Origin of the sequence: Vibrio sp. 10N.247.310.17, from assembly GCF_041466605.1 — a bacterium.
Taxonomy (GTDB): Bacteria; Pseudomonadota; Gammaproteobacteria; order Enterobacterales; family Vibrionaceae; genus Vibrio; species Vibrio tasmaniensis_A.
This window is the reverse complement of record NZ_JBFSTC010000024.1, coordinates 1-57,671: the sequence shown is the minus strand read 5'-3', so window position 1 is coordinate 57,671 and position 57,671 is coordinate 1. Positions and strand designations below refer to the sequence as shown.

Below are 57,671 nucleotides of genomic sequence, written 5' to 3'. Positions count from 1 at the left end.
AGAGAGAGTTGGGCTTGAGTGTCGTTGTGCCATGAGGAGTTTCCTTTCTGTTTGAGTATCACTTTATGGAGCCGCTTGGCTGCCCCTACCTCAAACAGGGTTCTTCTCTGCAGGGGCGCGAAGCGTTCATTCACCCTTGCAGAGAAGGTTCTGATTTAGGAGGGTCAACAGTCTGCGAGCCCCATCAAATGATGCGAGTCGAAAGGAAAACCGGCACATAAGGCAACAAGCCCTTACTCGAACTTAATGGATGTCAGTGAAAGGAGTGAGAAGGTACGACGAACGGCAACGAGGAAGAATGACGAGGCGCTGGCGTTCAGGATTGCAGCGATATCCTTTTAGATAGGGACTGTAGAGAGGCACATTCTGAGGCGGCACGCAGTGACTCATCAGGGTGATGCCACTCTTAGGCCATAGGTGAAAGATACAAGCAAAAAGCCTTGCCCAAAGGGTAACGCCCAAGTCCACCATAGTTTTTAAGGTAGTGAATTGCTAAATAAAAAAAAAGGGGGGGGGTTCCCCGCAATTATCACAAAAATAAGACGTTCAAAATGCCAACAATACTCAGCCTTACATTTAAGGTGAAGAATTACTGATAGACCAACAAACATATAAAACTCAAATAAATCCTCAGTTTATATATTAACTGTGAAACGCCTCAGATGTGAGGCGTTTTTGCTCTTAAAAACGACAAAGTCGCTTGGTGATAACAGCGATTAGAGCATTTTCTTCAAATGATAATTGTCCAAAACCTTCACAGGCTGAATTTTTACCCGTGGTACATTCTACCTCAGAAATGCCCCAAAACGTTCTAGAACCCATCTAGATCGTAATAGAACTAGCTAATGTGTAAAGCAAACACATTACTTTGAAAAAACTCCCGTCCGCACCCAAGTATACACATCTCCAAAAGTCATTACTTAGGGAGAGTTGTGATATTCTTATATATGAGCTAAGTTGTTGGTTACAAGTAACTTAAAAAAATCTGGGCTTAGTTTTTTCATGGATATCAAGGATGGTAATATGACTCCAAAGTCAATAATTTTATTTGGACTACTTTTTAGCTCTTTGAGCGTACAATCTGCCACTTATACGGTAACAACAAGTAGTGATCAAGGCATAGGCTCACTTCGAGATTTCATCGAAAAGGCCAATGCTAATCCTGGTTTAGATACTATCGAAATACCGGCTTCATATAATGCACAAGCACCTATCTCGCCTAATTTGGGTGAAGTCCCTTCAGGTCAAACCGACAACCGAATGACAATTACTGATGATATTATCATTCGAGGATTAGGCGATGATTATGTCCACATTAATGACCATCAACGCTGGGTTTCTGATACTGGCTCATTTAATACTGGTTATCCGAATGATCCTAACAATCTGATTCTAAGATCATCTGGTCTTTTATTTGACATTAATCCTCGAAATACCGCAGGGCGCACCATCGATGCCACCATTGAAAATGTGTGGGCAGAACACATGTCAGGTTTTATCTTTTCCGATAACGCTAATGTAACACTCAATAACGTTATCCTATATAGGATAGTGCCTAGGCAAGGAGAGGCATCCATCATGTCTACTCAAGATGGCTTGGTTACAATAAAAGATTCATTTATATTCGAAAATCTTGGTCCAAGATCAGCACCTACCCTTATTTTTAATAGTGATGTTTTTATTGAAAATACGGCTTTTGAATCTAATGGACCATTGGTTGAAAGCACAGCCAGTCATGTTATTCAAGTTAGTCAAGATAGTTCAGGCAGCAGCACAACGGCAGTCATCAAAGATAGTATATTTAAAGGCTTATTTAATTCTACTTTTAGATTTAATGAAGCTGATGCACAAATTATAAATACTTTATTTGATGGAAGGGATGCTAATAGAGGTTGGCCAATCTATGTCAATAAAGGAAAATTGACGCTAACCAATAGTACGCTGTATTACCCGACTATTACTAAAAATGTAGACCCTGCTACTTACAAAGCGACCCATATAGAGTTAATCAATAGTGCTCAGCTTATAGCCAATAACAATCTACTCGTTATAATCGATGGTGCAAATAATGTTGGCTCTGCAATTTATCCAACTGATTGGGACGATACAACTATTTACCCATTATCAGAGAACAACAATAACTTTATTTCGACACCTGGTGTCGATGACACCCCTAATACTGGCCTGTCACTTGCAGGGTGCGTTACAACTAATTGTTTCGTTCCAAACACGCTTTCAATAGCGCTTGTTGATAAAGGCGACGACGCTAAAGCGCTATATGCCGATGGAAGCTCAATCATATCAGATTACCTCAAGCAAACCCGCCCACAGGGGTTGAGTATCGACATTGGCGCATTCGAAAAACATGAATCTCTTTATGCTCACCCAGATAGCTATGAGGTTGATCAAGATACTAAGTTGATTGTATCTAGCCAAGATGGAGTGCTTAAAAATGATACCAATGAAAATTCAGCAGCCGCTACATTAGACCAAGATGCTTTGTATGGAAGTGTCACATTGAATGCAGACGGCAGTTTTGAGTATCAACCTGATGCTGATTATTATGGCAATGATGAATTTTATTATTCAATCAATACGAGCCAAGCAAAAGTATCAATAACAATTCTCTCCACAGGTTGGACTCTTATCCCTAACAATGCTGCGCCAGTTGCTAATAATGATAGCTACTCACTTTACGCAGACAGTATTGATACCATTGTTGCACCAGGTGTGTTGCTTAACGATACAGATGATGCAAATACACAAGCTCCTTTTTATGCAGATTTAACTGCGCGAATCTATAAACAACCAATGCATGGGTCGGTAACACTTAAGGAGACTGGTGAATTCATTTACACGCCTGACGCTGGTTTTATAGGCGATGATAGCTTTGAATATGATGTTACAGATATTGGAACAAGACATAGTTACCCTGCTACCGTTAATCTTCATATTCAAGCCGGTGTTCCTTATGGGGGGAAGGTTATCGCGGGAACCAGCAGTGGTGGTTCTATAGGGTTCTTAAGCACGCTGCTATTGACGATACTCGCACTGTTTAGACATCAAAAGTCACTTGCCGTTAAAGTGGTCGTCCCACTATTGTTAAGTGTTTCTCCTTTCGCTCATTCTGCAGAAGAGAATAACGGAATATATGTAACAGCTAATCCTGGGATTTCATGGTTAGAGCCAGATACTGACCACAACGCGTGGAGTCAGGAAAGTAACAGTCAGTTTTCTTTCGGAAGTAGCTTAGGGTACCAATTTGATAATAACGCGAGTATCCAGTTTACTTATCGTTGGCTAAATAGTGTCGATTTGAAAGCAGAACATACGCAATATAATGATATGACGGTCGATTACCAACATTACAGCTTTAACTTTGTTTATCGAGTTACGCAGCTTTGGGGCGATAAATTCGCCCCGTACTTCAGTTTGGGCTTAGGTTATCTTGATGCAAGTTCGAACCACGCGGAAGATTTCGAGGTGGAGGATAATGTTCACCCCAACATAGGCGTCGGCGTGAATGTATTGGACTTTGGTCAAATTAAGTCAGATCTACAATGGCATCATTTAGCAGGTGATGTTGATACCCTCGAACTCGTGTTTTCTTATTACTTCAAGTAATTCAACTAAGAACAGTGCTTTTAGCTGTTCTTAGCCAGAGCTATCAGTTAGCACCTCTTCATACATAATTTAAGGGTATTACGGTTGCTCCCTGCGATGATTTGGAATTGTTCATCAATTGGGAGCACCCAGTATCTGACCTTTCCAATCAATACAATGCAATGAGTTAAGGGACTTTTACACTTGCATTTATTCATGACTCGCTAACTTAGCAAAGGCATTAACAAGCTTCTGTCCAAAAATGAGTTTCAGAAGCATCGTTTAATCAAGCCAGGTGAGTGCCTTATCAAACCCCTCTGGCGTTATATTGATGTACCAATCTAGCTCCACTTTTTTGCGCATGACCAGTCCACACTCTTCAAGAGCTTTACATGAAACTCGGAAGTTGTTCGGGTGAATATCTCTCCCAAGCACTTGATTGACGGCCAGGTTGATGACGGTTGACTTACCTTATTTTACTCCTTTGATGAACGCCTTGGCCAAACATCTTAAGACCTCTTTCTGAACTTGGCTCATTATTGCTTTTTTCATTCTCTCTGCCTCTTAATCATTGCAACAATAATTAAATTAAAATTCTGAAAATTTATTTATTTTATCAAGGGTAGGTTCGTGCTGGCTGCTATATGCTTGCATGTAGAGTCAGTATGAAGCCGACAGAACGAAGCAACGTCAGTCAGCTCTTTACTCATTTAAAGAACAGCTTTATTCGCGATTCTAAAGAGAGATATTTTTTCCTAAAACCTTATAGACCGTAGTCCTACTGCACTCTAACTCTTTACTGATCGCATGCTTGTTCATTCCTCGGTCTGCAAGCTCTTGAGTACGCGTATGAAGCGTCTTATTAGGAAATCGGCCAAGATGCCGTCCTTCAGAGGGATTTAGAAGAAGAAAGTGAGTGATTTTTGCGATCTCGTAGCTATTAGAGAAAGGAAGTGTGCAAAAACCACTCAAAAGTTGGCTATAACATATTGTGCATTAAACACAAAAACGACTCCTTATTGAGAGCCGTTTTTATTGGGATTCTACTTTTACTATTTGGTGTTCTTTATATTTTTCTCATTAACAATTAAGCTTGTGTTTTAAATGGGATAATTGGTGTTTCTATTTCCATGCTTTCAGCTTCCCAAGTATCTAATTTAGCTTGCATCATAATCCAAATGCCAACGCCAGTTCCGGTCGTTTCTGCTAGGCGTCTAGCCATTGCATGTGAGCATTTGGCTTTACCGTTAACAAATTCACTTAGTGCTTTTCTTGTTACACCTAAGTTCACTGCTGCTTCGGTAATTGATATTCCTCTTTCATCCAAAATAGTGTGTTTAAAAAACTTACCTGGATGTGATGGTTTTCTCGTCATTCTCATTTCTACTCTCCTAAAGCCTACCTTGTATGTAACGAGATAGACTAAGGTCACATATATCGTGACCCGTAACCTAATCTTTTATTAGGCAGCTATCGGGCTTTTATTTTTTTCCCGTGATAATCGATATAATCAAGAAATTCAGCGCCTTCATCTTGTATTTGAAAAGTTATTCGCCAATTTCCATTAACTTTTATACTGTAAACCCCTTTACCAGAACCTTTCTTTTCAGAAAATTTATCTCTATAAATTGCTTTCAGATCTTTAGGGTGGTGTGAAGCATCGACAGCATCCAGTATAAACGCAATGCTATCGATGTGATTTGGGTTTAAGCCACTTTCGTTTCCGTCATAGTAAAATTGCTTAAGCCCTTTATGCGAAAAATTTTTGATAGCCAAAATGAGATCCTCCATAGGCAGTTGTTAAATATTTTCATTAAGCTAATGATATCCATTTGATATTCCTTTTTAATTTTTTTTGTTATCAAAGAACTCGTACCTAGCTATTGAATATATTTTGCCTACGCAGTTCACATAGAGGTCGGTATTTGCAACCTTTACAATGTAACCCGTAACGTAACAGGTGTCAATCATTTATCTTTACACCTTCTAGAACTTTATAAACAGTAGTTCGACTGCATTCTAACTTTTTACTGATCGCATGTTTATTCATACCTTGCTCTGTAAGGTCTTGAATGCGTTGATGAAGACTCTTATCAGGAAATCGCCCGAGGTGCCTACCTTCAGAGCGTGCACGCTCCCTTCCCTCATTACAGCGCTGTAAGATTCGTTTTCTTTCCATTTCAGCAAACGCCGATATGGTCGTGTAAATAACTCGACCTACATCGCTATTGATATCTAAATCCCCCAAGTCATGAAACACCAAACCCGCTTTCTTTTGCGCTAGTTGATCGGCAATTTGCAAAGCATCGATGGTATTTCGAGCAATGCGGTCGACTTTGGTAACATGAATAACATCTCCCTCCCTTGCAAAATCCAGCAACAGGTTAAGCTGTTCTCTATCAGAGGATTTACCGCTCGCTTGCTCTTGGTAAATTTTTTCACAACCAAGACGTTTAAGTTGTTCAAGTTGAACATCGAGCGTTTGGTCTTGGGTGCTAACACGAGCATAACCAATTTTCATGGAATGAACCTTAAAGTGAACTTAAAGATATTGATACACAAGTGTACATGTTCACTTTAAATTATAAAGATTAACTGAACAGTTATTAAATGATTGTGAGCAATGTCCATAAAGTTACTAGCCCAGCGATGAACAATGGCTAAAAGCAGCCAACGAAAAGCTCTACAACGCTCTGACATGCGGTAGTTGCAGCTCTTGCTTAGTTAAGACTTACTGAAATTGCTTCATCAAACGTTGTAATGCTTTTATTCGATCAACCAATACGCCCGTGCGTTCGATTGATGTTTGAGAGGTCGCTGAAGTTTCGTTTGCTAGTGCTTTGATGTTTGAAACGTTACGATTTACTTCCTGAGTTACTATCGCTTGTTGGTCAACCGCTGTGGCGATTTGCATGCTACTGTCTGAAACCATGTTTAGCTTATCAGAAATAGCTTGTAAGACATTACCACTCTCATTTGCTTGCTCTTTGCATCGAACTGACAACTCACCACCTTTCTCCATTGAATTAACGGCACGGTTTGCTGTTTGCTGAAGCTGTGCAATCATAGAGTGAATTTCATTCGCAGACTCGCCTGTTTTCGAAGCTAGGTTCCGTACCTCATCGGCAACAACTGCGAAACCACGACCAGCTTCACCAGCACGGGCTGCCTCAATTGCAGCATTTAGAGCAAGAAGATTGGTTTGCTCTGAAATAGTTGTAATTAGCTTAAGAATCGTTTCAATTTGTTGGCTGTCTTGTGCAAGTTGGGTGATGATAGAACGAGTCTGTGCCAGTTCATGGGTTAATGAGTTGATCTCATTAATTGTGCTCTTAATACTTCGAAGTCCTTCTTTTGATTCATTATCTGCTTCCTCAGCTAGTTTGGAGGCATTGCCCGCTGATTTGGCCACATCATCAATCGAATGGCTAAGTTCTTCAATAGCAGTAGCTACTTGTTCAGTTTCATGGCATTGGCGGTCGAGGCTTTGTCCTACGGATTGAATGGTGCCGAGCTCGTCTTCAGCAGAAAGTAAGATATCACCTGAAGTTTCTGTTGCTCTGGCACAGACCGCGCGAAGTTCAGCACTTTTCATCATTAGTGCTAATTCAAGGCGCGAGTAATCATCAAAGTGATCTGCGTATAGCATTTCCATCAGGGGGTTGTCATAGATCGACTTTGCCAACTCTTTAGCGATGTTGAAGCGGTGTCTCTGTATAAACACCAGTGACATTAAAATCGTACTGATAAGCGCTATCGATAAGGCAGGAATGGTCGGTTGTATCGTCGCTGATGCTATAGAAATAAGAGCGAGAATGGTACTAAAGGCAGCTGCAATATTGTGAAACGCGACTCTTGGCTTAACTTTATAAGCGCCAGTATTTATTTTTTGATAGAGCTTGGTTGCTCGATCGGTCTGCGCTTCGGTAGGCTTAGTTCGAACAGATTGATACTCAATTGTAGAGCCATCTACACCTTTGATAGGGGTGACGAAAGCAGATACCCAATAGTGCTTTTCTCCCTTACATTGATTTTTTACTAGTCCCATCCAGCTTTTGCCAGATTGAAGATAGTCCCACATCTGTCTAAATGCCGCTTTTGGCATATCTTTGTGGCGTACCAAATTGTGAGGGTTGGCAATCAGTTCTTCTTCACCATATCCAGCTATATCGCAAAACTCCTGGTTAGCATAAGTTATGTAGCTTTTAGGATCGGTGGTTGATATTAAATTTGCTGATTCTGGATAGTCATTGTTGAGCTGTTTGTCGTTCACTATTAACGGGTCTCTCTATTTCTTATATCTAGAACATCTGCGTCATCGAAATATATGTCTTTACCATTCGATGCTTGCTATATTCATAACTTATAAGCATTTATGCTACGCTATACATAAGTGTTTGAAATATGATGTAGATCAAATAGTAGACTTATTTATAAAAAGCTTAATGAATCACCTCAAAACTGTCGGCAAGCGGACAGATGGTAGCGACTAAAAGATAGTCGTACCGAGCACTAAGGAAGTTTGGCAAAGAGAGAATAAACTAAGAACAAAATCTGAAATTGAAGCATGGATTAGATTCCTCATTCTCGCGAAGGGAAAGCCTCCGAAGCTACTAGATTCAATGAAATAGTATTTACTCTAGCTTGCTTTGTGGCATTTTCGAGCTAGAAAATGCCATGTGTTAAAATTCAGATTGTGACGTTTTTGGATATTTCTGTGTCAGTGATTTTGCTAAATTAGCAACTCATGAATAACTACAGGTATGGAAAGTCATTGACTTGGTGCCCAGCGTGAATAGACCAGTTCAAGGCGCAATGCCCCTCTTTACTTAATAAAGTGGCTTCGGGCTTGTTCAACACTAGGGATTTAGGGTTGGCTGCGCAACACTTTAATCCTTATTTGTTAGCGGTTTTGTCGCAAATCTAGTTAGAGGCGTGACAGACCAACTCTACAGATACAATTATATTACGAGTGCGTAGAATCTCTCAAAGGCCATCTGACCTTCAACATCTATCTGCTCTTGTTTATACATCGTCCACACTTCTCGTCCATGCAAACTTGCCAAGGCTCCTTCCATTGACTTCCAACCTAGTGCTTGACGTGTTTTCTGCTTCACCCATACGCCACGAGTCAGACACCGGCTTCTTTCTACGCCTCCCTCTATGCTCCAATACTGGTGTAAATTTGATAACCCAACGATTAATAGTAGCGTGATCCACAACGACTCCGCGCTCTAATTGTATCTCTTCAATTTCACGATAACTGAGTTTATAGGCGAGATAATAACGTACGGTTTCGAGAAGAACTTCAGAGGGAAAGTGGCAGCCTTTAAACATTAAGAATCAGTATCATGAATAGAAATTAAGCAAATCTTAACTTAAAGGCTCAAAGTTTGCGACAGAACCGAGATTTGATATAACGTCTAAGCGTGTGTGAAGCCAAAGTCTAATTGGCAACCACACGCCTTAGCGTATTTCATTAATGTTTTAATAGTGGGGTTTCCTGTTCCCTTTTCGAGCCTAGAAACATTAGATTCTTTAGTACCCATGCGCTCTGCTACTTCTTGCTGGGTTAGCCCCGAAGACTCACGCATAGAAAGGAGAGTATTGATAAACTTAAACTCTGGCTCAAGCGCGTCATACTCTGCTTTCACTTTGGGGTTCGATAACGCTTTTTTCTTTAGAGATTGTAAGCTACTCATTTTTTAACCTCTTTCATTCTTACTTTGGCTAAAGTTATGTCTTTCTTAGGTGTTTTCTGGCTCTTTTTAACAAAAGCATGAAGCACGTTGATATTTTTACCTTCTAAATAACAGAACAGGCCACGACCAATACAATACCCTCTTGAGCTTTCGCTCGAATCTCAAACAGTCCATCACCCATTGATTTTGTGTGGGGTTCTCCAAGGTTTGCCCCATGTCCCTCCATAAGTTCAAGCAGCTTTAACATTCTTGCTTGCACCTTAGGCGGCCTATCTAAAATAGCTTCTTCGACACCATCATAAAGTTGAAGGTTCCAACTCATCGTTGTGTACCTACGTTTATTATTATAGTTAGGTGAGCTTATCATATATGATAAGCTCACCTATATCAAAAAGCCACATCAGCAATGGCTAATATACATACTGTATTCGTCTCTATCAGCCTCAATGTAGTTTCGAGAGACTTGTTACCTAACATGAAATGAGAACCTCAAACAAACGCTATCGAAAAGGACTCACGATAGAGCAACACATTGAACGACTAACCCAATTCAAATTCCTATCTAAACGCGGGGTCAAAATCATGCTTTCAGGGTATCCGGCCGAATTATACGACTCGCTATTAACGGACTGGCGGACGTATGAGTTTAACGTGATGACACGGGGTGGTGTGAGACGAGAAAAATTGTGGATGAATTACGAAGCCGATAGTTTGCACTGGTCAGCTTATGCAGGGGTTAACTTTACCGACCGACTACGCATTAAACGAAAAGCCCAACGATGGGCTAAAAACTACCAAGCGTTAGAGCCAAAAGAAAGACTAGCAGTGTTGGCCGCTATGATGGAAGTAGAATAGACAGATTTAACTGTGTTGGCCACAGTGCAAAAGTTAGGAAAAAACGCTCCTTTCACTTAAGAGCAGGTAAATGACACACTCTTTGAATGACTCACTTTAGTTTCTCTCAAGATATTCAACCAACTTGACGTACTCTTCTATGGTGAATGGTTCTGACGAATTTAAAACGGTTCGCCTAATGAGCTCCTTGGTCATGTTAAGAGAGCAATTGAGATATTGTTGGGTGACAAAGATCAGTTTCGAAAAAGACGGATTATTGATCACCAACGAATTTTCCCTCTCTACAATCGCTTTGCTGCAATCTTATAAACTTGATTACGCTCACGCTTACCAACTGCCACTACAGAAACAATCACTTCTTGATCTCTCACCTGATAAACAAGTCGATATCCCGCACTTCTCAGTTTTATCTTGTAACAGTCTTGCATGCTGCTTAACTTTGCCGATGACACATATGGATTTTCTAGACGTTCAATCAGCTTCTTTTTAAACTGAGATCTAATGGTGCTATCCAACTTGTACCACTCTTTCTCAGCCTCAACCTTGAAAACTAACTTATAAGTCATCGATGCTGATCTCTATTTCTTCTGAATGTTCACGCTCTTTAACTATCTGAGTAAGCTCAATATCTTCCAGTTTATCCATGAGCATTTCATAAGCATCAGCAGGAACGCAGTAAAATGCAGGTTGATTGCGATTCAATACTGCAACGGGAAACCCATCGGCTTGTTCAATGACTGCCATAGGGTTTTTTTTCAGCTCGCTAATACTAGTTGAGTTGTCAGCGAGAATGGGACGAACAGTTATCATAACTTAATCCTTAATGACCATTTAACAATACCAACAATAAGTCTTTAAGGTTATAAAGTCAAAAAAGACCTGTTAACAGGTCTCAAAAACACACTCGTTATTGTCGATGAGTATAGGCAGGGCATGTGTGCAAATTCCTATTTACACGAAGATACACACACGCTAACGGTGGAAAGCGTAGAAATCAATGTTCTAGATACTGGTGCTACTAGGTTTGGGGGAAAACGGATAAAGCACAAGCTCTTGAAAAACACGGTCAGTATGTGCTGGCGACAAGTTATCGTAGCCAAGAAATATCTGTCTATTTTTATGAACTTCGACCATACAATAAGCTTGTCGCTAACAATCTCAAGTATTGATATTAACCCACGACCCGTTAACTTTTTTGGCAACAAGAATGCCCGCTACATCAAATACCTGAATAAGAATTGATTCATTATTTTGAGCGGCATTAGACGCCGACGTTTTTACACCTTTCATTCCTTTCATATAGCCACTGTACTCGTTGAGTATAACATCACCAATAGAAAGCTTAACGTTATAAAAAGCCATATCTACATCTCCTTACGGGACGAATTGAGGTGTAAATCCCTTCTCGATTGCAGAAGCCGCTCATATTTAGCACTCAATGTTCCCCTGTTCATTCCCAAGAACCTTGCGGCTTTGGTTATATTTCCTCTCGTATGTATAACCGTCTCGTCAATAAGAAGCTCCTCAACGACTTTCATCACGTAGCTTAAGTCATGTGTAGCCATTGTAGAGCCTACCTCTACTAACTGAGCTTGGATTAACTCTCTAATTTTTGGTTGATCTATCAAGTGACTATTCCTTCCTATGCAGCAACAAATGAATCACTTCATGCTCATCAACAAAATCGACTTCGACGCGATAAGTGCCTTTGCTTTGTACTGAATCAATCAAAGCTTTTAATCGGTGAGTTTTCACGGTCATTGCCAGTGGTTTGATTTGAATATTTTCAGCATCAAATCCTTTTTCGATTTCTTCCTGCGTCATATATAGGGTATCCACTTCCATTGCTTCATTCGTGTTTTCTAGCATAGAGGGAAATTGGTGTTGTTCAAAAATATCGGTCAGCATGATGTAAAGCTCATCAGCCTGCGAAAAACGGGCTTGATAGCTCAAATTAACGTCATTCATCTCCCACAACCTTTGTTCAAGGTTGCCGCCGGCATGTCGACCAATACTCAGCATCGTTTTAATTTCTTTTCTACAGTTCGCAAATTGGGTCTGTTTAACTTTAGGTTTGATGAACTTCACCAAATATTCATTTCTTTTTTTTACTGTCCAGTACCCACCATCGTTTTTAATCGAACAATACAAAGCAAGAAGCGCGTTGGTCACGAGTTCATTGAAGGCTTGGAAATATTTCAGCTTACGACTCATATTTATACTTAGAGGTTGAGAATAGAGTAATGTTATCAGAAACCTGTTAGCCCTTACAGAATCTGGCTAGAGAGCAAACTATGGCCTGACTGCTGAAATGGTGAATGGTTCTGACAAATTTAAAACGGTTCGCTTAATGAGATCATTGGTGATGTTAAGAGAGCAATTGAGATATTGTTGGGTGACAAAGATCAGTTTCGAAAAAAACGGATTATTGTTCACTAATGGCTTTCTCCCTTTCACTCGAACTTCAGAACGCTCGACCACGTGATCACCCTCTCCGTCCTCGGTACACACCCATTCATTTATATTCAAGTTCAAATCCAATAAGATAGATTTGTGCTGGTTGCTATATGCTTGCATGTAGAGACAGTGCAAAGCCGACAAGCAATCGCGCGTCAGTTTTTACATTCAACGGCAAATTCAAAGTTTAAACGCATAGGTCCAATTAAGCTCCATTATTTTTTCCAGTCACGCCATAAACTTAATGTTTAACTGACTATAACTGTCTGATTAATTGTTTAACTATTTTCATCTAATCATTCCTTGGTTTCCCTATCGAGAGCACCAAAAAGATTTCAGCTTACTTGATATTACTCTCGTCATGAGAGCGTCTAGCTCGCTAGCAAGATCTCGGAAATAAGCCGCCCATAATTTAGTCTGCTTTTTAGACAACTTCACCTCAGCAAGTAACTCATCAATTGAAAACTTTCGCTCTGGGATATCAGGAGAAAGATAAAGAGTCAGCTTTCCCACCTTAGTCATTTCTAGATGGGGAGCCAATTGTAGTGGTCTAATGATCCCGGACACCAAATTAGGTGGTAAAGTCTCCACCATAAAAGAAGACTCCATTTTTATTCTTGATTTTTTAATGCTAACAAAAGATCCCGCATCAGGATCAATTTTTAAATAAAGTCTGATAGCGGTCAGCTAGATTGAAATCAAAAAGCTCTAGTTTTGAGACTTAGAGGGCGAAATCGAGTCGAAATGAAAACGCATCACAAGTGTTTAACATTTAACAGAAAACTGTAATTAACTTTCAGAAGGGAAATCTAGAGTATGGAAAGAGAAGAGGCTGACTTTCGAGCGGTTGTAGCTAGAGTCGTCCCCTACCGCGCAAAAGCCAGCCTAATTTTGTCAATTTAACATATGCTCGATAATACAATCCAAGAAAGAAGCACCGTACGGTGACTAATTTAGGTTCTGTCGCAAACTTTGAGGATTTAAGTTAAGGTTTGCTTGATTTCTACTCATGAAACTGATTCTTAATGTGTAAGGCTGTCACTTTCCTTCTGAAGTTGTTCTTGAAACCGTACGTTATTATCTCGCCTATAAACTCAGTTATCGTGAAATTGAAGAGATACAGCTTGAGCGTAGAGTTGTTGTAGATCACGCCACTATCGATCCGTCGATAAATTTGGAAACGTGATCGATTACTACCTTAGCCCGAACCGTGATGAGGCAGCTGCCAAAGCCTTTCTGAATAAGGCCATTGCACAAAATGGTTTACCAAGCAGGTTACAGCCAAGCAATAAACTTGCGCGGGACAAGAGTGAAGAACTTGGCCCCCCTAGTGGCTGCCATACATCCTCAAACAAACAGTCCATTTCCTGGTGTCGTGGGAGAAGCGAACGGCCATGTCATTGATTTTCTACTCTGCGATCGCCATGATGAGAAAGCGGCTCGCGCCTTCTTTACCAAGGCAATCGGCTATAATGGTTTATCAGAAAAAGTGGTTATCGATAAGAGTGGTACCAACGCGTTAGCGCTGCATAACATCAATTTTCAACTCTGGCTGACGGAGAAGAGACTCAACTTGATTGAAGTATTTCAAGTTAAATATCTGAACAATATAGTTGAGCAAAGTCACCGGAAAGTGAAAGGTAAAATACATCAGTGTTTAGGGGGGAATTTGTATGAGAGAGCCAGTTCCACCCTGGCAGGCGTGGAACTGTGGTCGATAATTAAAAACGGACAGCTCGATAATCCTGAAGGCTTATCTGCTTGGGAGCAATTTTACGCACTAGCAGCCTAATTACATCTAAAAACCAGTACACTTATACTTCATCATAATTTTGCGATACAACCCCACATTATACGGCTTTGGCTCTAGAGCTGGTTTTGTTCATTTTACTTTAAATGACTAAAGCGTTGCTCCAAATTGTTCTAACAACTCACGTTGTGCATCGGTTAGATTTTTGGGTATTTCAACTTGAACCTCCACCAATAGATCGCCCGCTTCACCTTTACGACTTGTCACGCCTTTCCCCGTCATCTTGAATTTACGCCCTGTTTGAGTACCCGCTGGAATTTTGAGTTTAAAGCGACTGTCTAACACATTCACCGTAACTTCCCCCCCTAAAGCCGCAGTAACCATATCAACTTTGGTGTGACAAATAATGTCATTACCATCGCGGTCTAGAAACCCATGTGGTCTGGTTTCAATAATGAATAATAAATCCCCCGAAGGACCACCATTAACGCCTAAACCACCTTTACCGGAGTAACGTATCTTTTCACCATCTTTAATACCCGAAGGGATCTTAACTTTGATTTTTTTCTGTTTACCATTGATTAGCAATTCGACCGTTTTTTCAGCCCCTTGAACCACATCAATAAAGTCTACAGTAAGCGTATATTGGTGATCTTGACCTTTTTGTCCGCGTGGGCGCCCGTGTCCACCACGAGTTTGTGAGAAGAGATCCTCAAACCCTCCACCAAAGCCGCCACGTTGGCGGAAGGCATCACTAAAGAAGTCTTCGAACCCACTGTGACCACCAAAACCACGATTCTCAGATTCAGTATGACAAAATTGGTCATACTGAATGCGCTTTTCTTTGTCTGTTAAAATTTCATAAGCATCTTTTACTTCTTTGAAATTCGCTTCTGCTGTCGCATCTCCGGGATTTTTATCGGGGTGATACTTCACCGCCAACTTCTTGTAGGCTTTTTTAATCTCTTTCTCCGAGGCTCCCTTAGATACACCTAGCACGCTGTAATAATCTCGTTTTGACATGCTAAAAACTCACTCAATTTCTCATTCAAACAAAAAAGGGCGTATGAGTGACCTCTTACGCCCTGAATACCAATAAGTTCACGTCTCCATGATACATAACTCAACGTTTAACAGCTCGAAAGCAATTATCCGTCAGTGGCGTTACTTCATTTCTTCAAACTCAGCATCAACAACATCGTCGTCCTGCTTAGGTTGTTCATCAGCTTGCTGTGCTTGTGCTTTCTGTTGAGTAATTTCCATTAGCTTTTGAGCTGCTTGCATAAGTTCTTGAACTTTAGCGTCGATCACTTCTTTTTCGTCACCAGACTTAGCTAATTCTAGAGCTTCGATAACCGCTTCGATTTTAACTTTCTCGTCTGCAGGTAGAGCTTCACCCGCTTCTTCTACTTGCTTCTTAGTACCGTGAATCATTTGGTCAGCTTGGTTACGTGCAATGACTAGCTCTTCGAACTTCTTGTCCGTTTCTTTGTTAGCTTCTGCCTCTTGTACCATTGCTTCGATCTCTTCCTCAGACAAACCACCTGATGCTTGTATCGTGATCTTTTGCTCTTTACCTGTTGCTTTATCTTTAGCAGATACGTTCAGGATCCCATCCGCGTCTAGGTCGAATGTTACTTCGATTTGTGGCATGCCACGTGGAGCTGGTTGGATACCTTCTAGGTTGAACTGACCAAGAGACTTGTTGTAAGTCGCTTGCTTTCGTTCACCTTGAAGAACGTGGATAGTTACTGCGCTTTGGTTGTCTTCAGCTGTAGAGAACACTTGCACCGCTTTAGTCGGGATAGTTGTGTTTTTCTCGATAAGCTTAGCCATTACCCCGCCCATCGTTTCGATACCGAAAGAGAGAGGAGTAACGTCAAGTAGTAAAACATCTTTAACGTCACCAGCTAGCACTGCACCTTGAACAGCAGCACCCATTGCAACAGCTTCGTCAGGGTTCACATCTTTACGTGGCTCTTTACCGAAGAATTCAGTTACTTTAGCTTGAACCATAGGCATACGAGTTTGACCACCCACTAAGATAACGTCAGTGATTTCGCCTACAGATAGGGCAGCATCTGCAAGAGCTACTTTTAGTGGCTCAAGAGAACGTTGAACTAGGTCTTCAACTAGAGACTCAAGCTTCGCTCGAGTCACTTTGATGTTCATGTGCTTAGGGCCATTCGCATCAGCCGTAACGTAAGGTAGGTTTACGTCAGTTTGAGTAGTAGAAGAAAGCTCGATTTTCGCCTTTTCTGCTGCTTCTTTAACACGCTGCATTGCTAGTGGATCAGTTTTAAGGTCGATACCTTGCTCTTTTTTGAACTCATCTACTAGGTAGTTAATCATGCGGTTATCGAAATCTTCACCACCAAGGTGAGTATCACCGTTAGTTGAAAGAACTTCGAAAGTTTTCTCACCTTCTACTTCATCAATTTCGATGATAGAGATATCGAATGTACCACCACCAAGGTCGTATACAGCGATAGTGCGATCACCACCTTGCTTGTCTAGACCGTAAGCTAGAGCAGCAGCAGTTGGTTCGTTGATGATCCGTTTAACATCTAGGCCTGCGATACGACCAGCATCTTTCGTTGCTTGACGCTGAGCATCGTTGAAGTAAGCAGGAACAGTAACAACTGCGCCAGTTACTTCTTCGCCTAGGAAGTCTTCAGCTGTTTTCTTCATTTTCTTAAGAACTTCAGCAGATACTTGAGGAGCAGCCATTTTTTGGCCTTGCGCTTCAACCCAGGCATCACCGTTGTCAGCCTTAACAATGTTGAAAGGCATGATTTCGATATCGCGTTGAACTTCTTCATCTTCAAAACGACGACCGATTAGACGCTTGATAGCGAATAGGGTGTTTTGAGGGTTAGTAACCGCTTGACGCTTCGCAGGTTGACCAACTAGCGTCTCACCTTCAGTGTATGCGATTACCGAGGCTGTTGTGCGTTCGCCTTCAGTATTTTCTAGTACGCGAGGTTTGTCGCCGTCAAGTACGGCAACACATGAATTTGTTGTCCCTAAGTCAATACCGATAATTTTACTCATAATAAGACCTCTCTTATTAAAATTATTTTTTCTAATGCAAAATATGTAATTCTATTCTTCTATATGAGTACAAGCGTTTAAGTCTTGCACTCTAGTGGTGATAAACAGCAATATTTTTAGACAAGGTTAGTAAAATCGAATACTAAAATCACCTTATCCGATCCTGTTTCCCCAGTCATTATTTGTGGATTGAGATCTGACGGGGTTGCATTGCTTCTGGGACTTCACGGACGAGGTCTACGTGCAGCAAACCATTTCCCATACTCGCTGCTTTAACGGTTACGTAGTCAGCCATCTGGAATTTACGTTCAAAGTTACGCTCTGCGATCCCTTGATAAAGGTAATTAGGTTTAGTTTCTACAGGCTGAACTTCACCGGAAACGATTAACATATTTTCGTTCTGGGTAAGAGTTAGTGCATCTTCAGAAAAACCAGCTACAGCCATCGTAATACGATAGTTGTTTTCGTCTTTCTGCTCGATGTTGTATGGAGGGTAGCCATTACAAGATGGCTTATTCGTGCTACTCTCCGCTAGGTTAAATAGACGTTCAAAACCAATGGCATGACGGTATAGCGGAGAAAAATCTACATTACGCATAATACTATCCTCATAAATAAGCAATAGTTCTTAGTGTTTAGTACACCAAGACCGGAGACAGACTCTATTGCACCACGTAGGCGCCGTAAGACATATGTTCCAGGTGTTAACAGGTTTAAGGAACTCGCTAATGTCGCATACTACAACGTCAACGTTCCTTGATTACAATTGCCCTAGCTTCCCTAAGAAGGCGAAGTGGGCAACTTAAGAACTTCATCTGTCAGTTCGTTTTTTTAAAATATTATCCCAAGAGAAACCTGTCAATACTAACATTAGGTTTTTTTGGTCATTTATAAATTGTTAATTTAGCAAAAGCGCTAGCTCGATTCTGTCAGATTCGATCTAACAGGTTCTTCGCTGGCTCATTCCTACACACAACCCAAATCGCGGGCCTGGATCTGTCAGCATATAATGTATTTTAATGTGACACCCTAAGCGCCAAAACGCACATCAAAACAAAACCCTGAGCACTTAAACGTCCCCTCCCCCTTTGTCACAAATCGCAATGCTGGAAATACTGACCCGTAGTTGGTGTACAGAATGATGTGATCCGCTCGCTCGTGAAGAAACCATTCACCAAAGCCAGCGCCATTTAATTCGATGAAAAAGTCACGGATTTCATGGAAAGCAAAACGACGCGACCCCAATAGCGGAAACTGCTGCTTGATAGCTTCAACGAACCCTTGGTCTTTTAACGCTGCGATATCAGCCTGCTGCTCGGGCGATTGACGACGACTGAACATTTTCAAACGCTGGATTTTGGAAACCCAATCAGACTTTTTTTTCGCCTCATCACGACACTTTTTGACTTGAGAGCGCAACTTCAATACCGCCAAAGGACTAGAGATATCATTTTTTGGTGAGCTTTCGTGCCCCAGCGGCGAAACGCTGGTCGATGAATTTGAATTAGAGAGAGTTGGGATTGAGTTTTGTTGCGCCATGAGAATTTCCTTTCTGTTTGAGTATCACTTTTCGGAGCCGCTTGGCTGTCCGCTCTCTCAACATCGTTCTGCTTTGCAAGGGCGCACAGCGGCAAAGCCTCCCTTGAAAAACAGGTTGTGGGGAGAGACGGTTAACAGCCTGCGAACCCAAAAATGAAGCGAGTGAAAGAAATCGGCGCATAAGAAAACAAGCCCTTATTCGAACTTATTCAAAGACAGAGAGATCAACGAGGAGAGAGGACGAGGTGCCTCGAACGAAGAGAGAAGTGCCTTGGGTGATTGTTCTCAGGAACGTAGAAGCTCATCGAGCAGGCTCGATAAAGCAACTCAAGTTGTCGACAGAGGAGCAAAACGAAGGAATAAACCGAGCGGAGCGAGAACGTCCCAGTGAAGAAGCATCAACAACAGAACCACTCTATTAGAGATAAAACGAAGCACACGTGATAAAAATCAAGTGATAACGACCAGAAAATGAACCATGACCTATGTCCTTATACAATTCATCTCACCTTTCTCTTTGAGAAAGCGTTCATACCTCCTTTTTACTGTGCCACGATCGAGTCCCAATACCTTTGCAGCATAAGTATAGTTTCCTAGGGAATGAATCATGCATTCATCCAACAGCCCCCCTCCACCGCTTTCATCACCACACTCATATCAGGATCGCTATTAGAACTGACATAAACCAACAATCGAGCAGCAAGACATTTCCGAACTTTCAACAGATCGACTAGCATTTGCTTTTCAGTCCTATGCAGTAGCAGATGAATAACTTCCTGATCATCAATATGACCCACTTCCACTCGATAGGTTCCTGTACCTTGGACTTTATCAATCAACGTATTTAATCGATGAGTTTTAACCTTCTTAGAAAAAGGTTTCATTTTCTAACATTGAGGCAAAACACTGCTGTTCAAAGAGAGCGGTCAACATGATGTAGAGCTCATCCTAATGAGTGAATTTGGCTTGATAATTGAGGTTAATTTCGTTCATTTGCCATAAATTTTCCTCTAGGTGGCCCTTGGCATTCCTGCCTATACTCAGCATGGTCTTCAGCTCTTTCTTACATTTAGAATATTGAGGCTGTTTTATCTTTGGCTTGATGAACTCTACCAAAAACTCATTTCTTTTTTTTGTAGGCCAATAGGCTTGGCTTTGGTCAAATGAATAATAACGAGAGGGGAGGCGTTTGAAATCGTTTGGTCTATTGCTTGATAGTACTTTAAGTTAAGGCTCATGAATGGTCGCTAACTCTTATAATCCGGTGGAAGAACGTCCGAAAAGCCTGAGCTCAAGGTAGTCAAGGTGATACAACCGCGCCTCAGCCCAAACATAATTAACAATTAAGGCGTGACTTGAACACGCTAAGAATAACAAGGTTAATCTCGTTATTTAAGTTTATTCAGTACGTTGAAGAATTCTTTGAATTCAACCGTAAATAGAGCACCGACTATTACTGGTAGACCGCTATTAAAAGCGGACCTGCTTAAATTTCCCAACGCCGATAGCAGATCGCTCTTTTAAAATCACGTCTAGTGCTCTCTCAAATACGTACTTATTGCCCTTAATTAAGTCTCGTGCACCACCACTGTTAAACCAGATGAAATGTTTAGGAACAATAAAGTTTGTACACTAAATTAAATGATGGAGTAATAAAGTTTGTACACTATTTCGATTTCAACATCAGTTTACTCTCTATCATCTCCCAACATAACTTGATACACCGAAATTGCGTCCTTTTCTTTAAGCTCTGGCATCACATTTAATGCTCCCCACACAGAGTCGCCTAGCTCTGCTATCAGCCTCCCCTGCATCACAATTCTTGATAAGGTATAACTATTCTCACAAAGGTACCGAAGTGAAATTTTTTCAGGGTCAACTAAACGAAGTTTTTTAGTTCCATTGAGGAAGCAGTTACTTTTTCTACAGCTTTCACAGTCCATTCCTTTATTTTTGGCAAAAACTTCCTTCAATCGTCCTTGCTTTCTTGGTCCTAGATCTAACCAAACTAAGGTTACATTTTCAGCAAAGAACTCATTTAGCTTTTCAGCTTCAAATGAGGAGCACATCAGATACACCCCAGCAAAATCTCTTCGATAGTCAAACTCATACATTTTTTGGTATTTATGCAAGTATTGCCCAGATACTTTCTCAGAAAAGGTTCTCAATTCAGGTTCTTTAAACGTATGATAATTTTCCCAAATCCATTCGGCAAACCTTTTCATAAGGCAACCTGGGGCAAATTTTATAGTAAAGAAATACTTATCTTTCGTATCCCAAGTATCATGGATTTTAAAACTCTGACTCCTAGATCTTGTTGAGGTATGTTGAGCGCCACTAGCTTTCAAAGGATACCTAAACCCTTTACCTCTAAGCAGTTTTCTTACTGCTTTGAGTGATTTGTTGAATCCCATTTCAGGGAGCCGTTCTAAAGGCTGATCATGGATCAAGCATTTATCAGAGACACTCCAAAAGTGACGAAAATACCCGTACCCTACTTGCTCAATTGCCTCTTTAATACAAGGCAAACAATACCTTATATCAAGATTAGATTGGTCCCTCATTCTTGCTTTTCGGCCACTAAAAAAAATCGGCTCTATTTGGGAGGTATAGGTTGTCGGGTTATCAAATAACAAATTACCTTTGCCATTTATAGATAACTCCATGTCAATAAACTCCAATAACAAATGATCTGGATTTTTATGGAACGCGTGCTCATAATTTTTCTGGATAAAAGGTCTGTTCACCCAACAACCAGAATTACCGATAACCCCAACGGGTTTAGCACTGGGATCGTAAGCCCACAGTGTTCTTAATAACGTGCTATGAAGAGACTCATCATTAGGAACCTGCCTACGCAACATTTCTGCTAATTCAAAATCAAAAGTATCACTCATTAAAGTACAACTCTACCATCCCATATAAGCGGGCTTTCACTTTTAACTAAAGGAAAAACTAATCATTTCTTATTGTTGCTTGTTTTCTTCTGCTCGTTGGACCGCTTCATACATTTCTAGCTTCAACACCTCAGAGTACTCATCCTCATACAGGATAGAACTGATAATCTTATGTAATAATTCCTTGCTTATAACATTGTCGGCGACCCAAACTGCAATGTTTTCCATTTCCCGAACGAAATGCTGCACCATGTAGTCAAACCCGTTGAGCTCTAGAAAGTAGGCTCCAAGTGCAAGTGAAGAGCGCTTGTTCCCATCAGTAAAGGCGTGATTTTTATTAATTGAGAATACCAAGTGTGTAAGTTTGTCTTCAATTTCTGGGTAGTACATGTCGTTTTGAATATGCTCCAATGGACTTTCCAAAAGACCAATGTCTTTTGTACCAGCTTTCCCTCCAGCATTATCAATTATCCAGTCATGTGTTTTGACAGCATACGATACATCAAAATAAAAAAATCTTAGTTGAATCTCTCCGGTCATATCAACGATCCTTCAACCGTTTGAATACATCTAATGTATCTGGATCACTGAGCTGCTCCTCTAGAGACTTGCTTTTCTCACCAAGGAAACGCTCAAAGTCAGCTTCTGGAACCGATTTAATATAGGCTTCCAGTTTTTCATGCAAAGCATCTCTAAAGCACAAGTCTCTGCTGGCCATTTTTGTTCTGGCATCGGTTATCAGCGGTTTAAAGAGTGGATGCTGCTCAAAGCTGCCGAATAACAGCTCTGCCTCTTTCTGCGTCAATGGACGGCCCATGCTGGTACTCTGGCACTCTAGCTCGTGAGCAATACCAGATTCAAAACTAGCGATAAGTGTGAGCACTTCGGAGTACATGGTTTCACGGATCTTATCCTTTTCGGCCAGCTTGAGTATTTTCTTATACTCCGCTGCATTCTCATGGAAAATGCTTTGGTAGATCAGGTTAGTAAAGCGGCCATACTTCCACTTATTGCCGTCTACGTACTTGTCTAAGGCGTCGGTAAACAGTTTGCGGTAGTTTTCCTCCTGGAACGCGGCCATCAAGTAGTCTTGATCGCGCTGGTTGATGAACTTGGTGTGACCCCCTGCGCGTTCTGCGAGTACATCAATGACAATATCAAGTACACGAGAGCGTAGTTCTTTGGCGCGTTCACTGTCAGTGAGCAACATTCCCAGATTTAAAATAGCGCGAAAAGTAAAAACCCCTAACACCGTAGTTTTGGTACCCTCACTGATGAGGGTACCAACAGCTATCTCTTTGAATTGCTTTAGCTTCGCACCTCTTAGTAAGGTGTAACCATTTGCTTTTAGCTCATCTCCGTGTGAAGACAAGTAACGTTCTACAGTAGCATCGCTGATATCGAACAGCTCTATCACCTGTTGTTTGGTAAATACCGTTTCACCGTCAAACGGCACACCACCTAGAGCGAGGTGTTGCTCAGCTTTTTGCAAGGCGTAACGATTATTTAGAATATTTTGTCTATCATGCAAAGACTCCGTGAGATCTTTAGCCATGCTGAGCCTCCTTTGATTCAGTGCTTGGTTTTACCGCTACTTGGCCGTTCATTAGCATAGGAAGAAGCCAATCACGCAATGCTATTAGCTGTTCGTTTTCTTGTTCTAGGGTATCTTGTCTTTTGAAAAGGTCTTCTACTTTTGCCCTAAAATCTTCAACAAGTTCATTTGGTGGAAGAGCTAATTTCACTGTTTTAATAACAGTTCCAGATACTTCTTTGAACGTTGAACCAGAAGCGTATTGAATTATTGCTTTTAGGCTATTTTTTACCGTGAAATAGACAAACTCTGTTGGGTACCCTTTAGATGGAACAAAAGACTTGAACCCCTGATTTGTTGTCAGTGTATTTCTTGCAATCGCCATATAACCTATTGGCGCTCTTGAGCTTAACAGCACAGTTCCAGCAGGATATTTTTTAAGTGATGCCGATTTTATACCTTCCGCTGTTACACCCATAGCGCCTTTAGATATGAACTTATTTCCAATGTTCCCTGAAAGATCATTTGGAGTAATCCAGGCACTACCTTGTTCTGAAAAGTTACTTTTATCAGCAGTTGAAGGTGTGCTCCCTCCAACTATCTGACCTAAATTATCCAACGTTCCATTAGACCAGCCAGCAGGAATTTCGCGCTTCAAGGTATCGTTGTAAACCATCTTTCCGCCAGAAGCTTTATAGGGTTTTCCATTCGCATCAGGGAAATCAAACTGCACGAACCAGTAGTCATAAAGCGTTTTCGCCATCGCTTCGAGTTCAGAGTTGATGCGGTTGTTGAGTTCGATTTTATCCTCAATAACAGAAAGAACATCCGCGATCTTTTCTTGCTCTTCTTTCTTTGGACCATTGAACGGTATGCTGGCAAGAATACCTGTGTTCAAATTAGGCATTGTCGCCCCGACCGCTTGGTGGACAATCCAGTTCTGAATTGTTGGTGTGCTGAGGTAATGAGTTAGAAATCTAGAATCAAATTTATCACCAGGGCGAAGTAACAGGCAGCCAGTACCACAGAAATACCCATCTTCTTTTTCCCTTATCAAGGCTTTGAGTGTTACATCTCCTCTACGGCTATACACAATATCGTCTTTCTTGACGATATACTTCGAAAGCCGATTAGCATCACCTTCAGTTATGTAAGCTATATCCGAAAGGTCGACTCTGTTGCTCTTCATATTTGCAGGCATAATGCATGGAATTCCTTCCTGAACATAGTCAGCAGCATGAAGTTGGCTTCCAAAAGGACCTGTGTGGATCTTACCTCCGCCAGCTTTTACTAAATTGCCAAGATTATCACTGAGGATGTTATTCATATTTCAAGCCCGTCAACTGCTTTTTAATCTCTACTTCTAGCTCACGTGATTGTTTAAACAAACTGTCCAAATTACTGCTAAAGCCCTGCACTTTTTCCGCAAACTGCTCTGCGGTAATATCTGCGTATTCAATTTTAACTTCGAAGTACTGTCCGGCACTGAGGCTGTAATTCTTCTCTGTGATATCGTCATAGCTGACTGCAACAGAGAAGTCTTCTTCGGTCCACTTGTTGTTGAATACATCAATGATTTGCTGTTCTTCTTCTGGTGTTAGAACCGTCTTCTGATTCTTACCTTCTTTGACCTTTTGGCCCAAGTTTGATGCATCAACCAGCACTACTTTGTCTTTGTTATTGTCATCAATAAACAGAATGGAGACGTTGGTACCTGTAGTCGCGAAGATATTGGATGGCATGGAGACAACACCCACCAGCATCTTGTTATCCACCAGGTACTGACGGATCTTTTTATCAATGCCAGATTGAGCGGTAATAAACCCTGTTGGCAATACCACCGCTGCTTTTCCACCTGGTTTTAATGAGTAAATAATGTGCTGCAAGAACAATTGGTAGATTTCCATTTTGTCCTTGGCTTTGGCTTTGATTTTTGGAATACCAGCAAAAAAGCGATCTTTGTTTTCTTTGCTGTCCAACTCATCACGAAAATCACTGAAATCCAGCTTAAATGGTGGGTTAGAGACAATGTAATCAAATTTGCGTAGCTCACCATTTTCCTTGTGGTGTGGATGACGAAGAGTGTCGCCTTCAATCACGTTAGGAATTGAATGCACCAAGTTGTTCAAAATCAGGTTCAAACGCAGTAGGTTTGATGACTTCTTCGAAATATCCTGCGTGTAGATGCTACAACGCGTTTCACCGATAGCATGGGCGACGTTCATAAGCAGGGTGCCAGAGCCCGCTGACGGGTCATAACAGCTCACATTGCGCACGGTGCCTTGCTGGTCTTCAGGCACCAAAATTGCGGCCATAATGCGTGCTACCGCATGAGGGGTGTAGTACTCGGCATATTTGCCGCCTGAGTTGCTGTTGTAGTCTTTGATCAGGTATTCAAAGATGGTGGCGTAGAAATCAAATTTTTGGTTAAAGATACGCTCAAAACTGAACTCAATCAGTTTGTTGATGATCGCTTTGCAGAAAGCATCACGCTTGGAAACGGTCACGTTCTCGCTGATGCGGGTAAACAGTTGTACTTTCTCGCCTGTGTCCGTCATTACCGCAAACACATCGTTATTGCTGATGGCAATGTCCATCAAAGTATCATCAAACAGCTGAGCAAACCCAGGCTTGTCCTGCTGGTTGAACAAGTGACTGATGAAATGATGTGGTTTGAGACGAGCAGTGTCAGCACCCATCTGGATCTGGAGCATCTCTAGATCCTCTTCACTCATTTCAATCAGCGCTTCTTCCCATTTTGCTGCACTAGCGATTTTTTCATCTATTTTCTTTGCTTCATAGGCGAACTTATCGTTCAGGAACTTGTACAAAAAAACCTGAGTGATGATCTCAAATTCCCCGGTACTGTTGCCTAACCCATTGGTTGCACAGATGCTTTTCAGACTATCGATAAGGGCTTTTGTTTTTTCTCTAAATTCGAGTTCGACCATGGTTTGTGTACTGCCTTAGTTTGTGTTCTTACCAGGATTGGCTACCTGTATTAAATTCTTTTAAATATTCTGCTACGACAAGGTGGTTTACATAACGTACCGCTTCCGCATTCAAGGGAATGCTCTGTTGTTTGATAAAGCGGTTATGAACCTTTGGTAGCAGATGCCGCGCAAAATAGCTTTCGTTATCAAGAACGGACGTGTTGTCGAGTACCTGGCTATCGGCGTCTTCTTTGACTCCGAGTAGGGCCTCAAAAATCTTTCTTTCAGAGTCTGTAATATCGCGTTGTTCTTGTTGGCGCTCGTATACACGCTTGTGTAAACGTGCGTATTTGGAGTCACCTAGGTACTTTTGACGCAATTGGTTGTTTTGTCGGTTCAACTCTTTCACTCGTTGGTGAATTTTATTGAGTGCATCGATGTTGGCGACCATTTCATCTTGTGTTACTTCACTGAGGTTCTTTTTCTTAAACAATCGCTCTAGCTCATCTTTCAGATTGATGAACCTCGGGTCTTGTTGGTCAAAGTTACTTGCCAGCGCTTCCCGTGTTTGGCGCAGTGTATTCTTCAACTGGTCAGCCAAAACCAGCTCTTCTTCACCGATCTTAACAAACTTGAAGATGACATCTTCTAAGGCTCGGTGAAGCAGGTGTGTGGTGTCAGTGCCTTGTTCAAGATCTTGTTTGAGGTTGAGCAAGTCCAAATGATTGCTAGTTTCGCGGTAAAGCACGTTTAGCTTGGCAAAATCCAGTTCATCAAGGAAGTCGTACTCACCTTGCAGGCGAATAAGGTTATACAGGCTTCGTGCATCAGCTAGGGCATTTTTAAGTGCTAAGACAGTTTCTCTGTCTTGTATCTGGCTGATTTGATCACAGAAGGTCTCCATGTTGTCGATATCAAAACGGAACAAAACATCTTTAATGTGTTCTATCTCTTGTTTGATCTCTTCCTGTGATTTGAATAGCTTGGAGTAGCTTTCGATTTCATCGCCCAGCTCTGACTGTAATTCGTCAAAGTAAGCTTTGTTAGTCGCGTCAAATTCTTTACGGATATCTGCAAAATCAACCACATAGCCATAACGGAAATCTTTGTATGTGCGGTTGACGCGTGTTAATGCTTGTAGCAAGTTATGTTTTCGGATCACGCGGCCAAGGTAGAGTTTCTTCAATCGTTTAGCATCGAAGCCTGTTAGTAGCATGTTGTAAACAAACAGTAAGTCGATTTTTCCTGCTTTGAAATCTTCAACCCAATCTTTGCGTTCTTGTTTTGTGCCGACATCATGCAAAATCAGCGCAGCATTGCTCACTTTGTGGGCTTGCTTGGCTGGCTCCATGCTCGCCGTTTGAACGTAAGTTGGGATCGGTTCTGCTACCGATGTTGCTTGCTGAAGTTCTTCGCTGTCACTGCTGAATAGGGGCTTTGAGGCGTACACAGCATTAAACAGCTCAAACATTTTCTTTGCTTGGTCTGAGCTATCGCAAATGATCATACCACCTATGGTTGCGTCATTTAGCGTGCCGCGACTCTTTTCAAAGTCGCTGATGATGTAGTCCAGCATTGGCTCAACAAAACTTTGATGGGCGTATATTTCTTTGCGGTCTACATCGCCCATTTTTACTTCAGCTTCTTCCAGCGCTTGCTGAAGCGTCATTTTGTAATTGGTCGCGATCTCTTCACGAATTAAGCGCAGGGTATAACCGTCGGCAATTGAAGCATTGTAGTAATACTTGTGAATGTAATCGCCAAAAAGAGCTCGTGAGTTATAGTCTTCACCAAGTAAAGGCGTACCAGTCAAACCTATCTTGATAGCATTGGTGTCAGACTGAGTCAGGTTGGCCAGGAAGCTACCTTTCGGGTTGTAACTGCGATGGACCTCATCCAGGAAGTAAACACGTTGTATGGTGACGTTATAGTCTTGCGTTGAAATAACGTCGGGGTCATCTTTAAACTTCTGAATGTTGACGACGGTTATTTCGGCTTTGCCTGAGTGGTTGTGAATCACTTGTGTGGCTTTGATGTCACGCGTGAACGCTTCGCGGGAGTTTATGGTATGAACAATCAAGCCGCGTGCAGTGAACTCTCGCTGTGCTTGTTGCAGCAAGTCTAGTCTATCGACGATGAAGTAGAACTTTGGAATGATTTCTCGTTTTTGGAAGTAATCCGTTAAGAACCCAACGTTGTAATAGGTTAATGCGGTTTTACCACTTCCTTGGGTATGCCAAATAATCCCTTTACGAACCCCTTCGTTTAGCTTTCTCTCAATAGCTTTGGTCGCAAACATTTGTGGGTAACGCATGATGTGCTTGTGCAGGCCATCACTCTCTGATACGTAGACCAATGCATAGCGTAGAACAAAGGACAAACGCTCTTTGCTGAGCAAAGAGGTACAGATTCGGTTGGTTGGGCGGCTAGGTTCTTTGTTACTCAAAAACTCAGGGTTGCTGCGGATCACTTCTAAGTGGTTGTCTTTGAGTACTGCCAGTTCTTGCTCATCAGTCAGTGGTTTTAAAAGCGCAGTAAGATCTAACACCTCTTCTTCACGAAAGTAGTTAAATACTGGCTTGTCATATGAACTGCTCGCGTAAAATGCACCTTGTACTGGCTCTGGATCGCCATCGACATAATCCATGTTATTGGAAAAAAGCATGAACTGAGTGATGTTAGCAAAGCGCTTGAATTTCGGGTTTTGAAAACGTTTATTGATGCGTTCTCTTTCCGCGATGATACCGTCTCGGTTGTTAGGCTTTTTCACCTCAATAAACACCAACGGCATGCCGTTGATTAACAAGATAATGTCAGGACGAAATTCATCGTCGCCGTTTTTGTAGGTGAGCTCAGTAACGACATGGAAGCTGTTGTTGGAAAAGTTCTCAAAATCGATCAGCTTAGTGCCAGATCGAGCCTTCAACTTATTGAAAAAAGCTCGGCCTAAGTCTTCGTTATCCAGAGAGAGTTTCACTTCTTCGAGCAAACGGGCAACATCATCAGGTGTCATGTCAGGATTTATACGGCTGACCGCTGAGGAAAATGATTCCGGGAAGATATTTGTATCCTTGTCCCAGTGTGTTCCTTTCAGGGATAGGTACTCATAACCCAAACGCATAAGATGTAGGATCGTTGGTATTTTTACTCGTGAATCTTCTGTGAAGCTCATATCAATCCTTCGTTATTGTTTTTATTGACCATTCTCTGGTGACTGTTCTAAGAGCTCACCAACTTGACAATTAAATAGCACGCACAATTTGTCGATGGCTTCTAAGTCCACCTTTTGTGCGGTTTCTTTGTACAAAAGTGTCACTGTGTTGCGGCTTAAACCCGTTTCACGAATGACATCCGCTATTCTTAATTTTCGCTCTCCCATCAAACGGGCGAGGTGGCATTTGATCATGTATTCCTATCCATACAGACATTCTGAACGTAAGCGAAAATATAACAGAAACGCCAGCCAGTGGCTAAAAATTAGAGTTAAAATGAAATTATTTAAGTAGAGAGAAAATAAGCGCGAGAGTAATCAAATCAGTCTCGCTCTTGGATTCAGATAAGGCTTAATAGGCTTAGGTAATACGAATTCAAGCCATTCAGGTTCATGATGATACAGCCAGTAAAACGCTGCGTTACAATCTCGCTTTATCTCTTTTCTAATCCTTAACGGGTTATTGTGTCGGTATCGAAGTATCAGGCATTTGTAGCGTCGCCGTTTCGATTCATGCTTACACCGCTTTCTCCACTCAACCAACCCAGTTAAGCTAGAAATCAACATTTCGACACTTCCTGTCGATATTGATAAGCGTCGGGCGATCTCAGAACGATGGAAACCTCTCCATGCAAGTGTAATAACGTGCTCTCTAACCGATGATTTTAGTTTCGTGGGGTCAAACAGACTCTCCATCCCAAAAGCATACGCCACGGACTTTACATAGGTGCGACTCTTTCCTGTTTGCTTGCTTATCGATGAAATTGATAGCCCTTGCTTTAGGAGTACCAAACATTCTTGCTCTACATTAGGGGGACTATCGGCAATATGCTCACTGATTATTTCTGGTGTTTTCTTAGTCCTTCGCCACTTCGATAACCAGTATTCAAAAATTAAGTACTTAAAAATATGCTGTGAATACTGGTTATAGAGCAAATTAGTAATGTACTTAAAATCCGATTCAGATGATGGTAGAACATTTGAAGATAGATAATGCAATTGGCTTGTAAACGCATAAAAGTCAGAGAGTAACTTTATCCTGCGGATGCGACCACTCTTGGTCACATAGCCAAGATTCGATAATTTGTCTGAGTAACTAGCCGACCTAAATGTAGAAATATTGTTTGATTGTTCTCGAAGTACCTGCCGAGAAAACTGCGCTAAATGAAAGCTTTCATCGCTACTTTCTTGATACTCGGTTTCAAAAGAAGAAGGATACCCAACTGCTAACTTTAATCGTTTAGGAAGACAAACATGCACTAGTTGCTGCTGATGATCACAACAAGATTCGATAGCAGGTATTTGATGAACTCGGTGCCAATAAGCCACACCAAATTGCCTGATATCTTCCTGAACACACACAGGGCACATTTTGAGGGTGAGTTGTGCATGTTCTCTCACGCATGAAAGCTGGCTTAACCTAATAGCAGTGTAATTGTCCGTTGACGATATAGCTTCTGATAATTTGGCTTTGTAGTGCGGATAATAGTGCATAAACAACGGAGCAAGAGTTTGATCTCTAAGCAGGTCGTCCTTGCTCTCTCTGAAAAGACTTGAAAGCGAGCTTAAGCCAGCAGTAAGTATCGGGTTAATGCTTGCTCTATGATCTCCGTATACTCTGTGTAAGAGTTCAGGTATCGGAACAGCGAACAAACAGCAATATCTAATCAGTCGACTAAATAACAACTCATCAGGTAAAGCATCTGGCAAACGCATATCGCCCCCTTTATTTAACCCTACATTCTAAACTTAACCAAAAGTCTCAAGTGGGTCATCGCACAATACCCCTGATGCTCTAAGGCTTTCAAGAGGATTACTTTCTTGAGATGCTTTCTGAATAAGAGAGGTATCCAACACCCTATAAATCAAATCTTCGGCTAAACTGACCTCAGTTAATACATCAGCAAACTCTGGATGGTGTGGGCGAGTTAGATCTCCAGGTATTGTTACCGTTTTAGATTTGGTGTTGATGGCTTCTTTCGATGAACTATCTTCACTCCGATGGTTGTTCAGTTCAGCGTTACCATCTTTTCGATTTCTTTTTAGGATAGAAATCGCGTGTTTCTTTCTCATTTCTTCTGTGAGCTTTTTCGTGGCCCGTATAGCAATACTTGCTCCAAGATCAAGAACCTCTTCAGTAATCCTCTCGTCTGAAGAACCAATAACTGCCTTTTGAGCTGAATAATAAATTCGAACAGCCAAATCCATATTGCCAGCAGACAGTGAGTAAAGTTTATTGTTCAAACTTGGGGTCAACGGCGTTTCAACATTCGTCCACTGTAAACACCAAAGTTCATCCACGAACAATTCCCACTCATCATCATTCTTCATTAGTTCTACATCGAAATAGCCACTACTTTCCGCTCGTCGCGCTGATTTAAAACTCTTGCTGAGAAGCTCATCAAACGGAGGGTTTGCACAGAAAAGTATCGGAATACCTAAATTGTTAACTAAGTTATGTAAAAAACCTAAAAGTCGATCGGCACCGCCTGCTTTAGCAAGGTTTAGATTTTGCATTTCATCAATAACCAAAATCCCGAGGAAATTTGACTTCATTTTCAATTCAATTTGTTGAAGTAAAAGAGCTATCGTTCCCGCAGGTTTTGTTGGAGGTTGTCCTAATTTTTCATCGATTTGCTCTAATATACGATGGCAAAGACCTTTAACACTCGAATCATCTGGACAATCGACTTTTATCCACACAACTTGCGGTATTGCTAACACTTTGTTCTGGTAATAGCGGTGTTCTATAACGTCAGGAAAACAGTTTAGTACCTGTTCAAGCATGCAGGTTTTACCTACTCCGCTTTCACCAATTATTGTTATTCCACTACCTTTAGGTTTAAAAAAGCCTGTTCGGGGTTCAACATCAGGTCGATTATCCAAAGAATAATGTAGATAGTTCATTGTTGTGGGAGATAAAGGATTTTTTGCTGAATATCCCTCTTTGATTGCCATTTCTATGGCCCTAAAGACATCAAAATAGAGCGGCAGTGGCTGCCTCAACGTTTTTAATCGGGTGAGATAGTCCCATCTTTCAATTGCCTCGAACGTTGTTTCCTCAATGAGCCTCTCTGGATAATTACTCAGCTTAATAACTAACTCATCATCCTCAACCTTAGGTGGCAAAGCTTCAATCAAAGGATTACCACGATGCTCGGGTAATATCGCTTCATGGTAAATGGCATCTTCACACCTCATTATCGTTGGCCTTTTTTCGCTTGAGCAATGAAATTACTTTTTTCTTCTTGTCATCAAGATGTCCACTGGGTATATCTGATTCCATATCAGGCTTAGCTTGATGAAATGGGGGTTCTCCGTCCTCAATCCTCTGTGCAAGAATAGCCTCCCTTCTCCTTGCTTTCATACCCCTTGTTCTCTCAGATTTTGAACTCAGCGATGGAGCCAATGCCGCTTCTTCTTTTGCAGTTTCGACAACCTGATTTCTTCTCTGGTGACGCTCTATCGATTTCGATGTTGGCTTAGCTTTGTTTTTTTCCAACTTAATCCAGTCTTCAAAATACAGGATGTCTGCCTGATGCCTATGAGCAAAATTAGCCGACTCCTTCATCAGGTAACATCGAGTAAAGCCACTAACTTCCTCAAGCCTGACAAATATGAAACTTGAATTATCATGATCAACTAAAGCATCTAGTTGCCATGAACCATTATTTCTCGCGATTACTTTCCAAGTATCAAAATCAGCATGTTCTGACTCATAATACATTTGATCGTTTAGCCGAATTCCTTTGCCTGTCATGGTCACTTTTACTGTTGGTAATAGGCGAGAACGAATATGAGCCTCGTCAGCTCGAATTAAAGCATGACGCTGCGCTTTAACATGTATATTCCAATAGTTTAGAGGGGTTGGAGAAAGCCCTGACTCAATAAGCAATGTACTTTGCTTGGCTAAATCTTTAAAAATTGAACTGTTGTGCTCTAAAACTTCATCAATAAGGAGCTTGGTTATTTCTCTGAGCGTAAAAGTAGCATCTAATCTTGGGTCTCTATCACTTCTGATGTAATGCCGTCCTTTCGTCGTCCCTAGCAGCTCATGGACTAACTTCTCGTTCAATATATTGAAACGATGTTCGACTATGCCTTTCAATTCCGCCCTGTATGGTGGAGCAATACTCAAATGGCCAATCAATGGCACAGCGAGATTTTCGGCATCCTGACAAATAAACTCTCCTCGATCACAAAGCAATCGTTGAGGTATGTGGTTACAAGGCCAATCAGCTTCTTCTATTTCAATGCCAAATTCTGCGCAATACTCTTTCTTAGAGGTAAAGCTGTTGATTAAAGCCTGCCGACCAGCCCTCCAAGAAGCGTATTCCATGGAGACATGCAGCCCGACAATCATTCGACTTTCTTTATCAACCACACAATAAACGGTTGGTCTCCCCAATACATGATGTCTCTGAAAGTAGGATACTATATGCACATCCAAAACTGTTGCATCCAATTCAAAGCAACTGCCAGGAACTTCTGTATGATCGGTAGCAGAACCTTTTAAACCTCGCTTATTGCGGTCAAAGTCACCCTGATTTGTTTGTTTACGTATTAAAATTTGCGCTGGAACTAGTTTTTTTGCCCAATAAACAAACGCTCGGTAATTAGGTACTAAAGCTTCTCGTGACTCAGATTCAGCAGCAATTAACTCCTCTGCATAATATTCTTTGAGCATTTTGTCGTATACACGACTGAACTTGACTTTTTCACCTTTGAGTCCAAACTCCTTCATCGCCTTAAGAAACAAAATCTTATCGTGCTCAGTGGTATTAACACCTTCAGGGACTTCAATACTTGGACTGGAGAGTTGTATCGGAGAGCCACGCTTTGCTGCACCAGCTACTCTTGATTTACCTCTACCCCCAGAGTTCTTATAGCTCGGTAAGAGTGCATTTCGTTCTTGGCCATACTTCCAGTAGAGATTTAGTGCTCTATATATATTCTGCACATATGTGTTGTTCGCCTTTGCGTGCTGAGAAACCAAAGCACTGCGAGGTTGGTCAACTAGATTGAACAAAAAATCAGAAGAAGAAACTAAGTCTACGATCAGTGAGTATTTCTCATTTCTTTTGGCGAGATGACTTTCTGAAATATCATCTTCAAATTGCAATTGGTAATAAGGCAATTCATACAGACTTTGCTGAGCTTTACCGACTTTGATTGCCCCACTAAAAAGATCAAAAGCTAGTTTGATTGGCCGTTGCAAAGCCTTTGATTCGACCAAAGGAAATAAGATGATAATGCGGTTCTCTGTATGCTGCTGTAAAACTCGGTATAGTCCATCACTGAGACCATCCAAGCTTTCAATTTTCCAAACACTATTTAGATCAACTTGCTGCATGTTGCCTTGAATTTCCATCTATCTTAATTTCCATGATTTCAATCATCCCTGATAGGACGATAGGGCGAGACAGGTCAACTGTTACTTCTTTGTCAGCCAACAGAGACTTTAACAACACCAAGGCATCATCTTGCGAAATGCCAAGTTCATGAGAAAATGTTTCACAAATCTCATTCAATTGCATCGTTCCGATCGTCAACAAACGTTTGGCCACATCTCTAAATTCATTCGGTGTTGATGAGTACTTCTTGCGTTTAGCGTCTGTAATCCATTGAATATTCCTGGACTTAATCTGATTAAGCTCCGATAGGCAAAATATGTGGAAAGGAACGCCAAGCAATTCCCACCATACTCGCTCTACATCTAGCTTTTCGGCTGTTCTGTTGTCAGATAACTTTTCTCTTGGTTTAACACATACAGCTTCATACCAAACCCTTTGGCCATCACTACAGGTTAATAGGAAGTCGGTGGTCATGATGACAGGATCTTTGGTGATAGGGTGTTTAGGGTGCTCAATATCAAGTGATTTAGAAATTTTTAATGAGAGGGATAGAGGAAGCAAAGGAAACTGCTCCCGAATATCTATAACTGAGTCAGAAAACTCAGCCAAATAGAAAAAACACGACTCTTGTTCAGATAAAGTGTGGTGAGTCCTACCTGATTTTATTCCTTCAATCTTACCGCTATGACCATGAGATTTAACATCTTGAACTCTTATCCAAGGCGTGTAATTGGCCCCTTCACCTAAGCCATAACTCTGTTTCAAAGCTCGCTTAAAGTCAGCGAGCTTTTCAAGTTTTCTTCGTCCAGCCACAACATATACTCAATCTAATTCGATGCAGTATATTATAGCCTAGTGTACAAACTTTATTATTCCAAAATGGAACTTTGTACAAACTTAATCGACAGTGTACAAACTTTATTGTTCCTAAACATGAAAGAATAATATTCAGAGTAATTTGATAAGGTTGTTTTGAAAACAACCCCCATTGTCCCCGTTTAGACACCCATTAAACTTAAACCTTTATTAATTAAAAATATTCTTAAAAGGTTTAATTTGTATCTTTAGTGCTTTATATTGGTTACATGAAATTAAGGCATTAAGGGCACCCAATGACCACCATCATCGATTCATTAGAACTTGTTTGTGAACGTATGCAGCAAGAGCAGTCAGATCTGAAAGCCGTTATCAAAGAGCGTATGCAGATCAAAGTAACTGATACAGAAATTGAGGGGAGTGTCGATAGGCTTATCTATAATCACTCATTGAAGAAGAAAGAGCTTCAAGAGCTGTTTGGCTTATCTCGTGTGACCTTCAATTCTAGAATAGATGAAGCAACCGAGCAGGGCGTCGTTGGCGCTCCTATTATCCAAGGACGCACTCACCTGTATAATCGCTTCGACGTCGCCAATATGATGGAGTTCATGAACTTTCCTAAGTACAACCAGCGCTTTGAACCGACAACCGTTGTAGTGGAAAACCATAAAGGGGGCACTGGCAAATCCACCACGACAGTAACCCTAGCGACCACTGCTGCGCTTGATCTTAATCTTAATGCACGCTGCCTAGTGATAGATTTAGATCCCCAAGGCTCAACAGGCCAAAACCTGATTCATCAAGCCGACGATGAATCAGTCTACATGACAGCTGTTGATATCGCGCTAGCAGGCCAAGAGCCCGAAGGTGATTTTTCTCAATACCTTAATGACTACCGTTATGACGAGTTAGTTAAAGCGATTCCGTTTAAGACTCACCTCCCTAACTTAGATGTGATTCCTGCCTTCCCATCAGACGAACGCTTTGTCGATTCTTACTGGGGGCAAGATGAAATAGGTCAACGGAATTTGCTGAGTGTGTTGCGTGAAAAAATCTTACCCATACTTAAAGAAGAGTACGACCTAATCTTCATCGATACGCCCCCACAGAACTCTCCAATTCTCTGGGCAGTGAATGAGGCGGCTGATGCGGTCTTGATTCCAGTCACCCCACGAGAGTTTGATTTTGCCTCAACGAGTAACTACATGGCCACTATGCCAGGTACATTTAGAGCATTACCATCACAAGGAAAAAATTTAAAGTGGGCTAAATTGCTTCCAGTGAACTTCGATGAGAAGAGCGCTCATGAAGTTAAAGTGTTTGATAAATTGCTGCGTGCGGCGCAAGGGCATTTATTATCAACAGCGATCCGTCACTCTGAAGCGTTTGTCGCGGCTGCGGAAAGCAACCGTACAGTACTGGATATTCGAAAATCAGAGCAGATTTGTAGTGGTAAACAATTTGATTTAGCTATGACATCGGTGAATGCCGTGTACCACCAATTCATCACTGAAATTAAGCAGCTAGCAACAAAAGGGCTATAACATGTTACGACCTCAAGACAAGCGAACCGGCTTTAACCAAGGCAATCAATTAGGAAAACGAGTTAAAGCCGAACCCCCTAAAAAAACATTCACGTTTGCTAGCGGTAAAACAGCCACTGCAGAAAGAGTGGTGGTTAAATCAGATGAACTTGAAGTTAAAACTGCAATTCACCCTTTAAATCCACGTCGCCAAGATTCGCTTACGCTTGATGCTGTGCGTGATATATTACCAAGCGTTCAGGAAGAGGGCGTACATACTGAAGGCGTCGCGACCAAAGACGGGCAGGGCACTTACCAGTTACTTGATAGCTCACGTCGCCGTTTCACTTGCATCCATGCTAAAAAAGATTTACCTCTATGGGTTATTGAAGGGGAGATCGACCAAGCTGATTTGCTCGCTTTTATTCAAACTACTCAATCTGTAAAGCGCTTGTCTTACCGAGAATTGGGAGCTGATTACAAAAGCGTGATGCAAGCACAAGGCTTTACGAAGCTCGATGAACTAGCTGACTATCTGAATATTGGACGTGAAACTTGCCGAAAGCGCTTTGCTGCAGCATCAGTTGATCAGCGTTTGATTGAGGTCTTTCCTGATTGCGAAGGGATCCCAAATGGTTACTACGCTAAGCTGGCTAAAGTGGAAAAGCAGTTAGATAAAGAAGGTACTACAACGGCACATTTCATCAGTTCACTTAAGGTGGATGTAGATAATTTAGTCTCTGTAGAAGATAAACAAAAGCAAGTTCTTGCTCAGATGGAGTCGAAGCTTTTAAAGGGTAAAGATAAAATAAGCTGGAAGACTAAACCATTAGCGCTGTTCGATGACAAGAACAAGTATGCAAAGGTATCTCACAGCAGTGATAAGCGGGGGCTTAAGATTGAATTGAGTAGATTGCCCGTTGATGTGTATGACGATATCATACGGTTTGTTTCTGAAAAAGTGCAAGATAAGTAAATAACAACCCCGCCAATGAGCGGGGTTTTTAATGGGGACAATGGGGGTTGTTTTGCCCTATGAACAACAAACCACCTCATTATTTAGATGTCATAACAAAGTTGATGAATATAAAACTTGAGATCAGTATCACTGAAGGTAACAAATTTTTAGTGTTAGCTGCAAAACACTAAAAATCTGTTACCTGAAAATCATAATTCCATTAACTCTAACCTGTGATAGAAAATAGAATCAAACTGCATATCTGCAGGCATTACGATAATACCCATCCTAACACTTTCAATGGCGAGTTTATGGTGTTTACTTAACTCACCATTGACAGGGTATGAAAGTACAATATTAAAGGCTTCTTTTGCGAGTTTTAACATCGGGTTATCAGGTGCTAGCTCTTCAGCTAACTTTGCTCTTTCCAATGCCTCACCTTTATTGTCACTTTTTTGCTTCCATTGGAAAAGGAACTCAAGCGCAACAATACTCTTTCCTCGATAACGAGCTTTATAACCATACGATCCAGACTCTTCATCAACCAAAAAGCTTAGCTCTTTTCTCACTTCTTCGTTAGAAGCAAGCTCTTCGATTGGCTTACGAATACATCGTTCCATGAAGACCTTGTTGTTGGTATAACTGGATTTGGTTAACTTCCCTTGCTCATCTAAGAGACCGAATAAACCATGTAATTGCGCTATCGATTGCTCATGCAACTTCATTCCAGGCTTTTTAAAGCGAGATAGAATAGTGTAAAGGCGCTTAGAATGTTCTGACTTCAAACTACGAAAAGATAAATGGTTAATTTGAGCGTGGCCAGCTGACTGAGCAAGATAAGCATCCATTAATTCAGCGTTAGGCACCATAATTAGCGCCCCTTTTTTATACGCAACTCGACTAAAAAGAGGCATAAAATCAAATTCTTGATCAGCATCGTTCATTAAGCCTACTTTGCGCGATGAGAGCCTTTTAGCCATAGGCTTTAATGTTGGATAAAGCTGCTTTGCTGAAAGACCAAACCACTCCTTTAACACTTCAGATTGAAACGTATATTCAGGTGCGTATACGTGTCGACCTTCCTGATACGCAACCCAATGGTCTTCGTGTAGTCGAGAGAGGAAGAGTGCAAATGTATCATGCTCTCTCGCCGTCAGTCCTAGCTGGCTAAAAACTAAAGCATGGCTTTTCTTAAAAAAGTCATTAGGCAATTCACGGTAGTCTTCAGTTGTGATCAACTGTCGATGGTCAGTCATAGTAATTAGTTTCAGGTAACAGATTATTAGTGTAGTACAAGGATAAGACTAAATTTCAGTAACCTCAAGAACGTAATTCACAATTTTAGACTAAATTCCTGTAACCTTAATAGAAATACTAAAATGAAACACTCAATATCAAGACTTATGGGATAAAGTCTGTTTGGACACTAAAAAAATGTAACCTTCACACTAAAATTTAGATCAATAACACTAATTTCTTGTTACCCCCAGACTAATTAAAAGATCAACAAGACTAACTACAAGATCAATCACACTAATAATATGTTGCCAAAACCTCAATATCATTATGATTTTAAAGTGTTTTTTAGCAATTATAGATCTTATATAAATTATAGATCATATAGAGGTTATATACTGTTATAGAGATTGTGGATAATGTGGATAAACTCAATTTAGTAAATAAAAAAACTACTTATCCACATAAAATAAAGAATATTAGAAAAACTAGCTTAACGTTCATCGATCAATGTTTTTCTACTTTCCTACTACGGACTTCCAATTTCCGTAAGTATTGGTGCCATAGAGAGTAACGAATGCATAAACCTGACGGGCAACGCTTTGGCGTTGCTTTGTCGGATTTGTGTATGGACAACTATTCGCTCGTTCCTCACGAAAGTTGTCCATACACAAATCTAGGTTTAGAAACCTTCAATATATGATCTGAGGGAGATCTTTTAATCTCGTTGTATATTGGGGCGACAAAAAGTACGGTTCATCAGCCACTTCTGAGTGGCTTTGTTTCCGTAATCAACCCACTTTGTCTTTTGATGTCATTAGGCGACTCGATAGCTCTCGGTCATACCAAGCTGCATAAATCGATTTAATATTGATGCCGCTTGCATCATTTCCTGTTGTTGATTGTTAAAGTCTCTACTGTGTAATTTGGGGCCAATAATTGTTTTGTAACGCTACATTGCATTATCTGAGACATTCCGTTTTCCATACTGCTTTGTCTTTTGCCTGCGCGTGGGACTTAATGCAGAGTACACCACCAAATTGCTCACCCTTTTAGGGTTATGAGCGTCGTCAGCATACAGATTTTCTTTGGGAGGAATCGCTATGTCAGTTTCTGGAAATTCGCTCGCTAATGCGTCATAGACGTCATCGGTATCGTATATTTTATCTGCTGAAATATGGCCAACTTCCACATCAACTTGCCCACACAATTCTTCGACAACCTGAAAATGGTTCTATCGCAAACTTTGAAGCTTTAGGTTAGGATTTGTTCAATTTCCACTCAACACTCTGAATCGTCATGTTTAAAGGCTGCCACTTTCCCTCTGAAGTCATTCTCGAAACCGTACACTATCTCTATCTGGCAGGGTAGTTGTCACTGTTAGAATTTAACCAGTTTGGGCGATAAAGAGTAATTGTGTCTCGTATCTCAGTAGAAAGAAAAGAAGCTATATTGAAGAAGCTATTACCTCCATATTCGATGTCAGTTAAAGAAGTGTCAGAAGACGAAGGAATTAGCACTGCGCCCCTGTATCATTGGCGCCAGCAACTCAGACATTCAGGAGCCGCCGTCCCAAATACCAACACTTCATCAGAGCAGTGGTCTGCTCAAACTAAACTTGCCATTATCGCTAAAACCAACTCAATGATAGAAAGTGAACTCAACCAATATGATCGTGAAAAAGGTCTTTTTCCAGAACAAATCCAAAGCTGGCGCCGCGAATGTATGCAAGGGTTTAAGTCGAGTAAAGAGCGGGAAGCTGAAGCAAAGAAGCAGGCTAAAGCTGACAAACTTGAAATCAAAGAGTTGAAGAAAGATTTACGACTCAAAGAAAAAGCACTCGCTGAAACGGCCGCCCTCTTGGTACTAAGAAAAAAGCTGAGAGCCTTTTACGGGGAAGAGCCAGAGGACGACTAACCTCAACCGATGAAAGGCAGACCATAGTGACGATTATCCTTGAAGCGAAGCAATGCGGATGCCGTTTAGAGCCAGCTTGCCATGAAGTTCAAATCGACTTGAGAACGTATCGTCGCTGGTATCAGTAAGGTGAAGTCCAAGCTGACAAAAGGCCATATGCATCAGACCAGAGCCTGCTAACAAGCTGTCACAGGAAGAGCGTGAGGTGTGTAACCGCTCTGAGTTCGCAAGCTTGCTTCCAACTCAAATCGTCCTGACACTGCTTGAGAGAGGTGAGTATATCGCCTCTGAGTCGATCTACTATTGAGTGCTGAGTACGCAGGGGCAACTTCACAAACGAGGTCGTCAGCGGAGCAGACAGAAGCAAACGAAGCCAACCAGTTACACAGCGACGGACTCGAACCAATTTTATGCATTGGATATCAATCACTTACCTTCAAGGGTTCGAGGCCAACACTATTACCTGTATGTCATTGAGGATATCTACAGTCGAAAAATTGTTGGTTATGAAGTGTATGAGCATGAATGCGGTGAGCTGGCGTCACAACTTCTGCAACGAACGTTGATGCGAGAGCAATGCTTCAATCAAGCACTGGTTCTTCACTCAGATAATGGTGCACCGATGAAGTCGCTGACGTTTAAAGCAAAAATGGAAGAGTTAGGTATTACCTCATCGTATAGCCGGCCAAGAGTCAGTGATGATAACCCGTATGTCGAGTCATTGTTCCGTACAGGAAAGTACATGCCAAGCTGGCCAGCAAAGGGCTTTGAAACAATCGATAGTAGTCGAAGTTGGGTTGAAGCCTTCGTACGCTGGTACAACACCGAGCATAAGCAGAGTAAGCTAAATTACGTCACGTCACGCCTTCAGAGCGTCACAATGGAAAAGATAAAGATATCTTGAAGCGTCGTGTAGAGGTATTGCTAGCAGCAAAACAGCGAAAGCTTGAGCGGTGGTCTGGTGATATCAGGAACTGTGCGCCTGTTGGTGACATTCACCTAAATCCAGAAAGAGAAGCTGCTTAATAAGCAAGAAAATGATGACAACTACCTTGAAAAACACCGGAATCCCAAGGCTATAATTTTGTAGATTATCAATATGGAATTTCGTTTACACCCGATTTCAGATAATAAGTGCGACAATCCCCTTTAAATTGAAGATTAGACAAAATTCAATCCTAGAAACTCACTCTAACTTTTACCAATCAATCAAGCTCATCTAAGCGGATAGAGCCCTTTCCTTATGTTTGGTGTTGTACTACAACTAGTGGATATACATTTATATTAATTAGGTTCTAGTTTGTTCGTCCTTTTACTGGTTTCGTAAGAATTCGTGTCGTCAATCGTTGATTTGGAGTATGTATGACTGGGAAGCCTCGGGCCATAAAGCTATCTTTAAGTATATTAATATTGTCACTCAGTGCAACAATAGCGTGTTGGTCTATGGCACGAAATTATGTTGAACGCAATGCTGAAAGCCGTTTTACTAATTATACCCAAGACGTTAAAGCGTTGATTCAAAATCGCATGTTGAATTATCAACAGGCCCTCTCAGGGGGCGTTGCTCTATTTGCTGCTTCTGAACAGGTCAATCGTGAGGAGTGGGCGAATTATATCGATAAGTTAAATCTTGGCTTGCATTATCCTGGTATACAGGGGATTGGTGTTTCAATTCCTATTTCGGCGCGAGATAAAGAGGCGCATGTGCAGCAAGTTCGGGCGGAAGGTTTTCCTCAGTATGAGATTAAACCTAAGGGGGCGCGAGATGAATACACGGCCATTATCTATTTGGAGCCTTTTGATGCTCGCAACCGGCAGGCATTTGGCTTTGACATGTATTCTGAAGCCGTTCGGCGTCAGGCTATGTCTACGGCAAGAGATACAGGAAGAGCTGCTTTATCCGGTAGGGTTGAGTTAGTTCAGGAGATTACTGAGGATAAACAAGCTGGTTTTTTGCTTTATTTACCTATCTACAAAACGCTTTATTCCCCTGATACAGTTGAAGAGCGAAGGGAGGCCTTTGTTGGTTATGTTTACAGCCCATTCCGCGCAAGAGATCTCATGCAAGGTATCCTTCAATCTAACGTCTCAACGGTAAGCTTTCGGTTATATGATGGCGCAGAAGACACCCCTAATAGTTTGCTGTATGACGGGAATAGCGCCTTAAGTATTGTGGACGAGCAATTCATATCGACATTTCGACGCTCGGAGGTGATTAATGTTGCAGGTCGAGATTGGACGATCATCTATACTTCTACCCCCGTGTTTGAAGCCGGTCTCGATTTTTCGCTGCCTCGTATTGTTGCTGGAACTGGGGGGCTCTTAAGTATTCTGTTTTTTTTCCTTTTTCGGATGTTGATTGTTTCACATCAAACAACTGAAAAGCTGCATCATGAGGCCTCGGCGAGGAGAGAAGCCGAAGGATCCCTTAAGAGCCTAAACCAGGAGTTAGAAAATCGTGTTAATGAACGCACTCAAGAACTAAAGCGACAAGAAGAGCTCAATCGAATGCTTTTAGAGAGTTTGAGTGAAGGGGTGGTGGCTTGTGGCGCGGACGGAAATTTAACTTTATTTAACCGTACAGCAAGAGAGTGGCATGGATCTGACCCATTACAGATTCCCCCCGAACTCTGGAGTAATTATTACAATTTATATGAAGGTGACGGGCGAACACCGATGGCGAAAGAAAACATACCGTTGCTTAGAGCATTTAATGGTGAGCATATTCAAAATGATCTACTTTGCATAATCGCTAATGGTCAAAGTCCCCGCTTCGTCTTGGCCAGTGGAGCTCCGATTTGTGATCTCGATGGTAAGCGCCTAGGTGCTGTGGTTGCTATGCACGACGTAACTGAAAATAGGCGTCATGAACGTCGTTTCATTGATATTTTTGAGTTTGCACCTGATGCCATACTGATAATAGAGAGGGGGGGTTGTATTACTCAGGCCAACAGCCATTCTGAGGTTGTTTTTAATTGGGGGAAAGATGTACTTAAAGGCCAATTAATAGATCGATTTTTACCTGGTATTTATTCAAATATCAATAGCTCTTTCTTCGAGAATGAAGAATTGGGTGAAGGAGCTCGTGTTGAGCAACTCTCTACCATGGCTAGACGTAAAGGGGGGATTGATTTTCCGGTTGACATTAGTTTAAGCCCTGTTGAGTCGGAAAAGGGCTTGCAGGTGGCCGTCGCTATTCGGGATATTACCCAGCGTGTTCAGTCAGAGAGGAAAAATAAAGAAGCGATGGCTATGCTGAATGCCATTGAAGATGGGGCATTTATCTTTGATCCAGAAACGCTTCGCCACAGCTATGTTAATGAAGGTGCCGTTTGTCAACTTGGTTATTCCAGAGAAGAGTTGTTGGATCTTACTGCCGTTGATTTCAAAGTTGAGTTCGATGAAAACCGTTACCGGAAGTTGCTTGAACCCTTGTTAAATGGCGAACAGCAGGTTGTCCATATTTCTACTGTTCATAAACATAAAGATGGTCATCTCATTCCAGTCGAAGTCAATCTTCAGTACATTTTTCTACCTGGAGGGAAAAGGCGTTGTATTTCAATGGTTAGGGACGTAACCGAACGTCATCAGGCTTTACGACAACTTGAGGAGGCAACCAAGCAGCAAAAAGCGGCCAATTTTGTCATAGAGCAGGAGCGTAAAAAACTTGCCCAACGGGTGTCTGAACGCACAGCGTCATTACGGTCAACAAATGAAAAGCTAGAGCAAGCTCGAATTGAGGCGGAACAAGCAAGCCATGCTAAATCGGCTTTCTTGGCGGCAATGAGCCACGAAATACGGACGCCAATGAACGGGGTTATTGGTATGTTAGAGGTTTTGTCACACAGTCAGCTGGAGTGCCATCAAGTTGATGAAGTTAAAACTATTCATGACTCTGCGTTTGCCCTTCTGAGGCTCATCGATGATATTTTAGATTTCTCAAAAATTGAAGCTGGTAAGCTAGATCTTGAAAAATTTCCGGTATCTGTCGAAGAACTTATAGAAGGGGTATGCTCCTCGCTTGTCTCCGTTTCTGAGAAGCAAGAGGTTGACTTGCAATTATTTATTGCCCCGATTTTTCCAAGTTATATTTTGTCTGATCCAATCCGGTTGCGGCAAATTTTCTATAATTTAATTGGTAATGCAATTAAGTTTAGTGGTGGTCGTAAGGAAAAACGAGGAGACGTCTCAGTCCGCGTGAACATTGTTGATAATAAAATGGTTGTCAATATCGAGGATAACGGCATTGGAATATCGTCGGATGCCTTAGCTATGTTATTTACTTCTTTCTCTCAAGCGGAGTCATCCACAACGCGTCGTTTTGGGGGGTCTGGGTTAGGATTGGCGATCTCGAAGCGCTTAGTGGACTTAATGGGCGGAGATATTAAAGTAAACAGTCAGTTAGGAGAAGGCTCTACGTTCACAGTTAGCTTACCTTTGGCAATTTATCAGAAAGAGATCATACCACCTTTATCGTTACTCTCAGAGACAAAGTGTATCCTAGTTGAGAACTCAGTATTTGATACTGACGCTCTACGAGTTTACCTCGAGCATTCGGGTGCTAATGTTCAAGTTGTTAGCACCCATTCCGAAGCGTTACGTATTGCTGAGTTGCTTGAAGAGGTTGTCGTTATAATTATTGGTCCGCAAAAACATGTCCCGGAACTTACCATCGCTTTTCTGAAAACATTGAAAAGTTCACGAATTGAAAGTGGGTATATTAGGCACTTGTTGATGACTCGAGATCAGCCTCGGCCCCTGAAATTTGAATCCCCTGAATTTGTTGCTCTAAATTGTAACCTATTGCGGCGAAAAGAGTTTTTACAGTCTGTTTCAGTGGCTGCCGGAATTGTTTCGCCTGAAATAATACTTGATCAAGTGGGGGAAGAGTCTCTGCCGTTAACTGCGGCACCGAGTGTGGCACAAGCCCGTGCAGAAGGACGGTTAATCTTGGTTGCAGAGGATGATAGCATCAACCGAAAAGTCATCCTTAAACAGTTGAGTCTACTAGGTTATGCGGCAGAGGTTGCTGAGAACGGATTGGTGGCTTATCAACTTTGGCAAGAGGGAAGTTATGCGTTGCTATTAACGGATTTACATATGCCGGAAATGGATGGTTATGCATTAACGGAAGCGATACGACAGGATAACTTGGAGAGGGCACAAAAACCTATCCTAGCTTTGACAGCCAACGCTTTGAGAGGTGAAAAGAGTCGAGCCAAGGCGGTAGGAATGAATGATTACCTTACAAAACCTGTCCAGCTTCATTTACTTAAAGAGGCTCTTGAAACATGGTTGCCCAACCAGAATGGAGTGCCTGAACTTGGATTACTTGAAGAGGAACAGCCTAGGGACTCTGAAATATTGACTGTCAGTAAGCTCGCTGAGCTTGTCGGAAATGAGCCAGCTGTTATGTGTGATTTTTTGACTGATTTTTTGAGTTTAATGACAAGACAGCAGGAACAGTTAAGAGCCGCTTCTTCCGCTAAGGATATTAGAGAAGTGAGCAGTATCGCTCATAAGCTCAAATCTTCATCTCGTTCAGTGGGCGCGATGAGATTAGGTGACTTGTGTGCCGAGCTTGAAAATGCTTGTACTATAGGTGATGTCGCAGTGGTGGAGTTGACCATGACTCTGTTAGATAAGTGTTTTGCAGAGACGGAAGAGGAAGTGATCTGCTACCTTGATAAAAAAATTATATAGGAGAAGTGTATGGCGATAATGTTGATTGACGATGAGCCGTTTTTAATGAAGTTGCTTGCTCATCAATTAAAGGATTTTGTGAATGAAAAGGTTGTTGTTCATCAATATGAACATGCTGTTGATGCTCTTCAAAAATTAGAAATGCATCCTGAAGAGGTAGAACTAATTTTTTGTGATCTGCAGATGCCAAAGATGGACGGAGTAGAGTTTGTCCGTCACTTGGGGCGTATAGGCTACCAGGGAGGTGTTATTTTGATGAGTGGTGAAGAACAAGCCATTCTAGACAGTGCTAAAAAGCTGGCAACCACTTATCAACTTAATATTTTTGGTTGTCTCCATAAGCCTTTTAGTCCCACTCAGTTAAAAGAAATTATTGAGCATCAGGCCGCTCATCTAGAGACGGAATGTTTTGATGACCTGAAAGAGTATTCTGAAGCTGATCTGCGTCGAGCTATTCAACAAGGTGAGCTAATCAATTACTACCAACCACAGGTCAGGCTTCGAGATGGTGAAATTGTCGGTGTAGAAGCTTTGGTACGTTGGCAACACCCTAAAGATGGCCTAGTGTTACCTGATAAATTTATCCCACTTGTTGAAGAGTATGGACTGATAGATGACTTGACGATGGTTGTCTTAGCTAATGCTCTGGAACAGAGCAAACGTTGGCAATCTGTGGGCGCAAAGCTTTGTATGTCAATCAATATTTCAATGGAAAGTCTGACGTCCTTGGAGTTTCCAGATAAGATTCAAAACATTGCACATGAGGCTAGAGTCCCATTGTCAAACTTAGTCTTGGAAGTAACGGAAAGCCGGCTGATGAATGATCGGCAGTTAGCGTTGGACATCCTGACACGACTGCGACTTAAAGGTGTTGCTTTATCTATTGATGACTTTGGGACGGGGTATTCCTCGTTGGCCCAGTTACGAGATATTCCATTCAGTGAGCTTAAGATCGACCGAAGTTTTGTGCATGGGGCCCATAAAAATAAGTCTTTACGCGTGATTTTTGAAGCCAGTTTCAAGATGGCCCAGCAATTAGGAATGCAGACCGTGGCTGAGGGAGTGGAAGATCTTGAGGATTGGGTGTATTTACGTAAGATAGGGTGTGATGTCGCACAGGGTTACTTTATTGCCAAGCCAATGTCTGAAAATCATTTATCTCGATGGTTAGATGAATGGGAAGGCGTCGAGAGCTAACCCTCAATTCAAGAGTAAATGGTGTCAATATTGAATCACTTATGCACCTCTGCCGTACTTTTCCTCCTAAATCATTTGCAAGTCTAAATATCTAGTCTAGAATTCAAATCATAAATAAAACAATAACTTATATTAAGGGGGCTACGGAATGAAAAAATGGCTTAAATCTACAGTCATCGGCTTATTTGTGGTTGGCTCTACGCCAGCTATAACAGCCCCTTCTGTTCTCAAAGTATATCTAGACTCGGATCGAACCGTGCATCTAGCCTCAGCGGAGGCAATAGAAATGGGTGTAAAAACGGCTTTTTCTCAGCATGGTAATCAACTTTTTGGCATTCCAGTAGAGTTCGAAGTACTTGACCATCGTGGGAATACGGCGCGAAGCAAGCTCAATATGCAGCGCTACCAGAAAGACCCTAATGGAATTGTTTTCTTCGCCGGGTTGCATTCTTCCCCCCTGATAAAATATCGCGATTATATCAATGAAAGTGAACTGTTGATTTTGGTGCCATGGGCTGCAGGCGGTCCTATAACTCGCTACCCGTCTGAGAAGAATTTCGTATTTCGCCTCTCTGTTGACGACACAAAAGTTGGGGGGAAACTGGTCTCAACAGCAATCAATAATGGTTGCCAATCTGTTGACTTATTATTAGAAAAAACGCCTTGGGGTAAGTCTAATTACAAAACGATTTTCCAATCAGTAGCCGACCACAGCACACACTTAAAAGCTCGGGTTACTTGGTTTAATTGGGGAATTGACGAGGCTCTGGCTCGTGTGATAGCCGCCGAGCTTAATCGAACCGGCGTTGAATGTGTCCTGTTTGTAGGGAATTCACGAGAAGGCCCCTTATTAGTCAAAGCTCTCTCTGATCTTGAACAACCACCAAAAATTTTCAGTCATTGGGGGATCACCGGAGGTGGTTTCTCTCAGCGAGTTTCATTTGATGCTCGCCAGAGAACTGCCTTAAGCTTTGTTCAATCTTGTTTTAATTTTTATAGCTCTCCGGAGAACGATCTATCGAAGGAGGTATACCGCCAAGCTACGGCGCTATTCCCTGATAAGTTTACAAATGATTTTATTGACGCCCCAGCTGGCTTTGTGCATGGCTATGATCTGGCTAAAGTATTTATTCAAGCCGCACAAAGTATCACCCTCACCGATGATATGGTGAATAATCGACAGCTACTTAAGCTGGCGTTGGAGCAGATGGACACACCGGTTCAAGGTTTGCTAAAGACGTATGAACAACCATTTAGCGTTTATGACGTGGCACATCCTGATGCTCATGAGGCGCTAGGAGCCGATGATTTGTGCATGGCGAGGTACACTCAAGTGGGAGCCATCAAGCTGTTAGATTCAGCTAAGATTAATAAGGCAGATTAATGATCTATAAAACTCGACCAAAACTCAGTGGTATTCAGCTTTACGGTGTATTTTTGTTTATCTCGATGGTTGTGTTCGCTCTTATCACTTATGGACTTTTAGAGCAGCAAGCTCAGCAATCAATAAGAAACCTGGAGAAAATCAATACCTCAATTAAACTAAGTACGGCAGAGAGTTATATTAGCCAATCCCTGAATAATACCGAAAATTTAGCGATGAAAATTGCCTCACATCAAGTGGTGATTTCTACCGCTTTAGGGGGGGGGGCTACACCACAAGAGATTAGTGATAGACTAGCAATCGTGAAACCAGTGACGGGTAAGCACTATATTGTGATCTTGGATATTCTTGGTGACCCAATTTATCAAGAGTTAACCTTACCGGATGAACTGTTCGCTCAACTGCACACTAAGATTGAACAAGGAGATCTATCGAGTGTGTTTAGGGTATTTACCTTTCAAGATGATAGTAATAACTTAATGGTTGCTCTTCCAATACTGTACAACGGTTTTCTAGAAGGTTTACTTGTGTATGTGAAGCCATTTGATATTGACGCCTTTTTATCACCGTTGAGGTTCTCCGAACAATATCAAGTAAGTTTAATTCAAAGCGATAATAGTTGGGGTATGCCTCCCCCAATTGATTGGACGCAACATACAACATACCTCCCTAGATACGACTTGGATTTAGTTTACAGTATTAACCCTGCTATCTATCAAAACAATCGTAACCAATTTATCCGTTCACTCATCGTTGCGTTATCGATAGCTGGTGCGTTGACATATATATTGGTCTATTTTACAGGTAAAAAGCTCCTCATATCTCCTTATCAGTCACTAGAAAAGTCTGAGCGCCGATTAAAAAAAGTAGCCATTGAAGCCCAAACCGCAAGTGTCGCTAAATCACAATTTATAGCCTCTATTAGTCATGAGTTGAGAACCCCTATGAACGGGGTTTTGGGGGCAGCTCAACTGCTGACACAGTGTAAAAATAAAGATGAGCGTCATGAGCTTGAACAAACCTTGCTCTCTTCCGGGCACCATATGATCTCAATTCTCAACGATATACTAGATTTTTCTAAAATTGAGGTTGGTAAGCTGACGCTTAATCTTTCTGAATTTAAACTGGCTGACCTACACAATAAAATTGAAAATAGTTATCGACCCTTATGCTTAGATAAAGGTATAACGTTTGAAGGAACGGCCTATTCTGAAACATCAATACACCTAGTTGCCGATGAGACCCGGTTAGCACAGATAGCTCTTAATCTTCTCAATAATGCGTGGAAGTTTACTCAAAAAGGGGAGATCCATTTTTCTACCCGGCTCACGCAAATGAATAACAACGATTATCTAGAAATTAAGGTGTCTGATACGGGAATTGGTATCCCCGCAGAGAAACAAGCAACGATATTTGACCCATTCACTCAGGGCGATGGGAAAACTACGCGTAAATTTGGCGGGACTGGACTTGGCTTAACTATTATTTCCAAGCTCGTAGATACTATGCATGGCACGCTTAACTTGGAAAGTAAAGTAGGTGTAGGGACACGCTTTATCATTTGCGTGCCTGTCAAAGTTGTATCACAGCCTAGAGAGCAAATAAATGAACCAATGAAGTTATTTAATGGCGAAGGGCTGAAAGCTTTGATTGTTGAAGACAATCGTGTAAATAGCATCATCCTATCTAAATTCCTAAAGAAAAGAGGTTTTAAGTGTGATATTGCCCTTGACGGACAAAAAGGTTTTGAGCAAGCGAGCAGAACCTTTTATGACGTAATCATGATGGATAACCATATGCCTATTATGGATGGTACTGAGGCTACGAAACGTATTAAGGCTTTATCTTCACCCTATAGTGATAGCATCGTCATCGCTTGTACCGCTGATGCCTTCGAGGAAAACCTAACTAAAATGCGTGAGGTTGGCTGCGCAGAAATCATCACAAAACCAGTCAATGAGGGGGTGTTAGATTCGGTCTTTAATCAATATCTGTCAAACCAAGCTGTAGAAAAGGCCAACAGTCCATAAATTAATCTGCATGACTAGCTTTGGGCACAGAGAGAAATGTTAGGTATAAAAAGCATAGTTTTCATATTCAGTTTGGTTGTGTAACAGTAATCTTATGCTCCGGGCGTTTTTGCGGGGAGGTCACTATTGCCCAGCTCTTTCTAAAATTCCTCGACACCATTATCTCAGTTTTTTCCCAAAAAGATTGACAATCGCTGTTCTAACGCCATGAGCTTATAGTGTACATACTTGTCGCCGAGTTTGGTTATCCGGTTTAACTTAGGCTTTTACTCGTGAAACATTATTTCGGAACCAAGCAAATAAACCGCAGTTTTTATTAAATAGAGAACCTTTTGCTTTTGGAAGCGAGTGTCATTGTAGCGGTTTGGCAGCTAATTCCTTAATTCTTCATGACTCGTTGAATATTGGCAGCGCTAAACACATACGCTTGAGCGGGTAGCTTGCTATGAGTAAGTATATAACCAATGTGGTTCAATGGAACTAAATCAAGAACCTACGATCTGGTCAGCTACATCCACTCTCTCTCGCAGCCCTATTCCTAAACCTCTTTACAAAACAACCAACTGGAAGCAATACAACCAATCACTCATTAACCGTGGTTCTCTGACCTTTTGGTTTGATGAAGAGGCGATAAGCGGTTGGGCGCAAAGCAAACAGAATAAGCGCGGGAGACCACGTCGGTTCAGTGATTTGGCTATCACGACAGCACTCATGGTGAAACGCGTGTTTTCTATGCCACTGAGAGCGCTTGCATATTTCGGAGCATTCCGATCAGTCATTTCGGGATTATCCGATCACTTTTAGCCTAACTCCGAAATCGGTGATCGGAATAGCGAAAACCGCGATCGGAATGCCCGAAATCCTTCCTTTTTCTCTTTTAAATCAATAGCTCGCTATTCTTTACTTCTTAAACAAGAACGTAAGGAAGCGACAATGGCCAAAAAGAGAACTCCAATGAACAAAATCAAAGAGGTATTACGCCTTAAGTACGACTGCGGTCTCTCCAATCGTGGTATCGCTTCTTGCCTGAAACTCGGCCCGTCCACCATATCGGAACTCCTTACTCGCTTTAAACAAAGCCAACTTGGCTGGCCTCTACCCGAAAGTTGCAGCGATGCTGATCTCACGCAAGCGCTGTATCACGGCAAGAAAGCCAGTCGCGATAAAGTCATGCCAGACTTCACTCAATACGCAGTCGAACTCAGACGTAAAGGCATGACAAAGATGTTGTTGTGGCAGGAATACCATGAGCAATATCAAGAACAAGCTTACGCTTACACTCAGTTCTGCGAGCACTTCACTCGTTGGTTCAAAACTCAAAAGCGCAGCATGCGCCAGCTCCATGTGGCAGGTGACAAGCTGTTTATCGATTACTGTGGGCCTCGGCTTCAAGTGGTCAACCCTGATACAGGTGAAGTGCGCGAAGCAGAAGTGTTCGTGGCGACCTTAGGTGCGTCCAATTACACCTATGTTGAAGCCTTCCCGAGTCAAGGTAAGTCTTACTGGTTAGAGGCGCATGCCAATGCGTTCGAGCACTTCGGTGGTGTACCACAGCTCTTGGTTCCCGATAATCTACGTAGCGCGGTCACCAAAGCCAATCGTTATGAGCCGAGACTTAACGACAGTTATCAAAAACTGGCGAATCACTATCAAACCGCAGTGATGCCAGCTCGCCCTTACAAACCGAAAGACAAAGCCAAGGCAGAGAATGCCGTGCTCCTAGTGGAACGCTGGATCATGATGCGACTACGACATCAAACCTTCCATACCTTCAAAGAGCTGAACCTTGCCATCCGTGAGCTTATGAATGACTTAAACGAACGTGAGATGAAACAGTATGGTGCGAGCCGCAAAGCGCTGTTCGACAAACTCGATAAGCCAGCGTTAAAGCCGCTACCTAAGCAGCGATACCTCTATACCGAAACCAAGCGAGCCAAGGTTGGGCCTGATTATCACATAGAATATCGCCGCCACTACTACTCGGTGCCACATCAACTTGTTGGTCACCATGTCGAACTGGAAGCCTCCAACCGTCTGGTGCAGATCTACCATCAAGGTAACTTGGTAGCCCAGCATCCACGCAGCCAAAGAGAGCGCGGAAACAGCACCCAACCAGAGCACATGCCGAGTAATCATCAACATCAGAAGTGGTCGCCTGGACGCCTGCTCAACTGGGGAGCCAATATCGGCCCAGCCACACGAGAAGTCATCAATAAGATGCTCTACTCCAAGCCTCATCCAGAGCAGTCGTATCGCTCCTGCCTTGGGCTGCTCAATCTGAGTAAAGCGCATGGCGAGTCGCGCTTAGAGCAAGCCTGTAAAGATGCGCTGATGCTGACAAAACCGAACTACACCTTCATCAACAATCTGCTGAAGAACAATCGTGAAGGACAACTGAGCAAAGACAACACGAGCACGCCGAACCTTGTTCATAGCAATGTCCGTGGCCCGAACTGTTATCACTAGGAGAAATACAAATGAACGCACTGAACGACCAACTCAAAACCCTCCGCTTGAGCCATGCAGTGAAAGCGTTAGAGCAGCAACAAGAACAACTGAGCACCTACGCAGAGCTGGACTTCGAGGAAAGGCTAAGCCTACTTCTGGAAAGTGAAATCTTGAATCGCAATCAGACAAAAATCCAACGCTTAAAACGGCAAGCCAAACTGAGAGTGGATGCTCAGCCGAGCCAACTCATCTACAAGGAGGGACGAAATCTCAATCGTAAACAGATGAGCGAACTTCTAACGGGCAGTTATCTACATAAGCACCAGAATATCTTGATCACAGGCCCAACAGGTGCTGGCAAAACGTATCTTGGCTGCGCACTGGCAACCAGTGCCTGCGACCAACAACACACGGTCAGATACTACCGATTAACTCGCCTGCTTGATGACCTGACCGCAGGTCGTCTGGACGGTAGCTATCAAAAGCAACTTCAATCGTTGGCTAAGAAAGCTCTACTAATCCTCGACGACTGGGGGATGGAAAAGCTAACCCAAGAGCATGCAGGTCACTTATTAGAAGTGCTTGAAGATCGTTACCAAAACAGCAGCACGATCGTCATCAGTCAGTTACCTGTAAAGGAGTGGTACAACATGATCGGTAACGCCACTGTCGCAGACGCTCTAATGGATCGGCTGGTACACAATAGTCATCGAATAGAACTAGGAGGTGAGTCGATGAGAAAACTGGCGCAATCCGATCACTTAGAGTAAAAATAGGAAGAGAGAAAAACGGCAGGATCAAGTGATCGGAATAAACCGAAACGAGCGATCGCAATCACCGAAATACGCAGCGCTACAAGGATTTGTCGACTCGCTATTTAGATTTCCATGTTCCATTAAGTTGTCCACATTACACCTGCATCAGCGTAGAGCTAAGCAAGTTGGGGTCTCATTTAAGGAGCAATACAGCACCTAGCCACTGATGTTACTGGCCTTAAGGTTTATGGCGAAAGCACATATTGCAGTCGATACAAGCACTCATGAAATTATTGCAGCCGAGCTAAGTTTATCGACGGTTACAGATGGAGAAGTCCTCCCTAACTTACTGAAACAAACACGCCGAAGCCTCCTTGAGGTGTCTGGTGATGGCGCTCACGACACGAGAGCGTGGCACGCAGCTATTAAGATTAAGCGAGTCAGAAGGAACAACCTTCTGGGAGCGTGGTCACCCCCAAAATCTCGCCGTGGGTTGCCAGAAGTTATACGGCTCACATAAGTATTGGAAAGAGCGGTATGGATACCACAGACGTTCACTGTCAGAAACAGCGATGTATCGAGTTAAACAGTTGCTAGGAGGGCGATTGAGCTTAAGAAATTACAATGCGCAGGTGGGTGAAACTTACGCGATGATAAAAGCGTTGAACAAGCTTACTGGGTTAGGTATGCCTGAAACTTGTCGTATTGACTAAAAAGCATGCGAAACGGGGTAGCTCTATCTCTAAATTTAATTACGCAACAAAACCGCTCTTAGGATTTCTCGATGCCGCTAAAAATTGTCATAAGTTTTGCGTTCACTCTTATCGTGAGCGAGACATATTCTATTTCGCCCCTGTTTCTTTGCTTCATATAAAGCATTATCCGCTAGCTTAATCACCTCTTTGACTGTCTCCGCTTGTGAGAGGCTAGCGCATCCTATAGAGATGGTCACTTGCTGATCTGATTCGTATTCTAGGGGGGCTGTGAGGTTTTGTTCACTCACCAATATTCTTAAGTTATCAGCGATCTTGCTGGCGATTTCAAGATCTGTTTGAAGAAGTAAAATAGTGAATTCCTCTCCACCATAACGACAAACTAGATCAGAAGAGCGTGTATTTTTTTTCAGAACATTAGCGACGAGCTGCAAAACTTTGTCCCCTAGTAAGTGCCCATAGGTATCATTGAATTGCTTAAAAAAATCAATATCTATTAATAGTAAACTATTTATTTCCTGGTTCAGGTTTTGTTGCTCAAATACTGCTTGGATTTTTTGATCGAACTCTGATCGGTTATACAATCCAGTTAACCGGTCAGTAATTGCGGATTTATGGAGTTGTTTTTCAAGGAGGCGTCTACGTTTATCGAATTGCTCATAAGTAATACCACTAGCCAGCATTGTAAAGGTGATATACGTACAGACCACCACTACATAGATAGCAAAACCGCTGGTTTCATCCTCCAAAATATAAGTGGTGAGAAAGCCGCCAGCTAGGCAAAATAACAACCCAAAGATTAACTGCGTACGCGCTATTTTCGCTCCTAAAGTAGGTAATAAGAGTGTTTTAAGTGCGCCTCGGTGGGCTGTGAGACCAAAAATTGATATGGTTAAAAAGAACCCTAATATAGTGGTGACCGGAGACATCTGGCCATAAAATGAATCAATACCATAAGCGTAACCAACGGCTGAGACAAATGGGAGGAAAATAGCGGTAATGGCAAAAATTTGTATTAGATACCAAGGACGTCTATTTAAGAGGAAAAAAATGGCTATGACAGCAAAAAGTTGCATTACTGATGTATTAAACCCCATCTCGATGGGAGACTCTGCGTGAAGTGGGGTATCAAAAAAGATGAAATAACTTAGAACAGGGTCAATTAAATTAATTCCAGTACTTTGTTGATAGAAACGAATGACAAGTATGAAAAAAGCAAGGCTTACGAGGCTTCTGGTTATCTTCAGACTCTTTTTCCGCCAAATACAGGCGCAAGAAAGAAGTAAAAAGATAAAAGCAGTTATAGGATGCGTAGCTGCCCCATGGCTTGTTGGTCGATAGAGCCATTTAATATCAAAAAGATAGGAAGCTAAAATGAGAACAGACAAAGCTGCAATCACCTTGCAGAAAACTTGGCTGTAAAAAAGAGTGAGTGAAGTGAGTGCTCGTTTTTTTTTTGCCATTTATATATCGCCTTCATTGGGTGTCTTAGGACTTAACTTTTATAGATAATGATTCAATCTAGGAGATTTTTCCCAAATACTGCGTTTAATATTATCATTAATAAGGATGGGGATCCCGCCTTCGGTTTCAGGCCTATCGAACTAACTTAAACAAGGCTTCTGTTTCGTTTCTATATGAATATTGATCTTGTTGTTAACAACAAGATCAAATCTTCCTACTGCAGGAGGGGGGAAAGAAGCGACTATTTCGCGATCAAGAAATCATCAAGTGATTTACCAGCATCAAGCTGTTCTTGAATTATGGAAGGGGTGCGACTTTGACCAGTCCATGTTTGTGCTCTGCCGTTCCCGTCGGTGTATCTATATTTAGCAGGGCGAGGCTTACGTTTACCTTTTGTGTTCTTTTTTGATTTTCCTGATAGAGCTTCTATGAGAGCTTCAACATCAACCTTGATGTGATTTACGATTTCAGCGAATTTTGTTTCTTGGCGTTTAAGAAAGACGGTCGTTAACTTCTTAAGTGCTTCTTCAAGTTCCTCAAGTGTTAATTCACGAGAGAACGCCCGAAGCGAGCGGATATTAAGGGCTTTGTTGCGTAATTCAATGGAACTAAATCAAGAACCTACGATCTGATCAGCT

41 protein-coding genes and 7 pseudogenes are annotated in these 57,671 nt (G+C 41.9%); 14 read left to right on the top strand and 34 right to left on the bottom strand.

Annotated features, from left to right (window positions below; all coding sequences use genetic code 11):
- Window positions 1-1,023 precede the first annotated feature (1,023 nt).
- Window positions 1,024-3,624, top strand: coding sequence for an Ig-like domain-containing protein (locus tag AB6D80_RS09430; RefSeq protein WP_017099404.1), 2,601 nt, complete (start codon window positions 1,024-1,026; stop codon window positions 3,622-3,624).
- Between the two features lie 261 nt (window positions 3,625-3,885).
- Here AB6D80_RS09430 and AB6D80_RS09425 read toward each other — a convergent pair.
- The 9 genes and pseudogenes from AB6D80_RS09425 to AB6D80_RS09385 form a co-directional block, all read right to left on the bottom strand.
- A pseudogene (locus AB6D80_RS09425) lies at window positions 3,886-4,155 on the bottom strand (hypothetical protein).
- 183 nt (window positions 4,156-4,338) lie between these two features.
- Window positions 4,339-4,497, bottom strand: a pseudogene (locus tag AB6D80_RS09420) (helix-turn-helix domain-containing protein); the annotation flags it as partial.
- A gap of 193 nt (window positions 4,498-4,690) precedes the next feature.
- On the bottom strand, window positions 4,691-4,984 hold the full coding sequence (locus tag AB6D80_RS09415; protein ID WP_017101335.1) for a HigA family addiction module antitoxin: 294 nt from the start codon (window positions 4,982-4,984) through the stop codon (window positions 4,691-4,693).
- An 89-nt stretch (window positions 4,985-5,073) separates the two neighbouring features.
- Complete coding sequence (locus AB6D80_RS09410) at window positions 5,074-5,379, bottom strand: type II toxin-antitoxin system RelE/ParE family toxin (protein ID WP_029225531.1); 306 nt, start codon at window positions 5,377-5,379, stop codon at window positions 5,074-5,076.
- A gap of 187 nt (window positions 5,380-5,566) precedes the next feature.
- Window positions 5,567-6,124: a recombinase family protein gene (locus AB6D80_RS09405; RefSeq protein ID WP_069591726.1), complete on the bottom strand. Its 558-nt coding sequence runs from the start codon at window positions 6,122-6,124 to the stop codon at window positions 5,567-5,569.
- Window positions 6,125-6,334: 210 nt separating this feature from the next.
- Complete coding sequence (locus AB6D80_RS09400) at window positions 6,335-7,876, bottom strand: PAS domain-containing methyl-accepting chemotaxis protein (RefSeq protein ID WP_017100280.1); 1,542 nt, start codon at window positions 7,874-7,876, stop codon at window positions 6,335-6,337.
- A gap of 688 nt (window positions 7,877-8,564) precedes the next feature.
- The gene (locus tag AB6D80_RS09395) at window positions 8,565-8,720 is read right to left on the bottom strand and encodes a hypothetical protein (protein ID WP_158007051.1); all 156 of its coding nucleotides are present in this window, start codon (window positions 8,718-8,720) and stop codon (window positions 8,565-8,567) included.
- Between the two features lie 306 nt (window positions 8,721-9,026).
- Window positions 9,027-9,305, bottom strand: a complete 279-nt coding sequence (locus AB6D80_RS09390; protein WP_017102026.1) for a helix-turn-helix domain-containing protein — start codon at window positions 9,303-9,305, stop codon at window positions 9,027-9,029.
- Window positions 9,302-9,627 (bottom strand): annotated as a pseudogene (locus tag AB6D80_RS09385) (type II toxin-antitoxin system RelE/ParE family toxin). The gene AB6D80_RS09390 and the pseudogene AB6D80_RS09385 overlap by 4 nt, the downstream one beginning before the upstream one ends.
- 329 nt (window positions 9,628-9,956) lie before the next feature.
- On the opposite strand from AB6D80_RS09385, the gene AB6D80_RS09380 reads away from it, so the two are divergent.
- The gene (locus AB6D80_RS09380; RefSeq protein ID WP_198927435.1) at window positions 9,957-10,160 is read left to right on the top strand and encodes a hypothetical protein; all 204 of its coding nucleotides are present in this window, start codon (window positions 9,957-9,959) and stop codon (window positions 10,158-10,160) included.
- A gap of 281 nt (window positions 10,161-10,441) precedes the next feature.
- On the opposite strand, the gene AB6D80_RS09375 is transcribed toward AB6D80_RS09380, so the two are convergent.
- From AB6D80_RS09375 to AB6D80_RS09355, 5 genes are all read right to left on the bottom strand, one after another.
- Window positions 10,442-10,726 (bottom strand): type II toxin-antitoxin system RelE/ParE family toxin, encoded by a 285-nt coding sequence (locus AB6D80_RS09375; RefSeq protein ID WP_017100239.1) that lies wholly within the window; start codon window positions 10,724-10,726, stop codon window positions 10,442-10,444.
- Entirely contained in the window at window positions 10,716-10,967 is a 252-nt protein-coding gene (locus tag AB6D80_RS09370) for a type II toxin-antitoxin system Phd/YefM family antitoxin (RefSeq protein ID WP_198594980.1), read from the bottom strand. The genes AB6D80_RS09375 and AB6D80_RS09370 overlap by 11 nt, the downstream gene beginning before the upstream one ends.
- A 351-nt stretch (window positions 10,968-11,318) precedes the next feature.
- A complete protein-coding gene (locus AB6D80_RS09365) occupies window positions 11,319-11,522 on the bottom strand; it encodes a hypothetical protein (protein WP_017100241.1) in 204 nt (67 codons plus the stop codon).
- Between the two features lie 2 nt (window positions 11,523-11,524).
- Window positions 11,525-11,698, bottom strand: coding sequence for a helix-turn-helix domain-containing protein (locus AB6D80_RS09360; protein ID WP_249633883.1), 174 nt, complete (start codon window positions 11,696-11,698; stop codon window positions 11,525-11,527).
- A gap of 94 nt (window positions 11,699-11,792) precedes the next feature.
- Complete coding sequence (locus AB6D80_RS09355) at window positions 11,793-12,374, bottom strand: DUF2913 family protein (protein ID WP_017100243.1); 582 nt, start codon at window positions 12,372-12,374, stop codon at window positions 11,793-11,795.
- Between the two features lie 1,276 nt (window positions 12,375-13,650).
- On the opposite strand from AB6D80_RS09355, the pseudogene AB6D80_RS09350 reads away from it, so the two are divergent.
- Window positions 13,651-14,409: pseudogene (locus tag AB6D80_RS09350) on the top strand (transposase); the annotation flags it as partial.
- A gap of 108 nt (window positions 14,410-14,517) precedes the next feature.
- On the opposite strand, the gene AB6D80_RS09345 reads toward AB6D80_RS09350, so the two are convergent.
- The 17 genes from AB6D80_RS09345 to AB6D80_RS09265 all read right to left on the bottom strand — a co-directional run bounded on the left by AB6D80_RS09345 (window position 14,518) and on the right by AB6D80_RS09265 (window position 35,702).
- Entirely contained in the window at window positions 14,518-15,390 is an 873-nt protein-coding gene (locus AB6D80_RS09345) for a DnaJ C-terminal domain-containing protein (RefSeq protein WP_017100395.1), read from the bottom strand.
- 141 nt (window positions 15,391-15,531) lie between these two features.
- Window positions 15,532-17,421, bottom strand: coding sequence for a molecular chaperone DnaK (dnaK, locus tag AB6D80_RS09340; protein ID WP_102258078.1), 1,890 nt, complete (start codon window positions 17,419-17,421; stop codon window positions 15,532-15,534).
- Between the two features lie 178 nt (window positions 17,422-17,599).
- On the bottom strand, window positions 17,600-18,019 hold the full coding sequence (locus tag AB6D80_RS09335; protein WP_017091829.1) for an Hsp20 family protein: 420 nt from the start codon (window positions 18,017-18,019) through the stop codon (window positions 17,600-17,602).
- 431 nt (window positions 18,020-18,450) lie between these two features.
- Window positions 18,451-18,960: a hypothetical protein gene (locus AB6D80_RS09330; protein WP_102421416.1), complete on the bottom strand. Its 510-nt coding sequence runs from the start codon at window positions 18,958-18,960 to the stop codon at window positions 18,451-18,453.
- Window positions 18,961-19,565: 605 nt separating this feature from the next.
- Window positions 19,566-19,844, bottom strand: coding sequence for a hypothetical protein (locus AB6D80_RS09325; protein WP_017098235.1), 279 nt, complete (start codon window positions 19,842-19,844; stop codon window positions 19,566-19,568).
- Window positions 19,845-19,908: 64 nt separating this feature from the next.
- Window positions 19,909-20,076 (bottom strand): DUF2913 family protein, encoded by a 168-nt coding sequence (locus tag AB6D80_RS09320; protein ID WP_017098234.1) that lies wholly within the window; start codon window positions 20,074-20,076, stop codon window positions 19,909-19,911.
- Window positions 20,077-20,648: 572 nt separating this feature from the next.
- Window positions 20,649-21,857, bottom strand: a complete 1,209-nt coding sequence (locus AB6D80_RS09315; protein ID WP_371701478.1) for a hypothetical protein — start codon at window positions 21,855-21,857, stop codon at window positions 20,649-20,651.
- A 69-nt stretch (window positions 21,858-21,926) separates the two neighbouring features.
- Entirely contained in the window at window positions 21,927-22,397 is a 471-nt protein-coding gene (locus AB6D80_RS09310) for a type II toxin-antitoxin system death-on-curing family toxin (RefSeq protein ID WP_372188381.1), read from the bottom strand.
- A 1-nt stretch (window position 22,398) separates the two neighbouring features.
- Window positions 22,399-23,412 carry a DNA-binding protein gene (locus AB6D80_RS09305; protein ID WP_372188378.1) on the bottom strand — a complete coding sequence of 338 codons (1,014 nt, stop codon included), beginning with the start codon at window positions 23,410-23,412 and terminating at the stop codon, window positions 22,399-22,401.
- Window positions 23,405-24,718 (bottom strand): restriction endonuclease subunit S, encoded by a 1,314-nt coding sequence (locus AB6D80_RS09300; RefSeq protein WP_372188375.1) that lies wholly within the window; start codon window positions 24,716-24,718, stop codon window positions 23,405-23,407. Before AB6D80_RS09300 ends, AB6D80_RS09305 begins: the two co-directional genes overlap by 8 nt.
- Window positions 24,711-26,342: a class I SAM-dependent DNA methyltransferase gene (locus AB6D80_RS09295; protein WP_371701470.1), complete on the bottom strand. Its 1,632-nt coding sequence runs from the start codon at window positions 26,340-26,342 to the stop codon at window positions 24,711-24,713. Before AB6D80_RS09295 ends, AB6D80_RS09300 begins: the two co-directional genes overlap by 8 nt.
- Window positions 26,343-26,370: 28 nt before the next feature.
- The gene (locus AB6D80_RS09290) at window positions 26,371-29,496 is read right to left on the bottom strand and encodes a type I restriction endonuclease subunit R (protein WP_371701468.1); all 3,126 of its coding nucleotides are present in this window, start codon (window positions 29,494-29,496) and stop codon (window positions 26,371-26,373) included.
- 21 nt (window positions 29,497-29,517) lie between these two features.
- Complete coding sequence (locus tag AB6D80_RS09285) at window positions 29,518-29,730, bottom strand: helix-turn-helix domain-containing protein (protein ID WP_371701466.1); 213 nt, start codon at window positions 29,728-29,730, stop codon at window positions 29,518-29,520.
- Window positions 29,731-29,853: 123 nt separating this feature from the next.
- The gene (locus AB6D80_RS09280) at window positions 29,854-31,251 is read right to left on the bottom strand and encodes a TnsD family Tn7-like transposition protein (RefSeq protein WP_372188373.1); all 1,398 of its coding nucleotides are present in this window, start codon (window positions 31,249-31,251) and stop codon (window positions 29,854-29,856) included.
- 33 nt (window positions 31,252-31,284) lie between these two features.
- Window positions 31,285-32,736, bottom strand: a complete 1,452-nt coding sequence (locus tag AB6D80_RS09275; protein WP_372188371.1) for an ATP-binding protein — start codon at window positions 32,734-32,736, stop codon at window positions 31,285-31,287.
- Entirely contained in the window at window positions 32,726-34,906 is a 2,181-nt protein-coding gene (locus tag AB6D80_RS09270; RefSeq protein ID WP_371701461.1) for a transposase, read from the bottom strand. The genes AB6D80_RS09275 and AB6D80_RS09270 overlap by 11 nt, the downstream gene beginning before the upstream one ends.
- A complete protein-coding gene (locus AB6D80_RS09265) occupies window positions 34,875-35,702 on the bottom strand; it encodes a TnsA endonuclease N-terminal domain-containing protein (RefSeq protein ID WP_102343951.1) in 828 nt (275 codons plus the stop codon). The genes AB6D80_RS09270 and AB6D80_RS09265 overlap by 32 nt, the downstream gene beginning before the upstream one ends.
- Window positions 35,703-36,001: 299 nt before the next feature.
- Between AB6D80_RS09265 and AB6D80_RS09260 the strand changes: the two genes are divergently transcribed.
- Both AB6D80_RS09260 and AB6D80_RS09255 read left to right on the top strand, forming a co-directional pair.
- On the top strand, window positions 36,002-37,249 hold the full coding sequence (locus tag AB6D80_RS09260) for a ParA family protein (protein ID WP_017098231.1): 1,248 nt from the start codon (window positions 36,002-36,004) through the stop codon (window positions 37,247-37,249).
- Window position 37,250: 1 nt separating this feature from the next.
- Window positions 37,251-38,204, top strand: a complete 954-nt coding sequence (locus AB6D80_RS09255; protein ID WP_102258082.1) for a ParB family protein — start codon at window positions 37,251-37,253, stop codon at window positions 38,202-38,204.
- 191 nt (window positions 38,205-38,395) lie between these two features.
- On the opposite strand, the gene AB6D80_RS09250 is transcribed toward AB6D80_RS09255, so the two are convergent.
- Window positions 38,396-39,442: a replication initiation protein gene (locus tag AB6D80_RS09250; protein ID WP_017099008.1), complete on the bottom strand. Its 1,047-nt coding sequence runs from the start codon at window positions 39,440-39,442 to the stop codon at window positions 38,396-38,398.
- 1,396 nt (window positions 39,443-40,838) lie between these two features.
- Here AB6D80_RS09250 and AB6D80_RS09245 point away from each other — a divergent pair.
- The 9 genes and pseudogenes from AB6D80_RS09245 to AB6D80_RS09205 form a co-directional block, all read left to right on the top strand.
- Window positions 40,839-42,365, top strand: a pseudogene (locus tag AB6D80_RS09245) (IS3 family transposase).
- Window positions 42,366-42,782: 417 nt separating this feature from the next.
- On the top strand, window positions 42,783-47,042 hold the full coding sequence (locus AB6D80_RS09240) for a CHASE domain-containing protein (protein WP_231904336.1): 4,260 nt from the start codon (window positions 42,783-42,785) through the stop codon (window positions 47,040-47,042).
- 9 nt (window positions 47,043-47,051) lie between these two features.
- A complete protein-coding gene (locus tag AB6D80_RS09235; protein ID WP_017097882.1) occupies window positions 47,052-48,239 on the top strand; it encodes an EAL domain-containing protein in 1,188 nt (395 codons plus the stop codon).
- 148 nt (window positions 48,240-48,387) lie between these two features.
- Window positions 48,388-49,623 carry an ABC transporter substrate-binding protein gene (locus AB6D80_RS09230; RefSeq protein WP_017100852.1) on the top strand — a complete coding sequence of 412 codons (1,236 nt, stop codon included), beginning with the start codon at window positions 48,388-48,390 and terminating at the stop codon, window positions 49,621-49,623.
- Window positions 49,623-51,653, top strand: coding sequence for an ATP-binding protein (locus tag AB6D80_RS09225; protein WP_017100853.1), 2,031 nt, complete (start codon window positions 49,623-49,625; stop codon window positions 51,651-51,653). Before AB6D80_RS09230 ends, AB6D80_RS09225 begins: the two co-directional genes overlap by 1 nt.
- A gap of 534 nt (window positions 51,654-52,187) precedes the next feature.
- A pseudogene (locus AB6D80_RS09220) lies at window positions 52,188-52,412 on the top strand (transposase); the annotation flags it as partial.
- Window positions 52,413-52,586: 174 nt separating this feature from the next.
- Window positions 52,587-54,119: an IS21 family transposase gene (gene istA, locus AB6D80_RS09215; protein WP_017101221.1), complete on the top strand. Its 1,533-nt coding sequence runs from the start codon at window positions 52,587-52,589 to the stop codon at window positions 54,117-54,119.
- A gap of 11 nt (window positions 54,120-54,130) precedes the next feature.
- The gene (gene istB, locus AB6D80_RS09210; RefSeq protein WP_011988345.1) at window positions 54,131-54,871 is read left to right on the top strand and encodes an IS21-like element ISVch3 family helper ATPase IstB; all 741 of its coding nucleotides are present in this window, start codon (window positions 54,131-54,133) and stop codon (window positions 54,869-54,871) included.
- A gap of 79 nt (window positions 54,872-54,950) precedes the next feature.
- Window positions 54,951-55,569 (top strand): annotated as a pseudogene (locus AB6D80_RS09205) (transposase); the annotation flags it as partial.
- 77 nt (window positions 55,570-55,646) lie between these two features.
- Here AB6D80_RS09205 and AB6D80_RS09200 read toward each other — a convergent pair.
- Together AB6D80_RS09200 and AB6D80_RS09195 are read right to left on the bottom strand one after the other, a co-directional pair.
- Complete coding sequence (locus AB6D80_RS09200; protein ID WP_017101793.1) at window positions 55,647-57,032, bottom strand: GGDEF domain-containing protein; 1,386 nt, start codon at window positions 57,030-57,032, stop codon at window positions 55,647-55,649.
- 242 nt (window positions 57,033-57,274) lie between these two features.
- Window positions 57,275-57,637, bottom strand: a complete 363-nt coding sequence (locus tag AB6D80_RS09195) for an H-NS family nucleoid-associated regulatory protein (RefSeq protein WP_069595600.1) — start codon at window positions 57,635-57,637, stop codon at window positions 57,275-57,277.
- Window positions 57,638-57,671: the final 34 nt, after the last annotated feature.

What these genes read in the sequence shown, in the direction of transcription:
- AB6D80_RS09430 (WP_017099404.1), top strand. Translation starts at nt 1,024, where the DNA reads ATGACTCCAAAGTCAATAATTTTATTTGGACTACTTTTTAGCTCTTTG.
- AB6D80_RS09415 (WP_017101335.1), bottom strand. Translation starts at nt 4,984, where the DNA reads ATGAGAATGACGAGAAAACCATCACATCCAGGTAAGTTTTTTAAACAC.
- AB6D80_RS09405 (WP_069591726.1), bottom strand. Translation starts at nt 6,124, where the DNA reads ATGAAAATTGGTTATGCTCGTGTTAGCACCCAAGACCAAACGCTCGAT.
- AB6D80_RS09390 (WP_017102026.1), bottom strand. Translation starts at nt 9,305, where the DNA reads ATGAGTAGCTTACAATCTCTAAAGAAAAAAGCGTTATCGAACCCCAAA.
- AB6D80_RS09375 (WP_017100239.1), bottom strand. Translation starts at nt 10,726, where the DNA reads ATGACTTATAAGTTAGTTTTCAAGGTTGAGGCTGAGAAAGAGTGGTAC.
- AB6D80_RS09365 (WP_017100241.1), bottom strand. Translation starts at nt 11,522, where the DNA reads ATGGCTTTTTATAACGTTAAGCTTTCTATTGGTGATGTTATACTCAAC.
- AB6D80_RS09360 (WP_249633883.1), bottom strand. Translation starts at nt 11,698, where the DNA reads ATGAAAGTCGTTGAGGAGCTTCTTATTGACGAGACGGTTATACATACG.
- AB6D80_RS09355 (WP_017100243.1), bottom strand. Translation starts at nt 12,374, where the DNA reads ATGAGTCGTAAGCTGAAATATTTCCAAGCCTTCAATGAACTCGTGACC.
- AB6D80_RS09345 (WP_017100395.1), bottom strand. Translation starts at nt 15,390, where the DNA reads ATGTCAAAACGAGATTATTACAGCGTGCTAGGTGTATCTAAGGGAGCC.
- dnaK (WP_102258078.1), bottom strand. Translation starts at nt 17,421, where the DNA reads ATGAGTAAAATTATCGGTATTGACTTAGGGACAACAAATTCATGTGTT.
- AB6D80_RS09335 (WP_017091829.1), bottom strand. Translation starts at nt 18,019, where the DNA reads ATGCGTAATGTAGATTTTTCTCCGCTATACCGTCATGCCATTGGTTTT.
- AB6D80_RS09330 (WP_102421416.1), bottom strand. Translation starts at nt 18,960, where the DNA reads ATGGCGCAACAAAACTCAATCCCAACTCTCTCTAATTCAAATTCATCG.
- AB6D80_RS09325 (WP_017098235.1), bottom strand. Translation starts at nt 19,844, where the DNA reads ATGAAACCTTTTTCTAAGAAGGTTAAAACTCATCGATTAAATACGTTG.
- AB6D80_RS09315 (WP_371701478.1), bottom strand. Translation starts at nt 21,857, where the DNA reads ATGAGTGATACTTTTGATTTTGAATTAGCAGAAATGTTGCGTAGGCAG.
- AB6D80_RS09310 (WP_372188381.1), bottom strand. Translation starts at nt 22,397, where the DNA reads ATGACCGGAGAGATTCAACTAAGATTTTTTTATTTTGATGTATCGTAT.
- AB6D80_RS09305 (WP_372188378.1), bottom strand. Translation starts at nt 23,412, where the DNA reads ATGGCTAAAGATCTCACGGAGTCTTTGCATGATAGACAAAATATTCTA.
- AB6D80_RS09300 (WP_372188375.1), bottom strand. Translation starts at nt 24,718, where the DNA reads ATGAATAACATCCTCAGTGATAATCTTGGCAATTTAGTAAAAGCTGGC.
- AB6D80_RS09295 (WP_371701470.1), bottom strand. Translation starts at nt 26,342, where the DNA reads ATGGTCGAACTCGAATTTAGAGAAAAAACAAAAGCCCTTATCGATAGT.
- AB6D80_RS09290 (WP_371701468.1), bottom strand. Translation starts at nt 29,496, where the DNA reads ATGAGCTTCACAGAAGATTCACGAGTAAAAATACCAACGATCCTACAT.
- AB6D80_RS09285 (WP_371701466.1), bottom strand. Translation starts at nt 29,730, where the DNA reads ATGATCAAATGCCACCTCGCCCGTTTGATGGGAGAGCGAAAATTAAGA.
- AB6D80_RS09280 (WP_372188373.1), bottom strand. Translation starts at nt 31,251, where the DNA reads ATGCGTTTGCCAGATGCTTTACCTGATGAGTTGTTATTTAGTCGACTG.
- AB6D80_RS09275 (WP_372188371.1), bottom strand. Translation starts at nt 32,736, where the DNA reads ATGAGGTGTGAAGATGCCATTTACCATGAAGCGATATTACCCGAGCAT.
- AB6D80_RS09270 (WP_371701461.1), bottom strand. Translation starts at nt 34,906, where the DNA reads ATGGAAATTCAAGGCAACATGCAGCAAGTTGATCTAAATAGTGTTTGG.
- AB6D80_RS09260 (WP_017098231.1), top strand. Translation starts at nt 36,002, where the DNA reads ATGACCACCATCATCGATTCATTAGAACTTGTTTGTGAACGTATGCAG.
- AB6D80_RS09255 (WP_102258082.1), top strand. Translation starts at nt 37,251, where the DNA reads ATGTTACGACCTCAAGACAAGCGAACCGGCTTTAACCAAGGCAATCAA.
- AB6D80_RS09250 (WP_017099008.1), bottom strand. Translation starts at nt 39,442, where the DNA reads ATGACTGACCATCGACAGTTGATCACAACTGAAGACTACCGTGAATTG.
- AB6D80_RS09240 (WP_231904336.1), top strand. Translation starts at nt 42,783, where the DNA reads ATGGCACGAAATTATGTTGAACGCAATGCTGAAAGCCGTTTTACTAAT.
- AB6D80_RS09235 (WP_017097882.1), top strand. Translation starts at nt 47,052, where the DNA reads ATGGCGATAATGTTGATTGACGATGAGCCGTTTTTAATGAAGTTGCTT.
- AB6D80_RS09230 (WP_017100852.1), top strand. Translation starts at nt 48,388, where the DNA reads ATGAAAAAATGGCTTAAATCTACAGTCATCGGCTTATTTGTGGTTGGC.
- AB6D80_RS09225 (WP_017100853.1), top strand. Translation starts at nt 49,623, where the DNA reads ATGATCTATAAAACTCGACCAAAACTCAGTGGTATTCAGCTTTACGGT.
- istA (WP_017101221.1), top strand. Translation starts at nt 52,587, where the DNA reads ATGGCCAAAAAGAGAACTCCAATGAACAAAATCAAAGAGGTATTACGC.
- istB (WP_011988345.1), top strand. Translation starts at nt 54,131, where the DNA reads ATGAACGCACTGAACGACCAACTCAAAACCCTCCGCTTGAGCCATGCA.
- AB6D80_RS09200 (WP_017101793.1), bottom strand. Translation starts at nt 57,032, where the DNA reads ATGGCAAAAAAAAAACGAGCACTCACTTCACTCACTCTTTTTTACAGC.